The following is a 57,671-nucleotide window of genomic DNA, read 5'->3' as shown; positions in this document are numbered from 1 at the left end:
TTCAGTGACTGTAAACTCGTTAGGAATACTGGCCATTTCTGCATCACTAAGTTGGCCTTTAAGTGCATAAAATTGGCCATTGTCAGCTGGTAAGTGATGACACCAAGTCAACATGTCTTCAATTGATGCAAAAGCACGGCTAATTACGCCATCAAATTTTTGCTCGGGCTCATAGGCCTCAACACGACTTTCAACTGAAGTAATGTTATTGATCTTTAATTCAAATTGAACCTGTTTTTGAAAACGAATACGTTTTCCTAAACTATCAAGTAATACAAACTCTTTATCGGGATTAAGAATTGCTAGTGGGATCCCAGGTAAACCAGGTCCAGTCCCAACATCAATAAAACGCTGCCCTTTAAGATAAGGAGAAACCACTAAACTGTCCATAACATGACGGATTAACATCTGTTCAGGATCTCTAACCGAAGTTAAGTTATAAGCTTTATTCCATTTATTTAGCATGGTAACAAACCCAACAAGCTGTTGTTGTTGAGTTTCTGTTGCTGATATACCAGTTTCAGCAAGATAAATCTTAAGTTGATCGGCTAACACGCTAAGTGACCTCTAAATCAAAGGGAATCGTTAATCATCGGGTATTATGAATGGCAGAAATGACTAAGGGAAGTCTCAATGCTTCCCTTATTGGTTAAAACACAACTTTTTACTGCGATTTATGCGCTTTTACGTAATAAACCACGTTTTTTAAGGTGTACAAGCAAAATCGAAATGGCGGCTGGGGTCATTCCAGAAATACGTGAAGCTTGGCCAATGGTTTCAGGTTTATGCTCATTCATCTTAGCAATGACCTCATTCGACAAACCTTGCACTTCTTGATAATCCAAATCCAATGGTAAAACAGTCGTTTCATGACGGATTGCTTTGTCAATTTCACCCTGTTGTCTTTGAATATAGCCTGAATATTTCACTTGGATCTGAACTTGCTCTGCAGCACGCGGATCGTCAACACCTGGGCCGAAACCTTCTAAACTCATTAATTTACCGTAATCCATTTCTGGACGACGTAATAAATCTTCAAATGATGCTTCACGTGAAATAGGTGTATTTAATTCAGGATTCAATACATCCAGTAACGGTGAGTTTTTATGAACCCAATTACTGCGTAAACGCTGTAATTCAGTTTCAATTAACTCTTGTTTTTCACTAAACTTCTGCCAGCGCTCATCATCAACTAAGCCTAATTCACGGCCTTTTTCAGTGAGACGTAAATCAGCATTGTCTTCACGAAGTAACAAACGGTATTCAGCACGACTGGTAAACATGCGGTAAGGTTCTTTTGTGCCAAGTGTTGATAAATCGTCAACCAATACGCCAATGTATGCCTGATCGCGTCTTGGACACCAAACTTCTTTGCCTTGTACTTGCAACGATGCATTCATACCAGCTAACAAGCCTTGTGCGCCCGCTTCTTCATATCCGGTTGTTCCGTTAATTTGTCCAGCAAAGAATAAACCATCAATATTTTTAGTTTCTAAAGAGTTTTTAAGATCTCTTGGATCAAAATAATCATATTCAATGGCGTATCCAGGACGAATTATCTCAGCATTTTCCATACCTTGAATAGATCTAACCAAATTCAATTGTACATCGAAAGGTAAACTTGTTGAGATCCCATTAGGGTAGATCTCATTAGTGGTTAACCCTTCTGGTTCAATAAAAATTTGATGGGAGTTTTTGTCTGCAAAACGATTAATTTTATCTTCGATCGATGGGCAATATCTTGGACCAATTCCTTCAATAACACCTGAGTACATTGGGCTACGATCGAGTCCTCCACGAATAATATCGTGAGTTTTTTCATTGGTATGTGTGATGTAACAAGAAACTTGTTCAGGATGCTGGCTAACATCACCAATGAATGACATGACAGGTAACGGACTATCACCTTTTTGTTCTTGCATTTTATCGAAATCAATCGTGTTTGCATCAATTCTTGGTGGCGTGCCCGTTTTTAGACGTCCAACACGAATTGGTAATTCTTTTAGTCTATTAGCGAGTGCAATTGCAGGTGGATCACCCGCTCTTCCGCCGCTGTAATTTTCTAAACCAATATGAATTTTACCACTTAGGAAAGTACCGGTTGTTAATACAACGCTTGGGGCTTCAAATGCTAAGCCCATTTGAGTAACAACACCTAAAACTTTATTGTTTTCAACAACTAAATCGTCTACAGCTTGTTGAAAAATACGTAGGTTGGGTTGATGTTGTAAAATTTGTTGTATTTTTTGACGATACAAAGCTCTATCAGCTTGAGCACGAGTCGCTCTAACAGCTGGGCCTTTGCTTGAATTTAATGTTCTAAATTGGATACCTGCAAAGTCAGTTGCGGTTGCCATTGCACCGCCTAAGGCATCAATTTCTTTTACCAAATGGCCTTTGCCAATCCCACCAATGGCTGGATTACAAGACATTTGTCCAAGGGTATCAATATTGTGTGTCAGTAATAGGGTTTTTGATCCCATTCTGGCAGCTGCTAAGGCTGCTTCGGTTCCGGCATGACCACCACCAACAACAATTACATCAAACCGTTCATGAAAATGCATTTTGTAACCTTGGATAAAATAAATTTCTAATTTAGATCTTTAAACAAAAGACTCTCTGAGCCGAGTATTTTAGCACCTGGTTTGCTTTTCGGGAATGATCAATTTTCGTCTTTCGATCAGAGGAGGTTTGCTTAATAGATCTTAAGATCTTTTTAAAGATCTCTTTGTTATGTTTATTATTAGGATCGTACTTTTCTGTGGGTAAGCCTAATTTTTCTTTATATTCAACGGGTAATAGATAAACGATCTTGTGATCTAACTGCGATCTAATTCAATATAAGTTGGGGATAGATCGGCTACTTATCCACAGGGGGGATCTTTAAGCAGATCAGGTGTGGATCAATACAAAGTTATGATCGGATAAAATAATACCTTATCCACATAGTTATCTTGTAAATTAACTTATTGTGGATAAGATTGACTATTATTGTGAGTATAAATGAAGATATTAACTTAATTAGTGGGAGTGATCGACGATTGCCATTGAGCTAACCAAGCAAGCGCGGCATCTTCAGGTACTGGATCCATTTGAACATCGATTTGGATCTTATTCACAAATGAGATTGCACCGAGTTGATCTAACCTTGAAATTATTTTTTCTGGACCTTGGCAAAAAGTATCGTAACTTGAATCACCAATAGCGCATAACGCATATTTTAGCTCTGTAAGATCATCATTTGTGGCGATCAATTGTTGATAAAAAGGCGCTATATTGTCGGGAAGATCACCAGCTCCATGTGTAGAACTGACGATCATCCATAGGGATTTGGGGTCTAATTCAGATAAATTAGGAGTGAGATGTATTTGAGTTTCGTGGCCTAATTTGTCTAATTCTGCAGCCATATCGTCTGCTACATATTCAGTACCACCTTGCGTTGTACCGACTAAAATTTCGATTTTTGCCATATTATTGCCTTTGAATTAACCGTTAATTGTCATAGTTTACGCTGATTTATCATTGCACAAAGCGGTTTTTGTCCGTATTTTCAATAGTTACATTTAACAAAAATATAACTTTTCATGTCTCTTGTTTCTATTACTGCCCAAATAGCCGATTTAGCTTGGGGCCCACATATGTTGGTATTACTTGTGGGCGGAGGGCTTTTTTTCCTTATTTATTCGAGGTTTATTCCGTTTCGATATATTGGTCATGCCATTAATATTGTAAGGGGTAAACATCCAGATAAAGGTGCAGAAGGGCATATTAGTCACGCTGGTGCACTCTCCAGTGCAATGGCAGGTACCGTTGGAATGGGCAACATCGGCAGTGTCGCTGTCGCAATCATGGTGGGTGGTCCAGGCGCTATTTTTTGGATGTGGATCAGTGCCATTGTTGGAATGGCGACCAAATTTTTTACTTGTACCTTAGCGATAATGTATCGAGGTAAAGATGAAAATGGCGATGTACAAGGTGGCCCTATGTACATTATTACTCAAGGGTTATCTAAAAAGTGGCACTTTTTAGCAGTTTTCTTTTGTGTTGTAGGCCTAGTGGGTAACTTTCCATTATTTAACTCTAATCAACTGGTACAGATTATTCGTGAATGGCTAATTGTAAAACCAGGATATTTTCCAGCTAATGAATCTACTTTTTGGATCGATTTATCACTGGGTATCGTCGTTATGCTGATTGTTGCTAGCGTTATTTTAGGCGGGATCAAACGTATTGCATCTGTGGCATCAAAGGTGGTGCCATTGATGATCCTCATTTATATGAGCTGTGCTTTTTATGTTATTGCGACTCATATAACTGAAATACCTCATTACTTTGTATTAATTTTTACTGAGGCTTTTTCATTAAACTCAGTTGGGGGCGGCATATTAGGTACGATGCTAATTGGCATTCGTCGTGCGGCTTTTTCAAATGAAGCGGGTATTGGTACCGAAGTGATGGCTCATGGTAGTGCGAGAACCAATGAACCTGTTAAAGAAGGCCTTGTCGCTATGCTTGGTCCAGCCATTGACACTTTGTTAGTGTGTACTGCAACAGCAATGATCATCTTGATTTCTGGGGTTTGGCAAACGGGTGAAGCACAAGGTGTTAATTTATCTGCCCAAGCGTTTGAAATGACAATGCCAGGAGTAGGGCCTTATCTGTTGATATTGTGTGTGGTGTTTTTCAGTATCAGTACCATTTTTACTCAAGCATTTTATGGTGGCCAGTGCTTTGCATTTTTATTTGGTCGTCAACGGTTACGTTTATATCAGTACTTTTTCTTGTGTGCGATTTTATTTGCTGCAACGGCAAGTATTCAAGAAATTGTTAATATTATTGATGCGGCATATGCCTTAATGGCTATTCCGACGATGACGTCTGCTATTTTATTAGCACCTAAAGTCAGACAAGCTTCGAAACTGTATTTTGCCAAACTTAAACCTAACTAAATAAATTAAATATAATAAAAAGGAATGAGCCTGTTAAGGGTCACTCCTTTTTATGCAATAGCTTTCAAGCTTCACTCTGCTAACAAGTATTCACTATGGAAACGTAGATGTTCTTCGATAAAACTACTAATAAAAAAGTAACTATGATCATAACCTTGCTGCATTCTCAAAGTTAAAGGGTATTGTTTAGCTTTCGCGGCTTCGGCTAAGGTTTCGGGCTTGAGTTGTTCTTCAAGGAAGTTATCGTCAGTGCCTTGATCCACCAGCATAGGTAAGGTTGAATTTGATGCTTTCATTAGCTCAACGCTGTCATATTCAAGCCAATCTTGTTTATCTTGACCTAAATATCCATTAAAAGCTTTCAATCCCCATGGGCAATCCATTGGATGACAAATAGGACTAAACGCTGATATAGACTGATATCGATCGGCATTTTTAAGACCAATCGTTATAGCGCCATGTCCACCCATTGAGTGACCGCTTATGCTGCGCAGCTGAGAAATAGGAAAGTGTTGTTCAATGAGTTCTGGCAACTCGTTCACAACGTAGTCATACATTTGATAATGGGTATTAAAAGGGGCTTGAGTCGCATTGACATAAAAACCTGCGCCTAGACCAAAATCATAAGCACCTTCGCTGTCGTCTGCGACATTCTCACCACGTGGGCTAGTATCAGGAGCGACAATGGCGATACCCAGTTCCGCAGCTATACGTTGAATACCTGATTTTTGCATCACATTTTCATCGGTGCAGGTTAAACCTGATAACCAATAAAGCACAGGCACTTTTTGAGTTGCCGCTTGTGGTGGTAAGTAAATGGCAAAACGCATTTGGCAATTTACCGTGTCTGAATGATGGTTATATTGCTTTAACCAACCACCGAAAACTTTATTACTGCTGACATTTTCTAACGTCATGTTGTTATCACTTCTTTTGAAAATGCCTTATCAACTGATAAGGCATATGGTTGTCTTAAGGTGTTCAATTCAGAATATGTTAGCGTTCTGAATAGATAACATTTGTGTCGAGCTTACTTGTCGAAATGAATGACAGAACGAATACTTTCTCCGCTGTGCATTAAATCGAAAGCATCATTAATTCCTTCAAGGCCCATAGTGTGAGTGATGAAGTGATCTAATTTAAACTCACCATTTAGATACTGCTCAACAATGCCTGGTAATTCACTGCGCCCTTTAACACCGCCAAATGCGCTGCCTTTCCAGACTCGGCCAGTCACCAACTGGAATGGACGAGTTGAGATTTCTTGTCCTGCACCAGCAACACCAATAATCACAGACTCTCCCCAACCTTTATGACAACACTCAAGTGCGCTGCGCATCACATTGACGTTACCGATACATTCGAAAGAGAAATCAACACCACCGTCGGTTAGCTCTACAATGACATCTTGAATAGGTTTATCGTAGTTTTTAGGGTTAATGCAATCTGTCGCGCCAAGCTTTGTGGCTAGCTCAAATTTAGATTCATTTAAGTCAATACCAATAATACGTGAAGCTCCAGCCATGGTAGCGCCAATAATTGCTGATAAACCAATACCACCTAAACCAAATATGGCTACGGTATCGCCTTTTTGAACCTTAGCGGTATTAAGTACGGCGCCCATACCTGTAGTGACACCACAACCTAATAAACAGACTTCTTCTAGCGGCGCATCTTTATTCACTTTTGCAAGTGATATTTCAGGTAATACGGTGTACTCGGAGAATGTTGAACAACCCATATAATGGAAAATGGGCTCACCATCTTTATAAAAGCGAGTAGTACCATCAGGCATTAAGCCTTTACCTTGGGTTTCACGTACTGCGCTACATAGGTTGGTTTTGCCTGATGTACAGAACTTACATTTACCACACTCAGCGGTGTAAAGAGGAATAACATGGTCACCGACTTTAACACTAGTGACTCCTTCACCGACCATTTCAACAATCCCGCCACCTTCATGGCCCAGAATTGCCGGGAAAACACCTTCTGGATCATCACCTGATAGGGTAAATGCGTCAGTATGACAAACACCTGAAGCGATAATCTTTACCATCACTTCTCCCGCTTTCGGGTACATGACATCAACTTCTTCAACTGATAAAGGTTGTCCAGGTCCCCATGCAACAGCGGCTTTAGACTTAATAAATTGTGCTGACATTGTGTTTGTCCTTATTAAAGATGAACGACTAAATTGAATCTACTTAGTGTAGATGAGATTTTGTAGTGATAGAGCTATTGTATTTATTTTCTGTCAGTTGATAATAAGCTTAAATTACAAATTACTTTTACAGGTGAGTAATAATGCTGCCATGGGAAGGGGTTTATGAGTTTGTCGCAGTAGCGGAAACGGACAGTTTTACCGCTGCTGGTAAGCGTTTGTCTATTTCAACAGCCCAAGTTAGCCGTCAAATTAGTCAGATTGAAAATAGATTAAATACTAAACTTTTTTACCGTACCACCAGAAAAGTCTCTCTGACAGAAGAAGGGCAAGTTTTTTATCGGCATTGTAGGCAGGTGATTGATGGTCTCGAAGAAGCTGAGCGAGCCATCAGTAGCCTGCAAAATAAACCGCAAGGGTTAATCAAGCTGACAGCACCAGTGACCTATGGTGAGAAGTTTATCATGCCGATTGTGACTGACTATATGCAGCAATATCCTGATGTCGAAGTGATTTGTGAATTAACAAACAGGCAATTAGATTTAGTTGAGGGCGGTTATGATTTGGCTATTCGCTTAGGCCGATTACCTGACTCTAGTATGATGGCAAAGCGACTAACCAGTCGTGAGCAATTTGTGTGTGCTGCACCTGAGTATATTAATCGTTTTGGTGCGCCATATTCATTATCTGAACTGAGTCAGCATAATTGTTTAATCGGTTCGCAATCTCACTGGCACTTTAATGAATTAGGTAAGGCGAGAAGTATCAAAGTACATGGGAACCTGCAATGCAGTAGCGGTATTAGTTTATTGGATGCGGCATTAAAAGGCCTAGGAATTGTGCAATTACCTGGTTATTACGTTAAACAGGCTATTGCTGACAATAAGCTAAATGTACTACTGGCATCTTTTCAACAAGAAAAAGAAGGCATTTGGGCTTTGTACCCACAAAACCGTCATCTATCTCCTAAAGTCAGATTATTGGTAGATAAACTCACTGAATGTTTACCTAAGCAGTAATCTGTAATGTGTTATTGATTCTTCTTGCTTTGAAGTAGCGATTTGGAACCTATTCCAAATCGCTATCTCACATCCATATTTGATTAAAATATGCGCTGTGGTTCATTTTTGTAAATCTACTTATTTAGATATAAGTAAACCCTGGTTGATTCCCTTTTTGGAATTGATTCCATCTTTATGATGAAGGAGTCAATTTAAAAAAAGGGTGATGACCTATGAGTAATGTAGATCTGTTAGGACGCCGTAAATTTATCGCAGGGCTTGGTGTTGCAGCAGGTGCTGCAATGGTGGCTCCAGCGATGGCTGTTTCTGAAAAAGCAGACGGTGTTAAGTGGGATAAAGAAATTGAAATCGTCATTATTGGTTCTGGCTTTGCAGGGTTAGCAGCAGGAATTGAAGCGACGAAATTGGGTGCCAAGGACGTTCATATTTTTGAAAAAATGTCCTATTTTGGAGGTAACTCAGCCATTAATGGTGGCTTATTTGCTGCACCAGGTACGCCAATGCAATCAAAAGAAGGCGTTAATGATTCTGTAGATCGTATGGTTGCAGACCAATTAGCGGCTGGACGTGGTATTGCTGACGAAGCTTTACTACGCCATGTTGCTGAGCATGCTATGGAAGCATTGCAAATGACCTTTGATGCAGGGTCTGAATATCATCCATATTTACAGCAACTCGGCGGTCATTCGGTTGCTCGAACTTACCAAACAACGGTGAGTTGTGGTGCTGGTATTACTCAGCCTTTGTTACATAAATGCCGTGAATTGGGTGTGCACACCCATAACCGTTCTAAGTTTGAAGGCTTCCTTGTCGGCGAAAAAGGTGAAGTGTTAGGCGTTAAAATGCGTGACAACTATCACTTTGGCGAAGATCAGCCTGGCAAAGTGATTAATATCCGTGCAAAACGTGGTGTGATTATGGCGACAGGAGGTTTTGCTCAAAATGTAAATCTACGTATGGCGCAAGATCCAACGTTAACCTCTGAAGTAGGTTGTACCAATGCTCCAGGTGCTACAGGCGAAGGCATGTATGAAATGTTCCGCCTTGGTGCCGTCCCCGTTCATTTAGCACATATTCAGTCTGGCCCTTGGGCGTCACCTGATGAAGGTGGTTTTGGTTATGTATCTAACTATTCTATCTATAACTTCCCTCATTCTATTGCGATTAACCGTTTAACTGGTCAACGTTTTATGGATGAAATTGCTGACCGCAAAACGCGAGCTGATGCTGAACTTGCGTGCCGTGATGAACAAGGGAATGCATTACCACCTATTTTAATCACTAGCTACAAAGATTCTAAAAAGCATCCTAATACCAAAAAAGTCATTAAGTACAACGTGGGGTGGAAATTTGACTCTGTTGAGGAGTTAGCTTCGCATTTTAATGTGCCGTTAAAAGCACTCAAAACTCAAATTGAAGAATATAACCAATACGTTAAATCTGGTGAAGATAAGCAGTTTGGTAAAAACATGACTAAGGCTGCAGATAAGTATATTGAAGCGCCTTTTACCGTTGTGCGTTTATGGCCAAAAGTGCATTACTGCCAAGGTGGCGTTCAAATTAATACCAAAGCAGAAGTAAAAGACAGCTTCACGGGTGTGGCGATTCCAGGGCTTTACGCTGCTGGCGAAGTCTGTGGTGGTATCCATGGTGTAAGCCGCTTAGGAAGTTGTTCTATTCCTGAGTGTATGGTCATGGGAATGACTGCTGCTCGTAGCATGATGAAAGCGTAACCCAATTTACAAGAGGAATTATTGATGAACACATTAAAGATAATGCTTGCATTGGGATTATTATGTTTAAGTAGTGCCAGCGTTCAAGCAGTAGAAATTAGAGACCATCATAAGGAAGTGATTGGTAAGGATTGTAAAGCTTGTCATGATCAGGGGATTAAACAATTCCCTTCAGATCAAGCTTGTCAGCAGTGTCATGATGTTGATGACTTAGCTGAAACAACAGCGCGTAGTGAAGAAGACAAATGGCAGAATCCACATAATAACTTGCATTATGGCAAAGAGTTACCTTGTCAAGAGTGTCATGGTGAACATAAAGCGAAAAAGCCTATTTGTAGTGATTGTCACACGTTTAAATACGACAAACATAAAGAGTAGTTCTTTAGTGTTTTAGTTAACTTATAACAGCAGATAAGTCAGCAGTTGCTTATCAATTGCCTCCCCCTTTGGGTAAGATAATTGCTGATAATCAAAGCCTCTAATTCATCATCTTAGGGGCTTTTTTTATGTTTTTTATTGCGGTTTATTTGTAGGTTTTATCTTATCAATAAGTACAACTTATGCTTTGATATCGAACCTTCAGTAAGGCGAGTTCACTTATTCACTGTCATCATTATGATGTGCTAGATTTTCAACATTGGCTTTAATCAACGAAATTAACTGTAAGGTTGCATCTGTTTGGGTATCAGGATTGAGATAAAGCGCTTCGTTGAATACCGGTAATATTGGCAGTCCATGCTCAACGGGATCGAGTATTTGCATTTTGTCGCTGATCCGAAATTCAGCAATGGGGGCAATGGTAAGATCGTTTTCAACGGCCATACACAATGCTTGTGGTGACGGGGTTGATAGTAATACATTGATAGAGCGCATTGTTAATTGATGATTGGCAAAGACTTGCGCGCGAATTGGGCAATTTTCTGGGTACAGTGCCATAGGAATAGCGCTGCGTTTATGGGCATTACCATTCTTGGCTGCTACCCAATGAAAGCGTCGTTCAAAAAGTAACTCTCCATTAGCCGGTGTTTGCCAATGAGTTGCAACGATGACATCAAATTCACCTTGTTGTAAGCGTTTGTATAAGTTTCCGCTCACGTCAGTATCAATCACTAATTCAATTCGCGTAAATTCACGAATAAATTCTAATAAACAGCTGCTTAAATATCGTTTTATATAATCTGTTGGAACACCTAATCGAATGATCTCTCGATTTTGGCCATCTTTTAAATCATCTAAAGCTTGTGAACTTAACTGCATCATTTTATAAGCATAGTTAAGCAAAGTGACACCTGATTCAGTCAAGGTGACCCCTTTGTTATCACGGATAAGTAGTGGTTGACCAACGCTTTCTTCAAGCTTTTTAATCTGCAAACTTAATGCAGATTGAGTGCGGCAAATTTGTTCAGCAGCCTTTGATAAGTTGCCATTTTCTGCAACAGCAATAAAGCTTTCAAGCAATTCTATTTTTAGCATTATCTTTAGGAATATTGGCTATTGGAATTGTTCATAGTGGTATCAGTATTACTTAATATCGAATAAGTAAGAAGCTTGTTATTGTACGAATGTGAAGTGATAACAAATTATTGATGAAAAGTAAGGGATGCATTATGAGTAGCTGGCAACAACGAGGTGATTACTTAGTTGAAGTGTCACAGCGCTATTTAAAAGGACATAAAACCTTCGATCTTTGTCGTTCGCACTTAGTGAAGGCTAGCCAAATTTCAAAAGGAACTGTGTATAACCATTTTCCCAATGAAGCTGATTTAATTGTGGCAATGGCCATTGATGATTTAAACCATTGCTTAGCCCAAGCAAAACTTGATGAACAAGCTTATGCAGATCCACTCAATATGTTTCTGTTTCATCAATGCAGGCGTTTACATGATGCGTTAGTTAATCAACGTTTTGTGATTGAACGAGTGATGCCAAATGAAGATATTTTATCCCATGCAAGTGAGGTATATCAGCAAGCGTATCAGCAGCGCTATGATGAGTATTTTGCTTGGTTTCACCATGTGATTGATAAGATAGGTAAGATTGTTGGTTTTAATAGAGCTGAACTGGTGACGCATTATTTACGTGGCGCCATCATCAATACTGATGATGCGGGTAAAGATGGTCTTGATCCTAATTTATATTATCAATATTGCTACGCTATTACCCAGTTGCTCGGCCATTCAGATAAGCGATTACCTAAGCTTACTGTATTTAAAGATTGGCTAAGCAAAATGCCGCAACAACAATCTGCGGCATAACTATTCTATTGGCTAAGAAAAGCGATAACTTTAGCTTTTGGCATGCCTGTAATCATCTGGATATGCTCAAAAGAGATCGCTTGTTGAGGTTTATATTGCTTGATAGTTTCAAGTTGATGGAGCCATAAATGACCTGTCATGGTTGCATCTGCTAATGCTCGGTGAAAAACACCATCATTTGGCAATTGATGATAATCAACTAATGTCCCCAGTTTATGATTAGGTGCATCTTGATTGATCCTACGAGACAAGAGTAAAGAACAAGCAAACTGACCTGAGTATTGATGATTGATCCTATTGAACTCTGCGTCTAAAAATTTCTTATCAAAGCTGGCGTTATGGGCAACGAGATTAAAGTCGCCCATAAAGTCTGCAAAGCGTGCCATGACCGTTTCGCAATCATCAGCAGTTTGTAGCATTTGATTGCTAATTCCTGTGTAGTTTTCAATGAAACTATTTACCCGTCGGCCTGGGTTCATCAGTTCTTGAAATGAGTCAACCACGACACCATCTACTAATTTTACTGCACCAATTTCAATGGCTCTATCACCATTATCGGGTGATAAACCTGTGGTTTCAAAATCAAGAACGACGACATTATTTGCTGACATATTGTGTTACTTACCAATACAGAATGAACTGAAGATTTTACCGAGGAGATCATCGGAGGTAAATTTACCTGTGATTTCTGATAAGGCCATTTGCGCCATACGGAGCTCTTCTGCAAGTAACTCGCCTGCCAAGTAAACTTCAAGTTGTTCTTTACCTAATTGCAAATGGCTTGAAGCGAGATCTAATGCCTCTAAATGACGACGACGGGCTATAAAACCACCTTCAAGATTACTTTGATAACCCATTAAGGATTTTAGGTGTTGTTTAAGTTCCTCAACGCCTAAACCTGTCTTAGCTGAAATACGGTAAACATTGTAGCCGTGCTCATCAGTTGTCATGACAGGCTCACCCGTTAAGTCGGCTTTATTTCGCACCACAGTAACGCCAAGTTTAGCGGGGAGGCGGTCGATAAAATCTGGCCAGATTTCATGTGGATTTACGTCTGTAGTTGTGGTGCCATCAACCATAAATAGCACTCGGTCTGCTGTGGCTATTTCATCCCAAGCACGTTCGATACCTATTTTTTCAACCGTATCGGCTGTATCACGTAAGCCTGCAGTATCGATAATATGCAATGGCATGCCATCTAAGTGGATATGCTCACGCAGTACATCACGTGTGGTACCCGCAATTTCGGTCACAATGGCTGATTCTTTACCAGCAAGGGCATTTAACAGACTAGATTTACCCGCATTAGGACGTCCTGCAATGACAACTTTCATTCCTTCACGGATAATCGAGCCTTGTTTAGCACTGGCTTGAACTGAATCGAGTTTGTCGATGATGTTATAAAGTGAATTAGCAATTTTACCATCAGATAAGAAGTCGACTTCTTCATCTGGGAAGTCAATCGCCGCTTCGACGTATAAACGCAAGTTAGTGACTTGTTCGACAAGTTGGTGTACTTCATCTGAGAACTCACCTTGGAGCGAGTTTAAGGCGCTTTTAGCAGCTTGTTCGCTGGTGGCATCAATTAAGTCAGCGATAGCTTCAGCTTGGGTTAAATCAAGCTTGTCATTCATAAAGGCTTGCTCACTAAACTCACCTGGTTTAGCAATGCGAAGACCATCCACTTCCATTACACGCTTTATGAGCATGTCTAAAACGATTTGACCACCATGGCCTTGAAGTTCTAATACATCTTCACCAGTAAAGGAGTTAGGCCCTTTAAAGAACAAAGCAATTCCTTGGTCAATAACATCACCAGCAGCATTTTTAAAATCGCAATAATCGGCATAACGGGTTTTAGGTAAATGGCCTAACACCTGTTGTGCTACATCAGCGGCTTTATCACCCGAAATACGAATGATACCTACACCGCCACGACCTGGTGCGGTTGCTTGTGCCACGATAGTGTCTGTCATTGAGGAAAACCTTTGTTTAAATTTAATAAATGAAAAGGCGGCTCAATAGCCGCCTTTAAAGATTATATCAGTTTGAGCTATGACTTATTTTAAGCCTTTTTTCTCAAGACCTGCATAAATAATCTTTTGTTGTGTGATTGCGACTAAGTTACCTACTAACCAGTAAAGTACTAGACCTGATGGGAACCATAGGAAGAATACTGTAAAGATAACTGGCATCCATTGCATCATTTTCACTTGCATTGGATCCATGGTTGGTGCCATTGGCTGCATTTTTTGCATTAACCACATAGACACACCCATTAGTAGTGGCAATACGTAGTAAGGATCTTGAACCGATAAATCGTCAATCCAAAGCATGAATGGCGCATGGCGTAACTCATAACTTTCTAGTAATACCCAGTATAGTGCAATGAAAATTGGCATTTGTAGCAAGATAGGAAGACAGCCGCCCATAGGGTTAACTTTTTCTTTCTTGTACAACTCCATCATTGCTTGACCCATCTTCTGACGGTCATCACCAAAGCGTTCTTTTAACTCTGCAAGCTTAGGCTGCAAGTTACGCATCTTAGCCATTGAAGTGTATTGCGCTTTTGTAAGTGGGTATAAAATACCACGTACAGAAAGCGTAATTAGGATAATTGCAACACCCCAGTTAGTGACAATCGACTGGAAGAACATCAATAGTTTGTAGATAGGAATTGCTAGCCACCAAAGGAAGCCGTAATCAACAACTAAGTTTAATGTTTCAGAAATGTCTGAAAGTGCTTTTTGGTCTTTAGGACCAACGAAGAACTGAGCACTAATCGTTTGTTGTGCACCAGGAGCAATATCATGTACTGCGCCGCGGAAACCAATATTAGCTTGGCCACCCGCACTCATGCTAGAGAAGATAGTATTTGAATCGTTTGCTGGTGGTACCCAAGCTGACACGAAGTAATGTTGAAGCATCGCTGCCCAACCACCTAATGTTTGTTGGTTTAGGTTACTCTTAGCAATATCTTCAAAGTCATATTTTTCATAGCGTACACTTTGAGTCGAGAATGCTGCACCACGGTATGTTGGCATCATCATGCTACTTTCAGATGCTTGTACCGTTTGTTTAATTTGACCGTACATTTGCATTTGAAGCGGCGCTGAAGTGGTGTTGTTTACGTTGTAATCAACAGTCACATCAAATTGGCCACGGGTGAAAGTAAATACTTTGGTATAGCTTGCGCCATTTGCATCCACATAACTTAGTGGTACAGATAACGTATCTTGACCATCAGTTAATTGATAAAGTTCTGACTCTGCAGAGAAGTGTGCACGTCCGTGAGTACTGCTATCAATACCATCACGACCGATTAAACCACTTTGAGAAATATAGTTGAATGCGCCATTTTGCTCTAAAAGAACAAATGGGTCATTACTATCAATTTCAACTTTATGGTCAACCAAAGCAGCATAAACAATATCACCGCCGACTGGGTCAATTTTAATGTCTAACTGATCGGTTTTAACTTCAATCAGATTTTGAGTTGCCGGTAATTGAACAGGCATACTTGAATCTGCATCGGGTACATCGCTATTGCTGTGCGATGGTACATCATTCGTTTGAGCAACCGTAGTTTGTGTCGCGACTGGTTGCGGTGCTTTATCGTCTTGCCATGCTTGCCAAAGTAAAAAACTGACAAACAGTAGTGCGATAAGCATTAAATTGCGTTGAGATTCCATAGCCTATTTGTTACACCTGTCATTTTTAGGGGGGACGGGATCACTTCCGCCGGGATGTAAAGGGTGACATTTTAGTATGCGTTTCGCTGCAAGCCAACAACCTTTCACTGTTCCATGCGTTTTTATTGCGTCAATCGCATAATAAGAGCACGTTGGGTTGAATCTACAGCGAGGACCCAGCATGGGGCTGATAAGAAGTTGGTAACCACGAACAGCCTTAATGGCTAGCCATTGTAACGGCGACTGAGCTTGCGCCATAACTTCTCTGTTAACTTGTGTAATTCTGCATTTTCCATATCGACCACACCATTTCTAACCAAGACAACAATATCAAGATTTGGAATGTCGTGCTGATTTAAACGGAAATTTGTTCTGATTATTCGCTTAATTCGGTTGCGATCACTGGCATTTTTAACAAAACGTTTTGCAACTGTTAATCCAATACGAGGATGTTGTTCAGAATTAGGTACAGCGAGCAGAGTTATTTCAGCAGAAGATGCTTTGATAGGATTTGAGAATACAGATTTAAATTGCGCGGGAGTTAACAGACGTAACTCCCGCGTAAAAGCATAGCTAGTCACTATGGTTATCTACTGATTAAGCAGATAAACGAGCGCGACCTTTTGCACGACGACGTGCAATCACTTTACGGCCGCCTACAGTGGCCATACGTGCGCGGAAGCCGTGAGAACGCTTACGCTTCAGGTTGCTTGGTTGAAAAGTACGTTTACTCATTTTGGCAATCCGTATATTTAGTAGTTAATAAACCTTACATTCTTAAAATAAGAGGTAAGGGCAAAAAAGAGGCCGAATTGTAATCACTTTAATCACTACCGTCAACAAGGAAAGTGGCTATATGAACAATTTTTACCTAATTAACTTTGAGGCAAACATCAAAAATGCACTATACAGTGTGGATAACTCTGTGTACCAACACTATATGTAGTGGATCAAAGGCTGTTTAACCAGATCAAAGCGCGGCTATTATAGATCAAGAGTGATCGGTTAATAAAGCAGGATCTGTGAACAAATCACATTAATTGGATCGTTTTTGATCTTTAAAGATCACAGATATCCACATACAATGATCTGCTTGGGGATAAAATTTTTTTTATCGATAGCGATCATTGAGATCTAACGATAGAATAGCCCTCCTTCAACAAACGATATTAAGGAATATTAAGTGGCGGTTTCACTTTGGCAACAATGTATCGGCAGGCTGCAAGACGAACTTTCTGCGCAGCAATTCAGTATGTGGATCCGTCCGTTACAGGCTGAAATGGATGGCGATACCTTGGTACTTTATGCACCTAATCGTTTTGTACTTGATTGGGTTCGAGATAAGTACATCAATATCATTAATCAATTTTTTACCGAACAGTTAGGTGGTAATGCCCCTAAACTGCGCTTTGATATTGGTAGCCGCCCGTCTGCTGTGAGAGCGCCTGAGCCTGTAAAAGCAGAAGTTAGGCCAACACAAAGCACACAAACTAAGCAACGTGTTAGCACTGCGTTTAATACTCAAGCGGAACCCGTTGAGCATGCTAACCACCGCAGTAATATCAATCCTACTTATCAGTTTGATAATTTCGTTGAAGGTAAATCAAACCAATTAGGTAAAGCTGCTGCACTGCAAGTGGCAGAAAATCCTGGCGGTGCTTATAACCCGTTATTTTTATATGGCGGCACCGGTTTAGGTAAAACCCATTTATTACATGCTGTAGGCAACGGGATTATCAAAAACAATCCCAATGCAAAAGTGGTCTACATGCATTCAGAACGCTTTGTGCAAGACATGGTTAAAGCGCTACAAAATAATGCTATTGAAGACTTTAAACGTTATTACCGTAGTGTTGATGCGCTTTTTATTGATGATATTCAATTCTTTGCCAATAAAGATCGTTCACAAGAAGAATTCTTTCATACCTTCAATGCACTATTAGAGGGTAACCATCAGATCATTTTGACTTCGGATAAATACCCGAAAGAAATTGATGGGGTTGAAGATCGCTTAAAATCACGTTTTGGTTGGGGCTTAACAGTTGCTATCGAACCACCTGAGCTTGAAACCCGTGTAGCGATTTTAATGCGTAAAGCACAAGAAAGTGGCATTAATTTGCCTGATGAAGTGGCATTTTTCATTGCCAAACGTTTACGTTCAAATGTGCGTGAATTAGAAGGGGCGTTAAATCGTGTTATTGCGAATGCTAACTTTACTGGCCGACCAATTACGATTGATTTTGTCCGTGAAGCATTACGTGATTTACTCGCGCTACAAGAAAAGTTAGTGACCATAGATAATATTCAAAAAACGGTTGCTGAATATTACAAAATCAAAATGGCTGATATGCTATCTAAACGTCGCTCTCGCAGTGTAGCGAGACCTCGTCAAGTCGCGATGGCATTATCAAAAGAGTTAACAAACCAAAGTTTACCTGAAATTGGTGACGCCTTTGGGGGTCGTGATCATACTACCGTATTACACGCATGCAGAAAAATTGCCCAATTGCGTGAAGAAAGTCATGACATTAAAGAAGATTATGCTAACTTGATACGTACATTATCTTCTTAATATCAGGAAATTGAGACGAATGAAATTTTCAATTGATAGGGATGCCCTATTAAAACCACTTCAATTAGTGTGTGGTGCAGTAGAAAGACGCCACAACTTACCTATTTTATCAAATTTACTTGTCGAAGTTAGTGAGTCCTCACTTAAGCTTACAGGTACTGATTTAGAAGTAGAACTTGTTGGCCAAGCGGCCATTCAAGGTGAAGTTGAAACTGGCCGAACAACTGTGCCAGCTAAAAAGCTACTCGATATCGTCAAGTCACTTCCTGAACAAGTCGAAATCAAAATTGAGCAGCAAGATAACAAGTGGCTATTACGTTCTGGTCGTAGTCGTTTTTCACTGGCGACTTTACCTGCAAGTGATTACCCCAATGTTGAAGCCTTTGAAGCCGATATCGAGTTTAGTCTTAAACAAGGTACATTGAAGTCGATTATTGATTCGACCCAGTTCTCAATGGCGAACCAAGATGTTCGATACTATTTAAATGGCTTACTTTTTGAAACTGCGGGTAACTCGTTAAAAGCGATTGCGACAGATGGACACCGTCTAGCATTAAGTCATCGTAATATCGACATTAGCCTTCCTGAAAAGCAAGTCATCGTGCCACGTAAAGGTGTGGTTGAAATGTCTCGCTTACTTGAAAGTGAGGACAGTGAAATTACCATTGCTATTGGTGATAGCGCCATTCGTGCAACAACGCAAAATGCTGTATTTACCAGTAAGCTTGTTGATGGACGTTTTCCTGATTACCGCCGAGTATTACCAAAAGGCGGCGATAAAATTGTGGTGGCGAGCCGTAATCATTTAAAACAAGCGCTCACACGTGCATCGATTTTATCCAATGAAAAGTTTCGTGGCGTGCGTATTCAGCTTGAACTAGGATTATTACGTATAACTGCGAATAACCCAGAGCAAGAAGAAGCGGAAGAGATCATTGATGTTGAATACAATGCTGACAACCTAGAAATAGGGTTTAACGTGAGTTATTTACTCGATGTATTGAACAATTTAGCCAGTGATGATGTCAGAATCACGCTGATTGATGGAAACTCAAGCGCATTAATAGAAAACCACGTCGAAGAAGATTCAATGTATGTGGTTATGCCTATGCGTTTATAATGTAAGATAACGTTTCACGACGTTTTAGAACCCAAAAAGGTGCTAGATTAAGGCACCTTTTTTAGTTTTACTGCATCACCATAGGTTTGAGAAATTAGCACCCATGAGTTTAGCCCGTCTTAATATTGCCAACTTTCGCAATATCCTTTCTGCGTCATTGCAACCTGAATCAGGATTAAACTTGATTTATGGAGAAAACGGCAGTGGAAAAACCAGTATATTGGAGGCGATTTATTTTTTAGGCATGGGGCGTTCGTTTCGTAGTCATTTATCCCAAAGAGTGATCAATATTGAACAAGATAACCTTACTTTATTTGCACAACTTGAGATGCAAACCGGTGAGGCGAAATTAGGCTTAAGGCGATTTCGCAATGGCGATATTGATGTCAAATTAGATGGCGATAAAGTGAAGCGTTTATCTGTTTTGGCAGAAACTTTACCGATTCAAGTTATCACGCCAGAAAGTTTTTCATTACTTTTTGAAGGGCCAAAAGCACGTCGACAATTTATCGATTGGGGCGCGTTTCACTCTGATGCGAGTTTCTATCAAGCATGGGTGAATACAAGACGGATTTTAAAGCAAAGAAATCAACTCCTTAGAGATGGTTCTTCTTATGCAACAATTCAATTTTGGGATAAGGAATTGGTGCGGTATGCTGAACAAGTTACTTCGATACGAAATCAATATGTAGACTCGTTAAATGAGCTACTTAAGGGTATAATCGGAGAGTTTTTACCACGAGTTGATATTAAGGTTTCTTTTACTCGTGGCTGGGATAGCAAAACGGATTTTGCTGAGTTACTCGAAACTCAATATCACAGAGATTTATCTTCGGGAAATACGGGTAGTGGACCGCATAAAGCGGACTTGAGATTGCGTGTAGGCAACTTACCTGTGCAGGATGCATTATCCCGAGGACAGTTAAAATTATTAGTCTGTGCACTGCGCATTGCACAAGGCAAGTTGCTTCAAGAACAACAGAACAAGCATAGTATTTACCTTGTGGATGATCTTCCATCTGAGTTGGATGCACAACATAGGCAACTATTGCTAAAACAGTTAACCGAAACCGGTGCACAAATTTTTGTCACAGCGATTGATCCTGTAGCAATAGTCGATTCGCTGGCAAGCCCGCCAAGTAAGATGTTTCATGTGGAACATGGGCAAGTCACGGTAGTTGAATAAAAACGAGAGAGAAATATGTCAGAGAATAGTTATGATTCTTCGAGTATTAAGGTATTAAAAGGCCTTGATGCAGTTCGTAAGAGACCAGGGATGTACATCGGTGATACAGACGATGGTACAGGTCTTCATCACATGGTATTCGAAGTGGTCGATAACTCTATCGATGAAGCCTTAGCTGGCCACTGTAATGACATTACTATTACCATTCATGCTGATGGCTCTGTGTCAGTACAGGATGATGGCCGTGGTATTCCTGTTGAGGTTCATGAAGAAGAGGGTGTTTCTGCTGCTGAAGTTATTATGACCGTACTTCATGCCGGTGGTAAGTTTGATGATAACTCTTATAAAGTATCAGGCGGCTTGCACGGTGTAGGTGTGTCGGTAGTAAACGCACTGTCTGAAAAACTGCAAATGACCATTCGTCGTAATGGTAAGGTTTACGAACAGTTTTATACAATGGGCGTACCTGAAACTCCTATCACACCTGTCGGTGATTCAGATAAAACGGGTACCTCTATCCGTTTTTGGCCTAGCCCAGAAACCTTCTCTGATACCCTGTTCCATTTTGATATTCTTGCCAAACGTGTGCGTGAATTATCATTCTTAAACTCAGGTGTTGGTATTCGTCTTGTTGATGAACGCGATGAGCGAAATGAGTTCTTCAAATACGATGGTGGTATCAGCGCATTCGTTGATTACCTAAACCGTAACAAAACCCCAATCAACAAAGATGTTTTCCATTTCACCCAAGAGCGTGAAGATGGCATTACTGTTGAAGTGGCAATGCAATGGAACGATGGTTACCAAGAAAGCATTTTCTGTTTCACAAACAACATTCCACAACGTGATGGTGGTACTCACTTAGCGGGTTTCCGTGGTGCACTAACACGTAACTTAAATAACTACATGGAGCGAGAAGGCTTCAATAAAAAAGGCAAAACCAATGCTACGGGTGACGATGCTCGTGAAGGTTTGACTGCGGTTATTTCAGTTAAAGTGCCAGATCCTAAATTTAGCTCGCAAACCAAAGACAAGTTGGTTTCTAGTGAAGTGAAAGGCGCGGTAGAACAAACAATGGGTGAGCAGCTAAATGACTACCTATTAGAAAACCCAGTCGATGCTAAGTTAATTGTAGGCAAAATCGTTGATGCCGCGCGAGCTCGTGAAGCCGCTCGTAAAGCCCGTGAAATGACTCGTCGTAAAGGCGCATTAGATTTAGGTGGCCTGCCAGGTAAACTTGCAGATTGCCAAGAGAAAGACCCTGGTCTTTCTGAAATATACATAGTGGAAGGGGACTCTGCTGGCGGTTCAGCCAAGCAGGGACGTAACCGTAAAAACCAAGCGATTCTTCCGCTTAAAGGTAAAATTTTAAACGTTGAAAAAGCGCGCTTTGATAAAATGTTATCTTCACAGGAAGTTGCCACACTGATTACTGCATTAGGTTGTGGTATTGGCCGTGACGATTACGACCCTGAGAAAACACGCTACCATAACATCATCATCATGACCGATGCTGACGTCGACGGCTCGCACATTCGTACGCTGTTGTTGACCTTCTTCTTCCGTCAAATGCCTGAGCTTATTGAGCGTGGTTACATTTACATTGCTCAACCGCCTTTATTCAAAGTGAAAAAAGGTAAGCAAGAGCAATACCTGAAAGATGAACCTGCGTTGACAGAATATTTAACGACTCAAGCGTTAGATGGTACCCATATTTATCCAGCGCCAGGTGCGCCAGGTATGTCTGGTGAACCATTAGAGCGTTTAGTAAGTCAGTACCGTGAAGTTGAAGCGATTATTGAGCGTCTTGCTAAGCGCTACCCAGAGTCAATTACCAATCGTATGATCCATCATCCTGGCATTAGTAATGAAATGCTTGCTGATGAAGGGCAAATGAAGCAGTGGTGTGATGCATTCGTCGCTGACTTAATTGAAATTGAATCTGACGGTGTGATTTACAGCATTGAACCTGTATTAGATCCAGAACGTCAAGTTTACTTACCGAGCTTAACGATCCGTAAGCATGGTATTGATACTAACTACCTATTTAGTTACGACTTCTTCCAATCTAACGATTACGCACTTATTGCCAAATTAGGCAAAGCGTTAGACGGTATGATTGAAGAAGGTGGTTACATCAAGCGTGGCGAACGCATGAAAGAAGTTGAGAGCTTCATTGAAGCGCTTGATTGGACGATGTCTGAAGCGAAACGTGGTTTATACATTCAACGTTATAAAGGATTGGGTGAGATGAACCCTGAGCAGTTGTGGGAAACCACAATGGATCCTGAAACTCGTCGTATGCTACGAGTGACTATTGAAGATGCTGTCGGTGCGGATCAATTATTTACGACCTTGATGGGCGATCAAGTTGAGCCTCGTCGTGACTTTATTGAAACCAACGCATTAAACGTTGCTAACCTAGACGTATAATGCGTCTGTGTTAAATTAAATGGGTGCCAAGTGGCACCCATTTTTAGTTTTAACCCTTTTAAATCTGCTTTTTCCAATGCTGTTACCTGTCTAAGTGGTATTTTGTTATGTTTAAAAAGCTATTTTATAAGTTGTTTAATGTTCGTCCGACCCAAGAGGTCAATGCGGCTAAATCATTAGACAGTCAACAATCTGTATTATTAAAACGTTCAGCTAATGCCCAAGTTGCGTCTAGGCCAAAACAAGCTCGTCCTCAGCAAACTTCTGAGCAAGCCTCCGTTACCGTGCCGACAAGTGTTCTTGATGCTAGTGCACTGTTTTATAGTTTGTTATTTCCATCAAGTAGCCAAGATACTGGTGCAATGGCAAATGACTTAGAGCGCAGTGTGCTGGCTAAAATTGAACAGGCTTTTACAGCGCCGCAAGCGATTGCTGAAAAGGTGCTTAAACTGCCTAGTCGATTATCAGAAGTGGACAGACAAATAGCCCAATCAGATGTCGATACCAAGGCTTTGCTTCTGCTGATAGAGCAAGATCCGGTATTGAGTATTGAAGTATTGAAGCTGTGTAATTCGAGTGCTTTCAAACGTTCTGATAAGCAAATCACCAGCTTGCAACAAGCTGTTGTGCAGATTGGTTTAAGCCAATTACAACTATTTGTACGAACAAGCTTAATGAAGGAAATGATTAACATTAAGCCTATTTATTTCAGACGCTTTGGCGCTGAAATTTGGCGCCACTCTATGCAGGTTGCATTTTTGGCTAATGAACTTGCAGAACATGATGGCGATACGGCATTCTTTTTAGGCTTACTACATGATGTTGGCAAAATAGCCATTTTTAAAATGATGATTGAAGCGTTTCGACAAGCTGAACCTGGTGAGCAGCCTAGTTCGGTATTGTTCAAACAAGTCATGACGACCAAGTCATTAGGACTCAGCGCATTGCTTGTTAAATATTGGCAATTGCCCGCTGAATTTGAAGTGCCGTTAACCCAATTGGCTAACTGTCATCACAAACCAACAGATAGCATGGCTTTGATTATATGGCGTGCCAATATCATTAGTGAATGTTCGATGCTTAAACAGGCGGATAAGTTGACAGAGCAGGCGCAGGCACAGTTGCTTTCTCAAGTCGCTATTAGCCATGATGAGTTTGAGTTACTGCATCAAAAGTTAATCACTCTATAATGTAACTTTAGTTGGATTTTCGTTTAATCTACACTGACGTTAGCCATAAAAAAACGCGCCTTAAGGCGCGTTTTTTTGTGATGACTCAGATATCATTATTGTAATAATGAAATATCAGCGGCATGTAAGAATTGCTCACGTAGACTATTAAGAAGTGCTAAACGGTTATTCTTAAGTGCTGCATCATCTGCCATAACCATTACATCTTCGAAGAAGGTATCAACGCTTTCACGTAGGCTCGCTAATAATGCGAGCGCTTCTTGGTAGTTTGCTGCTGCAAATAATGGTGCCAGCTGTGGCTGAAGCTCAGTCAGTTTATCTGCTAATGCTTTTTCAGCACTTTCGACTAATAGGCTTGAATCGATATTGGTTGGGATTTCTCCTTCAACCTTAGCCAAGATATTCGATACACGCTTGTTCGCTGCCGCAAGCGCTGAGGCTTGCTCTAGGGTTCTAAAGTGAGCCACAGCTTTGATGCGACTTTCAAAATCTGCCGGTGCGGTTGGTTTACGTGCGAGAACAGCTAGGATCACGTCAACACCCACGCCTTGATCTTGATACCATGCACGGAAACGGCCCATAAAGAACTCAAGAACTTGCTCTGATACCTTGTCATTAGTGAGGTTTTCACCGTGTAACTCTTTAGCTTTAGCAATCAAGTCAACTAAATCTAACGGTAAGTTGTTCTCTAAGCAAAGACGTAAAATACCAATAGCAGCACGACGAAGTGCAAATGGATCCGCTGCGCCTTTTGGTGCTTGACCAATACCAAAAATACCGACTAGCGTATCTAGCTTTTCTGCCAGCGCAACACAGATTGAAATCGGTGCCGTTGGTACAGTATCGCCAGAGAACTTAGGCTTGTATTGCTCTGCTAAGGCAACTGCGACAGCTTCAGTTTCACCATCTAAGCGGGCGTAATGCATGCCCATGGTGCCTTGAAGGTCGGTAAACTCCATTACCATGTTCGTCATCAAGTCAGACTTTGACAGTAGACCTGCGCGAGCGGCCTCTTCACTGTTTGCACCTATGCTAGTGGCAATGTAGCCAGCCATTGCAGAAATACGCTCAACACGGGCTTTAATCGTGCCCAACTGTTTTTGGAAAACAACAGACTCTAAGCTGGCTAAACGCGTTTCTAATGACTCTTTTTTATCTGTTTCAAAGAAGAACTCTGCATCAGCAAGGCGAGGACGAACTACTTTTTCGTTACCTGAAATAATCTGCTGAGGATCTTTAGATTCGATGTTCGTTACGAAGATAAAGTTAGGCAACAACTGACCTGCATCATCAAATACTGGGAAGTATTTCTGGTCGCCTTTCATGGTGTAAACCAAGGCTTCAGCTGGGACATCTAAGAATTTTTCTTCAAAGCTTGCTGTTAACACAACAGGCCATTCAACCAATGCAGTGACTTCTTCAAGTAAATCATCTTCAAGATCAGCAATACCACCAATCTCTTTTGCGGCAGCTTCAGCATTTAGCTTGATGATATCCTTACGACGTTGGTAATCAGCTAAGACTTTACCTTCAGTTTCTAATTGCGAGAGGTAGTTATCAGCGTGTTCTAGCTCAAAAGTATCAACACCCATGAAACGATGACCACGAATAGTGCGAGCTGATTCGATACCTAACAATTCACCAGGAACGAGTTCATCACCTAACAGCATGGTGACAGTATGAACTGGGCGGATAAATTGTGTTGTATTACTACCCCAACGCATTGGCTTAGGGATAGGTAATTTATCTAATGACTTTTGTGCCATTGCAGCAATTAAAGACTTGGTTTCAACACCAACCACTTTAGCTTGGTGTAATAACCATTCGCCTTTGTCTGTTTTAAGACGGTCAGCTTGTTCAACAGTAATGCCGTTACCACGAGCCCAGCCCATAGCGGCTTTCGTTGGGTTACCTTCAGCATCAAATGCTTGAGCGACTGCAGGTCCGCGTTTCTCAACCACTTTGTCAGCTTGAGCAACAGCAAGTTGTTCAACACTAATTGCCAAACGGCGAGGGGCTGCATACCAAGTTGCATTGGTAAATGCTAACTCTGCCTTGGTCAGTTCTTCGGTGAAATTAGCGAGAAATGATTCAGCTAATTTACGTAATGCCTTTGGTGGTAATTCTTCTGTACCCACTTCAATGAGTAAGTTTTCAACGTTCATTTTTCTACCTCTACTTACACATTGGGAAACCAAGCGCTTCACGTGCTTGGTAATAAGATTCTGCAACACCTTTAGCCATAGTACGAACACGCAAAATATAACGTTGGCGTTCAGTTACTGAGATAGCGTGGCGAGCATCAAGTAAGTTAAATGCGTGTGAGGCCTTCATCACTTGTTCATAAGCAGGTAGCGGTAGTGGCTTTTCTAGTGCTAATAATTTCTGGCAAGCCGCTTCACAATCTTCAAACTGTTTAAATAAGACTTCAACATCAGCATGTTCGAAGTTATATGTAGATTGTTCAACTTCATTTTGGTGGAAGATATCGCCGTACATGACTTTGCCCATAGGGCCGTCAGTCCAAACAAGATCGTAAACACTGTCTACTTCTTGAATGTACATTGCTAGACGTTCTAAACCGTAAGTAATTTCGCCCGTGACAGGTTTACACTCTAGGCCGCCTACTTGCTGGAAGTAAGTAAATTGTGATACTTCCATGCCGTTTAGCCATACTTCCCAACCAAGGCCCCAAGCACCAAGAGTTGGTGATTCCCAGTTATCTTCAACAAAACGAACGTCATGAACGCCCATATCAACGCCTAGAGCTTCTAAAGAGCCAAGGTATAATTCTTGGATATTACTCGGAGAAGGCTTTAGCACGACTTGGTATTGGTAATAATGCTGCAGACGGTTAGGGTTTTCACCGTAACGGCCATCGGTAGGTCGGCGACATGGTTGCACATAAGCACTGCTCATTGGCTCTGGGCCTAATGAACGTAAAAATGTCATTGGGTGGAATGTTCCGGCACCCACTTCCATGTCCAATGGTTGAACGATTGCGCAACCTTGCTGCGCCCAGTATTCCTGCAGGGTCATAATGAAGCCCTGGAATGTCTTTACGTCGTGTTTCGTCGTCATGTCCGCTTATCTACTGGTTGAGGCTAAAAATAGAAAATGGTTTTGATTATACCTTGTAGATTAAGGCATATGTAGGTTATTTTTTAACGTAGAGATTAAAAATTTAAAAGGGCCTTATAAATGGATTTAAAACGTTGTGCTTGGTTGAGTGATGATCCGCTTTATGTTGACTATCACGACAATGTTTGGGGAAGGCCTGTTTATGATCCTATTGAGCTTTTTGAAAAGCTATGTCTTGATGGTCAACAGGCAGGGTTATCTTGGATCACTATTTTAAAAAAACAGCATAATTACCAAGCATTATTTGCCAATTTTGACCCTAAGATTATTGCTACTTTTGACGACGAGAAAGTAGAACAACTGCTGTTAAATCCAGGAATTGTTAGAAATCGTTTAAAAGTAAATTCAATTATTCGAAATGCTAAAGCCTATTTAGCTTTCGTCGAATCCGGGAATGACTTTTCAACATTCCTTTGGGACTTTGTCGGTGGACAACCTAAAGTGAATCATTTTAGCTCTATGTCAGACGTGCCTGCGCAAACGCCAGAATCTGAAGCTATGTCAAAAGCATTAAAAAAATTAGGCTTTAACTTTGTTGGCCCAACAATTTGTTATGCTTTCATGCAAGCGGTAGGAATGGTCAACGACCATACAACAGATTGTTTTCGTTATGGAAAATAATTAATTGTTGTTATTGCCGAAATTAAAAAGGGATGTTCCACGTGGAACATCCCTTTTTTTATGACATAACGTACTTACTTTGTGTCTTCAAAGAAAAACGGTTTACGTTCTTGTTCATCACCATTTAACAGGTTCATGGTTTCTGAGTTGTAAAGCCTTGCCATTCGCCATGGTATAAGTGACTTTGTCTGTAACTCTAATGTCGGTTAAAGGGTCGCCATCAATAACGATGATATCTGCCAATTTACCGGCTTTAATCGAACCAAGTTGATGATCCATTCCAAAGGTTTTGGCAGGGTTGATGGTTGCTGTTTTAAGTACATCCATATTGCTCATACCGCCTTGAGCGAACATCCACATTTCCCAATGTGCAGCTAAACCTTCGCGTTGACCGTGTGCTCCAATATTTGGCTGGATACCAATATCATTTAGCTCATTTGCTACGCGAGCAACATTGAAATGATTGTAATGCGCATCTGGTGCCTTGGTGCGTCGCATAGAACGAGCATTCAAAATATCACTAGGTACATACATACTTAGACGGGGATGAGCCCATACGTCAGTTTTGTCATACCAGTAATGTTCACCTGATATTCCGCCGTAAGCAACAACAAGTGTTGGGGTATAAGCCACTTCTGTTTGCCCCCAGAATTGCTTGATGTCACTGTAAATTGAACCTGTTGGTAATGAATGTTCAATCGTTGTGTGACCATCAGCAATCATCGATAAGTTATGCTGTAATAAACTACCACCTTCAGGCACCACCATCATTTCTAATTCACGTGCAGCTTGGATTACTTGCTGACGTTGATTACGACGAGGTTGGTTATAGCTTTTAACACTGAAAGCGCCGACTTTTTTCAGACGCTCTAAATGAAATTTCGCATCATCTAACGAGTCTACGTGCGAGGTATAACCTGGTGCATTTGCACCATATAAAATAGTACCCGTAGAGAAAATTCGTGGTCCTACAATATTGCCTGCTTTTTGTTGTTCAGATGCAGCAAATATTTCTGTTGTGTCATTTGATGGGTCATGTATTGCGGTGACTCCTAGCGAAAGACCTGAGTAAAGTTGCCAGTTTTGTTGTGGAATGATTTCATCATCAGCTTGAGAACCGTGAGCGTGAGCATCAAATAAGCCAGGCATTAATGTTTTGCCCTTAATATCGATCACTTGAGCGCCACTTGGAATATTTGTCTTTGCATCACCAACAGTCACAATTTTGTTGTCTTTAACGATAACAACGCCATTGTCTATGACTTCGTCATTTTCCATAGTGATAATTTTGCCACCGACAAAAGCGACTGTTCCACGTGGAACATCTGCTTTTTGAGTGAAACCAATTGAGGTTACTGTTGGTTTGCTTTCATCATCAGTTTTGGCGTATTGGGTATCGACTTTTGCTTGATAAAGTTCAGGGCCAAGAGTCCAATAAAGTTCACTATTATCTGCGTTCCAACTGATACTTTCACCAGCCCGAGCACTAAGTTGTGTGACAGGTAAGTTAGTCGCTTTAGGGCTAATACGTACTGTTTCACCGTGTTTTGCAAAAGGGGTGACATATACACGAAAACGTTCTGCAAATGCTAAGTGTTCGCCGTTAGGCGATACTCTAAATTCTGTTGCATGCTCACTGGTGTAATGGGTACGTTTTTCGAAACCATCTAAGCTGATTGATGCGAATTCAGGTGTTTCATCATGATCCATAAAGAATACACGATTATTATCACTGCCAAATTGTGGTTGGTACCCATTAGCTGTGATTTTAACATTGTTCTTTTTCTTTAAGTCTACTTTATACAAGCCTGGCTCTTGAGACCAAGTACGAGGCGTGACATAACCACCTTTAGCTTTGCGGTACACAACGACTTTACCATCAGGAGAAAAGGTCGGTTCAACATACTTACCAGGCTCTTTTGTCAGTGTTTTACTTCTTCCGCCTTTTGCGCTGACAATGCTCACCGTTCCTTGGTCTTGATCATTCCAAGTGGTAAACACGATATTTTTGCCGTCTCTTGACCACTGCGGGAATAACTCATTAATATCGTCGTCTAGGCGAGTTAAGCGTTTTTGTTTACCGTCTTCAATATCACGGATCCACAATTTCCCTAAAGCTTCGAACACCACTTTTTCACCATTAGGAGAAACTTGAGCCATTCGTAACATTTTTACGTCGAAATTGTCTTGGTCTAAGTTTTGTGTAAAACGAACTGAAGGCTGAACATCTAATTCAGTTTTGACCGTAAAAGGAATATTTTTTATTTTCTTATCATCAATACTCAGTTTATTGATTTTACCTTTAGCCCAGAATACGATTTCTTCATTATCTTGAGTCCATGACATTGTTGGGTAAACACCATGAATAGCCCAAGTTTCTTGCATATCACGATCGAGATTGTCGTATAACTTAGTGTGCTCACCTGACTTTAAATCTAATAAATACAATGTAGATTGAAAACCGTCACGCTTAATGTAAGCCAGTTTGGTACCATCTGGGCTTGGAGTCGGTCTAATTGCGCCACCAGTGCCTTCAATTAATACTTCAATATCACCGGTTTGAGTATCGTAGCGCTTAATTTTATAAATGCCCTTTACCGAATCTTTTGAGTAGTGGAATGTTTTGCCTGGGGTAGCATCTTGGCTGAAATAGATATAGCGACCATCAGGAGAGTATGCCGGCTCGCCTAAGTCTTTTTGATCATTAGGGCGTTCAGTTAACTTAACACCTTCACCACCGGCAACGTGGTACATCCATACTTCACCGGCTCCCAAACTACGACTAGCGGTAAAGTGCTTTCGAGCAACTAAATATTGCGAGTCTGGGCTCCATGCTGGGCTGTTTAATAAACGAAAGGTTTCTGACGTAACAGGGCGTGGATTACTACCGTTAGCATCCATTACCCAAATGTTGTCACCACCATCTTCATCAGATGTAAAGGCAATTGATTTACCATCAGGGCTATACACTGGCTGCATTTGCCAAGCGATACCTGAAACTATTTTCTTGGCTTCTCCACCAGAAATTGGCATTTGATAAATATCACCAAGTAAATCGAACACGATGGTTTTTCCGTCAGGAGACACACTGACGTTCATCCAAGTACCTTCAGCAACATCAATTTTTACTTTTTCAAGCGGGGCATTTTCTGGCGCATTAACTTGCCATTTAGCTGTATCTTCTGATGCATTAACTGCAAGTGATGCACTGGCCAGACTAAGTGCAATAGCGGTATACAATGGTTTTATTTTTGAGGTAAACATGCACAATCCATTATTATGATTATCGTTATTGATCGGAGTTACACTTTTATCAATCAAGTGTTGTTTGCGAGTTATAAAACTGATGATATTTATCGCATAAATTAAGCAAGAACTAAACATTTATTCTGTTTCAATTGATGACAGAAAAAGCTGATTATTGGATTGAAATAAGTTTGCAGAAAGTCGGGGGTATTAATGGTGATAACGGTAAAAAATGTTTAAAGAGTAACAAAACGAATTTGCGTAAACATGTTTGAATACGGTTAGTTAACTCATTATGTATAAAGAATAAATGGAGGGGAATAAGTATAAGTAAGCTTACTTAACTGGTTAATATGATTTTGGTTTTTTATAAAATCGAAAACCGCAGGTTAAGTGCGGTGATCATGTACCAATTATCAAAAATACATTACAGCTGAATCCGTTATGCAATAACCACAGGATCTTCTGTTTGAATTAATCCTTCCGTAACGACCTTGCAAGTTACTCCGCCGCGCCAGTGTGGTGACAAGGCTTGTTCTAAACCGGGCTGAGCTATTTCCATTTTAGCGCATGGATCGGTTTCACCAGTTATAACTAGAGAAACGTGCTCACCAATCGAAATGGTTTTACCTACATCGGCAGCACTAAATTCATGACCATCAATTAATAGATTAGCTCGACGGGTAAGCCAGTCTAAATTAACGTTGATTTCTTGGCATGCCGTTTTCCATTGCTCTATCGACATTACGGTTACTTGGCGCTTGCTTGGCCGACCAAAGACATCGTTTTCTACACCACGAAGCAAACTCACATTCGCGCAAAAAACGGGCTTCATTGGGCCTTTTTTTACCGTTTTGTATGCGATAGCTTGTAGTGTAGACATGATTAAAGTCCTTTTCTGATCATATATTTATAAGGTGTCTGATTTGTGTCACTTGCAATAAGAGTGTGATCCATAAACTCACAAAAACTTGGAATATCTCTGGTTGTTGCTGGGTCGTCAGCGGTAATAAGTAATGTTTCACCTTCAGCCATTTTACGGACTGTCTTACGGATCATCATGACAGGTTCAGGACAACGTAAACCTAATGCATCTAAATGATGTTGCGCTGTTGAAAATATTTCGCTCATACCCACTCTTATATACGACAGACTAACAATAATTGCGCTAATTTTACTCTGCTGAGTTACTGTTGCAAGGGCTTAACCTTAGCTTTATTAGTAAATCGTGAACTAGTACCCATTGTTCCACGTGGAACACGTGTCGTGCTTGCAATAAAAAAAGCCGTACTTCTGTTCAAAGTACGGCTTTTTACACAATTATTATATCAGCAGAGGTTAGCTTTCTACGCGCTCAAAAATAGTCGCAATACCTTGGCCTAAACCAATACACATGGTTGCTAAACCATATTTAGCATCTTTAGCTTCCATTAAGTTAATTAAAGTCGTTGAGATACGTGTACCAGAGCAGCCTAATGGGTGGCCTAATGCAATTGCACCGCCGTTTAAGTTAACTTTCTCGTCAACCACATCGGTTAGCCCTAAGTCTTTAACACATGGAAGAGACTGAGCTGCGAATGCTTCATTTAGCTCAATTACATCCATATCATCTACAGTTAAACCTGCACGCTTAAGCGCTTTTTTAGTTGCAGGAACAGGACCGTAACCCATGATTGCTGCATCACAACCAGCAACAGCCATTGAACGGATACGAGCACGAATAGGCAAACCTAACGCTTTGGCTTTTTCTTCTTCCATAACTAACATTGCAGAAGCGCCATCAGATAAGGCTGAAGAAGTACCCGCTGTTACTGTTCCGTTAGCTGGATCAAAAGCTGGGCGTAAACCTGATAAAGACTCAAGTGAAGTTTCTGGACGGATGACTTCATCGTGGCTTACTTTAATCAAAGCGCCATTAGCATCATGACCTTCAATTGGCACAATTTCATTGTCAAATCGACCTTCAACTGTTGCTGCGTGTGCACGTTGGTGTGAACGCACTGCAAAAGCGTCTTGCTGTTCACGGGTGATGCCATGCATTTTTCCAAGCATTTCAGCTGTTAAGCCCATCATGCCTGAGGCTTTAGCTACATTGCTCGCAAGGCCTGGATGGAAGTCAACACCGTGGTTCATTGGTACGTGACCCATATGTTCAACACCACCTACGATAAAGGTATCGCCTTGGCCCGTCATGATGGCACGTGCAGCTTGATGTAACGCATCCATTGATGAACCACATAAACGATTCACCGTTACAGCTCCTGCTGTTTTAGGTATGCCAGCTAATAAGGCTGCATTACGTGCAATATTAAAGCCTTGCTCCAATGTTTGTTGCACACAACCCCAAATGACATCTTCGATCTCGTTCGGGTCAAGCTGGCTGTTGCGGCTTAATAGTGATTTCATTAGTTCTGCAGAAAGGGTTTCTGCACGTACATTTCTGAATACTCCAGCCTTTGAACGGCCCATTGGAGTACGAATGCAGTCGACGATTACAGCGTTTTTCATGATGATATTCCTTTACTGCTTATTAGGCTGCTGGGTAGTAAGTGCCGTTATTGGCTGCAAGCTCACGCATTGCATCAGTCACTTGATATAGGCCACCTAAGTGCGCAAATTTATCTGCCATAGCAACAAAATTAGCAACACCCATTGTGTCTAAGTAACGGAATACACCACCTCTGAATGGTGGGAAACCAATACCGTAAACTAAGCCCATATCGCCTTCAGCAGGAGAAGCAATAATGCCTTCTTCTAAACAACGAACTGTTTCGATAACCATTGGGATCATACAACGTGCGATAATCTCATCGGATTCGAAATCTTTAAGCTCACCAAATTCTTTACCAAGCAGTTCATAGCTAGTCGGGTCCAAATCTTTCTTAGGTTTACCACGACGGTCAACAGAGTAAGAGTAGAAACCTTTAGTATTCTTCTGACCAAAGCGTTCACTCTCAAACATAATGTCGATAGCGTCTTTGCCATTTTTACCCATGCGATCAGGGAAACCTTCAGCCATAACTGCTTGTGCATGGTGTCCAGTATCAAGACCGACAACGTCAAGCAAGTAAGCAGGGCCCATTGGCCAGCCAAACTGTTTCTCCATGACTTTATCTACTTTGGCAAAGTCAGCGCCGTCAGCAAGTAAGCCACTGAACCCTGCAAAGTAAGGGAATAACACACGGTTAACGAAGAAACCTGGGCAGTCATTAACGACAATCGGGGTTTTACCCATTTTGCTGGCGTAAGCGACGACAGAAGCAATGGTTTCTTCAGAGCTGTTTTCACCACGAATAACTTCAACCAATGGCATTTTGTGCACAGGGTTAAAGAAGTGCATGCCACAGAAACGTTCAGGTTTCTTCATGCTTTTAGCCAGTAAGTTTATTGAAATTGTAGAAGTGTTAGAGGCGATGATGGCATCGTCAGCTACGTGTCCTTCTACTTCTGCTAATACTGACGCTTTTACTTTTGGATGTTCAACTACAGCTTCAACGACGACGTCAGCATCTTTAATTGGTGCGTAATCTAAAGCTGGAGTGATGTTGTTTAATACTGCAGCCATTTTAGCTGGAGTAGAGCGGCCACGTTTAACCTGAGCAGTTAACAATTTAGCGGCTTCGCCGAGTCCTAAATCAAGTGCAGGTTGGGCAATATCTTTCATGACGATAGGCGTACCTTTACTGGCACTTTGGTAAGCAATACCACCGCCCATAATACCAGCGCCAAGTACAGCCGCACTGTCGACGTTTTTAGCCAGTTTGCCTGCTTTCTTTGCTTTGCCTTTAACAAATTGGTCATTTAAGAATATACCAATTAACGCAGTGGCTACTTCAGTTTTCGCAAGCTTGATAAAGGCTTGGTTTTCAACCTTCAATGCTTCTGCGCGATCAAGTGTTGCAGCTTGCTCTATGACACTAACAGCCATCATAGGTGCAGGATAGTGTTTACCTGCCACTTTGAATACCATGCCTTTTGCTGTTGCGAATGACATCATCGCTTCAACTTTTGGTAAGGTCAGTGGTTTTAGTTTGCGGTTACGACGAGACTGCCAATCTAACTTTTCGGCAATAGCGTCTTTTAGCATTTGAAGCGCTGCTGCCTCTAAATTCTCGGGTGCAACAACGGCGTCAACGGCGCCAACTTTCAAAGCTGCGTCTGGGCGTTGATCTTTACCTGTGGTAATCCACTCAAGGGCGTTATCTGCACCGATTACACGTGGTAAACGCACTGTGCCACCAAAGCCAGGAATTAACCCAAGTTTGGTTTCTGGTAAACCAATACGAGCATTGGTGTCAGCAATACGTAAATCAGTAGCAAGTATGGCTTCACAACCACCACCAAGTGCAAACCCGTTAACTGCAGATGCTGTTGGGAACGGTAGATCTTCTAGCTTATCAAACACGGCACTGGCTTGTTCAACCCAGCTAAGTAATGTGGCGTCATCCAGTTTGAATAACCCTAGAAACTCAGTGATATCTGCACCGACAATAAAGGTACTTTTACCTGATGTGAGTAATAAACCTTGGATGCTAGCATCTTGTTTAATGCTCTCAAGAGCTGCATCTAATGAAGAAAGAGTTTCTTTATCGAATTTGTTTACCGAGCCTGGTGCGTTAAAGCACAACTTGGCAATGTTATCCTCTAATAACTCTACTTGAATTGTAGGACTTTGGTAGATCATTGCTTGCTTCCTTTTTGCTAAAAGCGACTTCCACATCACAATTACTGTGTTGTTATCTAGCTTTGTTTCACAGCAGCGACGGCCATCATTTGACCAGTTGCCAAACAGTGTGCGACGAAATGAAATAAATTACAACACTCAATTTAAACGTCCGTTTAAATATTTATCTGCTAGAGGCCATTTTGTCCTTTGTGATACACTTCACAAGTTGTCAAACATGAAAAATAACATCACAGGGATAGCCAAAATGGATCAGCTAGCTAATTTTTATCATGCTCACATTGCAGAATTAAATCGTCGGGTTGCCGAGATTGTTAGTCGCGAAAATCTCGCGGGGTTAGTGATACATTCTGGCCAAGCTCATCGTCAGTTTTTAGATGACTTAAGCTACCCGTTTAAAGTGAACCCACAATTTAAGGCTTGGGTGCCCATTTTAGATAATCCTAACTGTTGGATTGTGGCCAATGGCATAGATAAACCAACGCTGATTTTTTATCGCCCCGTGGATTTTTGGCACAAAGTGAGTGACGAGCCGACTGATTTTTGGGCAGAGCATTTTGATATTAAATTATTAACCAAAGCCGATAGGGTTGCTGAGTTATTGCCAAACAATATTGCTGACTGGGCCTATTTAGGCGAGCATCTTGATGTAGCTGAAGTGTTGGGGATGAGTCGTCGTAATCCTGATTCTGTACTTAATTATCTGCATTACCACCGTGCCGATAAAACCCAGTATGAATTGGAGTGTTTACGTCGTGCTAACCAGATTGCAGTAAAAGGGCATTTAGCGGCAAAAAATGCTTTTTATAATGGCGGTAGTGAGTTTGAAATCCAGCAGCAATATTTATCTGCGATTGGCCAAACTGAAAATGAAGTGCCTTATAGCAACATTGTCGCGCTAAACCAAAATGCTGCGATTTTGCATTACACTGCGCTTGAGCATCAAATTCCATCGCCTCGTTTGTCTTTTTTAATTGATGCGGGTGCTAACTATAATGGTTATGCGTCAGATATTACGCGTACTTATTCATTTGAGAAAAACCGTTTTTACGAATTGATAGTAGAAATGAATAAGATGCAGCTAGCCATTGTCGATATGATGAAGCCGGGTGTTAAGTACACCGACCTTCATTTAACCACACATGCCAAATTAGCTGAATTAATGCTGCAATTTGATATTGCATCGGGTGATGCTCAAGGTCTTGTGGAACAAGGCGTAACGAATGTGTTTTTCCCTCATGGATTGGGGCATATGTTAGGGCTTCAAGTTCATGATATGGGCGGCTTTTCCCATGATGAGCGTGGCACTCATATTCCAACTCCAGAAGGCCATCCATTTTTGCGTTGTACTCGTGAGATTGCAGCGAACCAAGTATTCACCATTGAACCTGGGATCTACATTATTGATTCATTATTGGCGGAGCTAAAAAACGATCAACGCCATACACAAATAAATTGGAATACGATTGATGAATTGCGACCATTCGGCGGTATTCGAATTGAAGATAATGTTATTGTTCACCAAGATCGTAATGAAAATATGACTCGAGAGCTTGGACTGGTTGACTGAACAATACTTAATTCCCAATCAAACATTAACGATTGAAGAAGATATAAAGCATAGCCGTTTCATTACTGTACTATTTCATTGCAGTAGTGAAATAGCGCTTAAGTGTGCACTTACTAACCTCAAGGCGCAATACCCTGGTGCTAACCATTATTGTTATGCGTATGTGGCAGCTGATCCTTCTAACAGCATTGCTATTGGCAGTAGTGATGACGGTGAACCTGCAGGCAGTGCTGGTAGACCTATGTTAGCAACGCTTCAAGGTTCAGATATTGGTGAAATAGGCGCGGTTGTTATTCGGTATTTTGGTGGAACCAAGCTAGGTGTTGGTGGATTGGTTAGAGCTTATTCTTCCGGCATTAAATCGGGGTTAACCCAGCTAACTACCGAAACCAAATACATTCGTTACCGGTCATCATTAATCTGCAGTTACTCGCAACTCAATAATATTGAATACCTGATAAATCAATTTGATGGGGTTATCATCAATAAATCATTTTTGGCAGAGATTGAAATTGAGTTTGAAATCGCCAAAGTTTTTCATCAAGAGTTTAATCGCGAATTAGCGACACAAACCCAAGGTCAGCTTAAAGCAAAGTTTAACGTTTGATGGGGCTAAAAAGTATGCCAGAATATAACGTTACCAGCAGAATAATAAGTGCAATTAAGAACCAATACTATGCAAACTAGTGCAAAAGTAATCCATGCAATATAAAACAATTATTAGAATAACCGGCCTATTGATGGGATTATTTTCTATCACTATGTTGCCGCCAGCATTAGTTGCCATTCTTTATAAAGATGGTGGCGGTACTGCTTTTATTCAGGCATTTTGCGTGAGTTTATTTCTCGGGTTTTTATTGTGGTACCCCAACCGCAGACAAAAAGGGGATTTACGTACTCGTGAAGGCTTTTTGATTGTTGTGATGTTTTGGACGGTACTGGGGTCAATTGGGTCGCTGCCCTTTATATTTTCAACCGAACCTAATCTTAGTTGGACTGACAGCTTCTTTGAGTCTTTTTCTGCGCTAACAACAACAGGGGCCACCGTGATTGTGGGGCTTGATGACTTGCCTAAAGCCATTTTATTCTACCGGCACCTACTACAATGGATGGGCGGCATGGGTATCATCGTACTGGCTGTCGCGATTTTGCCTTTACTCGGAATTGGTGGGATGCAGCTGTATAAAGCTGAAATTCCAGGCCCTGTAAAAGACAGTAAAATGAAACCCAGAATTGCAGAAACAGCTAAAGCATTATGGTACATCTACCTGCTGCTTACCGTTGCTTGTGCAACAGCATTTTATTTTGCTGGTATGGGGGCGTTTGATGCCATTTGTCATTCATTTTCGACCATTGCGATAGGTGGATTCTCAACTCACGATGCCAGTATTGGCTACTTTGATAGCCCATTAATTAACGTAATTTGTGCTGTTTTCTTATTGATTGCTGCAGTGAACTTTAGTTTGCACTTTGCCGCTTTTAGCTGGCGAGGGATTAATTTTAAAGTTTATTTTCGAGATGCTGAGTTTAAAGCGTTAATTGGTATTCAGCTGACACTAACAGCAATTTGTTTTGCTACCTTATATAGCTCAGGTATTTATGACACGCCAGAACAAACCTTAGATTATGCCTTCTTCCAAGTGGTGTCTATCTCGACCACTGCAGGGTTTGGCACTGAGAGCTTTCATTCCTGGCCTTTATTTCTGCCTATTTTATTAATCTTCTCAAGCTTTATTGGCGGATGTGCTGGTTCTACTGGTGGCGGGATGAAAGTCATTCGTTTTGTTTTATTGTTGCTTCAGGGCTCTCGTGAAATGAAGCGCTTAATCCACCCAAAGGCAATGTATTCAATTCGAATAGGAAAGTCAGCATTACCTGATAGGGTTGTCGATGCGGTGTGGGGATTCTTCTCTGCTTATGCGTTAGTGTTTGTTATTTGTATGGTGTTATTGATGGCGATGGATATGGATGCCATCACTGCATTTAGTGCAACGGCAGCGAGTATCAATAATTTGGGACCTGGTTTGGGGGATGTGGCGAGTAACTATGCGAGTGTTACCGATGGCGCTAAATGGGTATTGGTTTTAGCAATGCTATTTGGGCGGCTGGAAGTGTTTACTTTACTGGTCTTATTTACGCCTACATTCTGGAAGAACTAGGTTTACCACATCAATGACAGGGAAAAACATGTCGAACTATCTGATAATCTATTCCACTGTGGACGGTCAAACTCGCGCTATTTGTGAAGCGATCAAGGCAGTTGTCGTTAATGCTGAGGAACAGGTTGAACTTGTATCATTAGCTCAAGCCAATGAACTTTCTCAGGCTGGCAGACTTGCTGATTTTGACAAGATATTGATTGGGGCGAGTATTCGTTATGGTAAGCATCGCCCGCAGTTATTTGAATTTATTACCCAGTATCAAACCGAACTTGAGCGAGCTAAAAGTGGCTTTTTCACGGTCAATGTTGTGGCGCGTAAATCTGAAAAAAATACCCCTGACACCAATCCTTATATGCAAAAATTCCTAACGCTTACCAAATGGCAGCCTAAGTTGTTAGGGGTATTTGCTGGGAAAATCGATTACCCTAAATACCGCACTATCGATAGAGTTATGATTCGGTTCATCATGTGGATGACCAAAGGCCCCACAGATACCTCAGGCACCTATGAGTTTACGGATTGGAATAAGGTCGATGAGTTCGCAAAAGGCTTTTTAGCACTCAAGTAAGCGTGCCGAAATAGCCTGCATTGTGAGTTGTGTTATTTGGCGCAATACAAGCGGTGTAAAATGGAAATCACCTCAGTAACTTCAGCGTTTTTTAGAGTGTAATAGACATTTTGAGAGCTTTTGCGTGTGTTGACTAAGTCTTGAGCCCTAATGACGGCTAAATGCTGTGATAAGGCTGATTGGCTTAGTGGCACGGTTTCATTAAGCTCTGTCACGCTTAACTCTTTATCCAGCAACAAACACAAAATCATTAAACGATATGGATTGGCAATTGCTTTAAGCCATTTAGCTGCCATCTCGGCATTGCCTAACATCGAATCTACATCAATATTTTCAGACATCTATATACCTTACCTGACTCAATACATTTAATTTGTCACCTAACAGGCATCATACTGCTGGCTAACCGAGATCTCAATTTTATCATTCAATTATATGAGACGTTTCTAATTTGTGATCAAAGAGCACGATTGAATCGCCTTTTTTTGCCACAATAATATTCCAATAGAGCAACAATCGGTGTGCAAATGGCAAAAACATTAGTGATTTATTACTCAAGAGGCGGGCATACAGCCCAAATCAGTCGCGCGATAGCTGAGCAAATTGTTCTGAGTGGCCATCAGTGCGATGTCGTTAATATTCTTGATAATAATCATGCTGATATTGATTGGAATAGCTATGATGCAATCGCACTTGGTGCTTGTGTGCTTTATGGTTCATATCATAAGTCGGTATTTGAATTTGTTAGTCGTTATCAAACTGAGCTAAGTAGCAAGCCGAACAGTTTTTTCTGTGTAAACGTAGTGGCGCGCAAGCCTGAAAAACGCATTCCTGAAAACAACAAATACCTACAAAAGTTCATGGAACTTTCACCTTGGAAACCACAAGATGTGAAAATCATCCCTGGTAAAGTCAATTACCCTTCATGGACTTGGTACGACAGTTTGGCGATTCGCCTAATCATGAAGATGACCGATGGACCAACCGATCCGACAAGTGTGATTGATTATACAGATTGGGATGATGTCAAAGTCTATGGTGACCATATTGTCAGTTTGATTGCTAGCGAGGCGGTCAGTTAACATTGAGTCATGAAACTCTAAAGCCTTAATGAAAATTAAGGCTTTTTTATTGGCTTTATACTAATCTGTCGCGCCAAAACTCAGGAGCGAATAACACGGCAACTGTGACTTTAAAGTCTCAATAAAGATTAAGTTTTTTTATTGGGCTTTATACTAATCAGTAGCGCCAAAACTTAGGGGCGAATAACACAGCTACCGTGATTATTTCTAAACGGCCTAAAAGCATGCCAAATGCTAATGCCCACTTAGCGATATCTGGTAGGCTTGAAAAGTTACCCGCAGGCCCAATAACAGGGCCAAGTCCTGGGCCGACGTTGGTGACTGCTGTGATCGCGCCTGTAATACTGGTTACGACATCTAACCCTGAAAGCACTAATGTAATCGCTAATAAGAGTATTACCAGAAAAAACAACATTATAAATGCCATAATAGAGCGAATAATATCGTTATCTATGGTGCGTTTGTTATAGCGTTTTTTAATGACTGCTTGAGGATGAAACTGCTGTGTAAGCTGTTGATACATTACTTTAAGAGAGATTTGAAAGCGAAATATTTTTATTCCGCCCGAGGTGGAGCCTGAGCAACTACCGACAAACATTAAAAACAAAAAAGTTAAACTGGCAACGGCGCCCCAAGCTTGGTAATCAGTTAAACCATAACCCGTTGTGGTGACCACTGAAACCACATTAAAGCTGGCTAATCTTAATGCATCTAAATAAGGCATATCGGCGCTAAACCAAAGCCAAGTACCTAAGCTAACAGAAACAAAGCTAATAAATTTAAGGAACCCTTTTACTTGTTCATCATCCCAAATTTTCATCGACCGTTGTTGTAGGGATTGAACAAACATTAGTAAAGGTAACCCCCCAGCCGCCATAAAGACCACCGCAATCCAGTGCGCGGAAGCTGAAAATGAAGACATCGAACTATCTGATGTGGAATAGCCGCCAGTAGAAAGCGTTGTCATGGCATGGTTAATGGCTTCAAACCAGTGCATTCCTGATGTGTGATATGCCATTGCACATATAATGGTGAGCACAAGGTAAACCTTGAATAGGTGTTTTGCCATGTGTTGAGTACGAGGAGTCGCTTTATCGCCCCAGTCTGAAGATTCAGTGCGAAATAATCGCATACCACCGACATTTAAAAACGGCAAAATGGCCACAGCCATAACAATAAAGCCTATCCCCCCAAGCCACTGCAAGAGCGAACGCCAAATTAAAATGCTGTGGTCCATGTCATCAAGACCGGATAATACGGTTGAGCCAGTAGTGGTGATACCTGACATGGTTTCAAAAAAGGCATCGGTATAGTTTATGCCGTGATAAAGGGTAAAAGGTAAGGCGGCAAACAAACTGACAATTAACCATGTGACTGTGGTTAAAAAGAACATATCACGAATGTTGAGGTTGATTTTTCTACTGTGGCCACTTTGAATACATAAAATGGCAATTAGGCCAGTAAATAACCCGGACATCATAAAGTCGCCGATGGTTTCTTCATGATAAAACAATGCAAAAGCCATTGGCACCAGCATAAAGCCGGTGAGAATCGACAGGAATATGCCAACAACAAAGAGTAGCGGCTTAATATTCAGCATAGGCTGTTAAAAGAAAAACGCACTCGGTTGGAATAGCTTTTCTACATCGCCAATGAATTTTTTATTCACTAAGAATAAAATCACATGATCTCCTTCTTCAATGATGGTTTTATCGTGGCCCATGATCACTTCATCATTACGCACAATTGCGCCAATGGTCGTTCCGGGTGGCAGTTTGATATCGCTGATTTGCTTGCCGACAACTTTAGAGGTTGATGAGTTACCATGAGCAATTGCTTCAATTGCTTCTGCAGCACCACGGCGTAATGAATACACATTACAAATGTCGCCTTGACGAATATGGGTTAGTAAGGCTGAAATGGTGGTTTGTTGTGGCGAGATGGCAATATCGATATTCGCTTCTTGAACGATATCAACATAGGCTTCACGCTGAATAAGCACCATGACTTTTTTGGCGCCCATTCGTTTTGCTAATAGTGCGGACATGATATTGGCTTCATCATCATTGGTGACGGCAATAAACACATCGGTTTGATCAATATGTTCTTCAAGGAGTAGCTCTTGATCAGAGGCATCACCATTGAATACTGTGCAGTTTTCAAGTTTCTCGGATAAGCTTTCTGCTCGCTCTAGACTGTGTTCAATCAGTTTTACTGAATGATTTTTTTGTAAACGTTTAGCTAGGCCTAAACCAATATTACCGCCACCAGCAATCATGATGTTGCGGTAAGAGTTATCCAGCTTTTGCATTTCGCTCATCACGGCACGGACATGTCGAGTGTCGGCGACAAAAAACACTTCGTCATCGGCTTCGATAATCGTGGTGCCTCGTGGCATGATCGCTTTGCCTTTACGGAAAATAGCCGCTACTCGGGTATCAATATTCGGCATGTGTTCGCGTAAAGCTGCAAGGGCATTCCCCACTAACGGGCCGCCGTAATAGGCTTTTACGGCAACTAAGCTAAGCTTACCTTTCGCAAACTCAAGGACTTGTAGCGCTCCAGGGTACTGAACCAAACGTTCAATATAAGCTGTGACGAGTTGCTCTGGTGCAATCAGTTCATCAATGACAAATCCACCACGTGTTTTGGTATCACTGCCTTTAACTTCGGTATTAATGAAGAGCTTTTCTTGAAGGTCTAAATAGGCTTCTGAGCGGATACGAGCGATTTTAGTGGGGGTACCAAATAAGCTGTAAGCAATATGACAAGCTGCCATATTGCATTCATCACTGTTGGTCACAGCAATGAGCATATCAGCATCTTCTGCGCCGGCCTTTTTCAAAGTGCTCGGGTGAGCACCGTGGCCAATAACCGTTTGTAAGTCGAACTTATCTTGTAAATATTTAACTCGAGTACGGTCATTATCAACAAGGGTAATATCGTTATTCTCACCGACAAGGTTTTCGGCTAGGGTACCGCCGACTTGTCCTGCGCCTAAAATAATAATCTTCATTACTGTGCTGGTATCCCTGCTATAACACGCTTAAATCGCTTTAATCAAACGGGCGTAATAAAAACCGTCCATATTGTTTTGTCCTGGTAAAATCTGCCAGCCGATATCATCTGCAGATGGCTGTTGTGCAATCGGATCAAGCGTTGCATCTGGTGTACGTTGTAAAAACTGTTCTATTTGCTGACGATTTTCTTGAGGCAAGATAGAGCAGGTGGCATACAGCATGGTGCCGCCAGGTTTTAACCACTTCCAACAATGATCAATAATCTGTTGCTGTAATAGTGCTAATTCTTCAATATCTGCATTTTTACGTAGCCACTTAATATCAGGATGACGACGGATAACCCCTGTTGCTGAGCAAGGGGCATCTAATAAAATACGATCAAACTTCTCACCTGACCACCAACTGTCAATATTTGCAGCATCACCATGAATAACTTGCGCTTTTAATTGCAGTCTGTCTAGATTTTGTTGCACTCGCTCGAGACGTTTTGCGTCAAAGTCGACGGCAACCATAGAAATACTTGGTTCGCACTCTAGGGTATGACAGGTTTTACCGCCAGGGGCTGCACAAGCATCAAGAATGAGCTCATTGGCTTTTGGTGCGAGTAAGGTTGCTGCCCACTGTGCTGCGCCGTCTTGCACCGATGCAGCGCCATCAGCAAAGTTCGGTAGTTGCATGACATCTTTTGGACTTGCTAGCAAAATGGCGTCATCACTATCACCAGCTGTTGCTTCAATATCTTGCTCTGCTAATCGTGCTAAATATTCTTCACGAGCTTGAGATAATTGGTTATTACGAAGCCACATAGGTGGGCGCTGGTGGCTTTGCTCAATAATATCCGCCCAATTATCTGGGTAGGCACTTTTAAGGCGCTTAATAAACCATGCTGGCGTGTTGTACTTTAATGTGTCGTTATCTGTATTTAAGGGTGCCTCTTTACGCTGAATATTACGTAATACGCCATTAATGACTTTAACCAGACCATCAAACTTCATTTGACGACAGGCTTCAGCGGTTTCTGAAATGGCTGCATGAGCAGGAATACGAGTAAAGTAAAGCTGGTAACAACCAACCAATAACAGCTGGTGCAATACACGCTGTTTTCCCTTAAAGGGTTTACTTAAGCAGTCACTAACACATTTATCTAGCTGAGGAAGTTGGCGCATTACGCCATAACAAAGTTCTGCCAATAAGGCTTTATCTTTGCCATTTTGTAAATGCTGCTGTTGCTCTGGTAGGGCAACCGATAGTGAAATGCCTTTTTCTAGTACGTTAAAAATGGCTTTTGCCGCTAGCGCTCTCACATTCATTATTGTGCAGCCTCTGTTTTATCTTCAGGACAAATAAAGCAAGTGCCTTGGCTAAACCAATCAGCACGAGAATTTAAAATGTCCGCGACAGGCATTTGTTTTTTCCCAGGTAGTTGCATGACTTGTAGTTGCAGACATCCTTCACCTGTGGCGACGGTAATACCTTGTTTAGTGCTATCGATAATGGTGCCAGGTTCTGCAGAAAGGTTATCAAGTGTATATTGAGCCTGCCAAACTTTTATCGTATTGCCTTGATGAGTGAAGTGGCTTGCTGGCCAAGGGTTAAAAGCACGAATTTCTTGCCATAATTGTTTGGCGGGTTTACGCCAATCAATCTGCGCTTCTTCTTTTGATAGCTTCTCTGCGTAATTAGCGAATGCTTCATCTTGTTTCTCAGCGGTAATCGAACCATCACTGATACCGACTAAAGCTTGAACTAAGGCTTGAGGACCTTGCTCTGCAAGTTTGCTGTATAAAGTGGCTGAAGTGTCAGTGTCTTCGATTGGTAGCGATGTTTTTAATAACATGTCACCCGTATCTAAGCCGATGTCCATCTGCATAATCGTGACACCTGTTTCTGTGTCACCTGCCCACAAAGCTCGTTGAATAGGTGCTGCACCACGCCAACGAGGTAGGATGGAGCCATGAACGTTAATACAACCTAGTTTAGGCGTATCTAATACTATCTTGGGTAAGATCAAACCATAAGCAACCACGACCATGATATCGGCGTTAAGCGACGCTAATTCTGCTTGAGCGTCTTCTTTACGTAATGATGCTGGTTGAAAAACAGGAATGTTGTTAGCTACGGCAAGCTGTTTTACTGGACTTGCTTGTAACTTTTTCCCTCGCCCAGCAGGTCTGTCCGGTTGAGAATAGACTGCAATGACATTATGCTCAGAATTAATGAGTGCTTGCAGATGCAATGCGGCAAAGTCTGGCGTACCAGCAAAGATAATATTTAACGGTTTCAAATGGAGTCCTATGCTTCTTTAGCTGCTAAACGCGCTTCTTTTTCAAGCTTTTTCTTAATGCGATCACGTTTCATTTTAGACAAGTAATCTACAAATAGTTTGCCTTGTAAGTGATCCATTTCATGTTGCAGACAAATAGCGAACAGGTCATCAGCTTCAACAGTGAACTCTTCACCGTGACGATCTAATGCTTTTAATGTTACAAATTCAGCACGGTCAACTTTGGCGTAAACACCAGGTACCGATAAACAGCCTTCTTCATTCGTAAAGTCGCCGCTTTTCGCTACGATTTCAGGATTAATGAAAATGGTTGGGCGTTCAACATCGTCTTGTAAATCCATCACAATTAATTGCTGGTGGAAATCAACTTGGGTTGCTGCTAAACCAATGCCTTTTTCTTCGTACATTGTTTCAAGCATGTTATCTATTTGAGTCTGTAGAGCGTCACCAAAATCGGTGACAGGCTTGGCTACAGTGCGTAATCTTTCATCTGGAAAACGTAAAACTTTTAATAATGGCATATATAAACTCTTAACAAGTCTGTCAAATTTCAGCCAGTTAGCTATACTGGCTAAGTTAATGGGTTAATTTTAATCCTTACTGACCATCAATAACAGCAAAAGCTCTAATAAAGAGCTAAACACATGGAATGAACCATGAAACGGATATTTTTACTCGCGTTTTTGTTACTTAGTACACTGTTTGTTAATGCAGATACATTAACATTAAAATCTGGGCACCCCGATTCTTACATCGTTAAGAAAGGTGACACTCTTTGGGATATCTCGGCATTTTTCCTAGAGGACCCTTGGCGCTGGCCTAAATTATGGGGCGCTAACCCGCAGATTGCTAACCCACATCTTATTTATCCAGGAGATCGACTGACCCTTGTCTTTATCGATGGTCAACCTCGCTTGGTACATAAACAGCATATCAAAAAAGGTCCAGAAGGGCGTATTAGTTCAAAAGGTGGCCCGATCCCTGCGATTGATCTTTCACTTATTCAACCTTATTTGGTACAAAACCGCGTTGTCGATCCTGAGTGGTTTGAAGGCTTACCGATGATTTTAGGTGGTGAGAGTCCATCTCGTCATCATGTGATGAATGATATTGTATATATCAATGCGAATTTACCATTAGGACAAAAGTTAGCAGTGTATCAAGAGGGGCGTGAGTTTCTTGATAAGGAAACCAGTGATACTTTAGGCCAAGAAATCATTTTAACGGCAAGTGGCCGTGTGACTGAGTCCGGCGAGATTTCTAAGGTTCAGCTGTTAAGTAATTGGCGTGAATCAAAAGCTGGCTTTAAAGTTGCGCCTGTAGAAGATGAAGCCTTGATGTCTGCTTATTTTATTCCTAAGGCTGCGCCAGAAGGTGTACCTGCAAATGTCATTGCTATAGAAAAGGACATTCGTGAAGTTGGTAAGTTGGATATTGTTTACTTAGACAAAGGTGAGCAAGACAATATTGAAACAGGTCATGTGTTTGCGATATATCGAAATGGTGAGCAAATCGTCATTAATGGTGATGGTGTTCCTGTTCCAACGTTAGATCGCACTGCTTATGATAGCTTAAAAGCGAAGATTTCAGATGATGAAGTCTTCACTATGCCTGACGTATACCACGGTAAATTAATGGTATTTAAAGTGTTTGAAAAAACCAGTATGGGAATTGTTATTGCTAACGAGCATCCTGTAAGAGTGGACGACAAGTTAATTACACCAAAAACAACGGACTTACGAGGCGAATAAATCTCTGAAAAGCTGGTCGATTGGCTAGTTGTTTGTGCAGTATCCGGGCTAGGACCCGCCCGGATTCAACAATTATTAACTCAAATGGATGTTGAGGAATTAAGACAACGTTTAGAGTTCGAAAAGCAGTCTTTGCCGCTATCGGCAAAGCTGCTTTCACAATGTCAGATAGATTTTGATAAAGTTGATGCCGCGCTGGATTGGCAGCAACAATCCTCCAACCACCATATCCTGTGCCTTTCCGATCCGGAATATCCTGCATTACTGAAGCAAATCTCAGATCCTCCCTCAGTGCTTTTTGTGAAAGGTCAGTTAGAAAGTTTGCTGTTGCCATCTATTGGCATGGTTGGCAGTCGAAATGCATCAGTAGGTGGATTAAACATTGCCAATGCACTTGCTGGTGAGCTTGTAAGTCTAGGCTTTTCTATTACAAGCGGTATGGCAACAGGGATTGATGGCGCCGCTCATAAAGCGGCGCTAGGGCATCAAGGCGTAACGGTGGCTATATTGGGCACTGGGGTAGAATGCATTTACCCCAAAAGGCACAGTAATTTGTATCACCAAATACAAGACTCTGGTTGTGTAATAAGTGAGTATTGGCCAAATATAGGTCCGTTTGCAGGAAACTTTCCTAAACGTAATCGAATTATTAGTGGTTTATCATTAGGGTCGATTGTGGTTGAGGCAACGCGTAAAAGTGGCTCACTTATTACCGCTAGGCTGGCGATGGAGCAGAACCGAGAAGTGTTTGCTGTACCAGGCTCAGTGGCTGGTGGATACAGTCAAGGTTGTCATGATTTGTTAAAAAATGGGGCTAAATTGGTTGAATGTGCGGCGGATGTTGTTGAAGAATTGTCCACAATGATCAGCTTTCACCTTGAAGATGTCGCTAATCGTCACCATATAGAAGATAATACAACAAATTTGCCATTTTCTACGCTGTTAGCTAGTGTAGGTTATGAGACTACCAGTTTAGATTCGGTAGTTGAGCATAGCGGGAAGTCGATAGATCTGGTGTTAGTTGAAATGCTTGAACTTGAATTGCAGGGCTGGGTTGCGCAAGTGCCTGGTGGTTACGTCAGACTAGAGAGGAGATAACCATGTTTGATATCCTCATGTATCTTTTTGAGAACTATGTTCACAGTGAAGTTGAGCTATTAGTTGACGAAGATGAACTTACCAAAGAGCTAACTCGAGCAGGGTTCCATCAGGCTGATATTTTAAAAGCCTTATCGTGGTTAGAACGTTTAGCTGATTTGCAAGAAAGCGATAAGCCTTACTTGTGTAATCATGCTCAACAGTCATTTCGTATATACACAAAAGATGAAATGGCAAAACTGGATGTTGAAAGCCGAGGCTTTTTATTGTTCTTAGAACAAATCCAAGTATTGAGTGTTGAGACTCGTGAGATGGTGATTGACCGAGTGATGGCGCTTGATGAAACGAGCTTGATTTTAGAAGATTTAAAATGGGTTGTTCTGATGGTGCTATTTAATGTGCCAGGGAATGAATCCGCTTATGAGCAAATGGAAGATCTTATTTTTGAGCAGCCAGATGGCCGATTACACTCTTAAATAGTCGATTGTTTTGACCAAGTGATGAAAAGGGAGGCATAGCCTCCTTTTTTGATCTTGATATTTGCTACACTAGTCTTGAGAGTTATTTATATCATAGCCTTATGACCGCAGTTCTCTATTGCAGTCATGGTTTGAGTTGAGAGCGACATGTCTAAAATTGATCAACAATTATTTACTGTACATGAACATGCTTTAGAAAAAGAGTTTGAACTCTGCCCTAAGTGTGGCTGCGAATTATCAGTTAAAAACAGTAAACATGGTGGCTTTGTTGGTTGTAATAATTACCCGACATGTGATTTTACTCGACCATTAGTGCAACATGAATCTATTGAAACTCAGGTGATCGAAGGTTCAGAATGCCCAGAGTGTGGCTGTGAACTTGCTGTCAAATCAGGTCGATTCGGGATTTTTATCGGTTGTACTAATTACCCTGAGTGTAAACATATCGAAAAACATGATCATGATGCAGAAGCAGAAGTGATTAGCTGTCCTCATTGTAAAAAAGGTCACTTAGAGTCTCGAACAAGTCGTTATGGTAAAACCTTCTTTGCTTGTAATACGTACCCTAAATGCAAATACCTAGTGAACTATCCGCCTCATAATGAAACCTGTCCAGAGTGTGACTTTGGAATACTTGTTGAGCGCAAAGGCGCCGCAGGTAGCCGATTAGAATGTCCACAAAAAAGTTGTAAATATAAACGGCCTATATAACGGTGGGATGTCTATTTTGGGTTTGCCATAAGTAAACTCGTTGCTTCACCATAATCGTATATCAGTAATTGTTCATATCTACAGAGTCTGTATAATTTGTCTTTAATTTATATAGGTTAAAGGTTTTTTATGCAGCTGTTGAACGCATCTGAAGTCGCTGAAGTGTATGCCCAAGGTGGGGTGATTGCCTATCCAACAGAAGCTGTTTACGGCTTAGGTTGTGATCCTGATAATCTTAATGCCATTCAAAAGCTCCTCGATATTAAACAGCGTCCTTGGCAAAAAGGCTTGATTCTGGTTGCCAGTGACTTTCAACAGTTAGCACCTTATATCGATGAGTCACAGTTAACCACTGCCCAACTAGAGTTTGCTTTCAGTAAATGGCCTGGGCCATTTACCTTTGTGATGCCAATAAAGCCAGGCGTTAGTAAATTACTTTGCGGTCAATTTGATTCCATTGCTGTTCGTGTTTCTTCGCACCCAGTAGTCAGAGCCTTATGCGATACCGTTAACAAGCCTTTTGTATCAAGCAGTGCCAATATTGCAGGTCATGATCCTGCGATGTCAGCGGCTGAAATTGAGCATACTTTCTCTAACGATATTACAGCGCTGGTTGTGGGTGAATTAGGTTCACAACGCCAGCCTTCGACAATTATTGATGCCCGTAGTGGTAAAATATTACGTAATGGACAATAAGGATTTTGATATGGCACTACCTGATGCCTCAGTAGTAAAACATTATTTATTATCACTTCAAGCAAGCATTTGTGAAGGCCTTGAAGCCTTGGATGGTAAAGCAACTTTTCAAGCCGAGTCATGGGAGCGTGCTGAAGGCGGTGGCGGCACCAGTAGAGTATTAACTAAAGGTAAAGTGTTTGAGCAAGCTGGAGTAAACTTCTCTCATGTTATGGGAGCGGCCATGCCTGCTTCAGCGACAGCACATCGCCCAGAGTTAGCTGGACGCAGTTTTGAGGCCATGGGGGTATCGTTAGTCATTCACCCTAATAACCCGTTTATTCCGACGACGCATGCTAATGTACGTTTCTTTATTGCCCATAAAGAAGGTGCCGATCCTGTTTGGTGGTTTGGTGGCGGATTTGATTTAACACCATATTACCCATTTGAAGAAGATGTGGTTTCTTGGCATCAAGCAGCGGCAGATATCTGCGCACCATTTGGTGAAGATGTCTATCCAAAATATAAGAAATGGTGTGACGAGTACTTTTTCTTACCACACCGAAATGAAACTCGCGGTGTTGGCGGATTATTTTTTGATGATCTAAACGAGCCTGGCTTTGAAAAGAGCTTTGACTTTATGCAAGCGGTAGGCAGTGGTTTCTTAACGGCTTATGCGCCTATTGTCGAGCGAAATAAAGAACTTGAATATAACGATGATGAACGCCAGTTTCAGCTATACCGCCGTGGGCGCTATGTTGAGTTCAATTTAGTTTATGACCGAGGTACCTTGTTTGGTTTGCAAACTGGTGGTCGCACCGAATCGATATTGATGTCGATGCCACCACTGGTGCGCTGGGAGTATGGCTTTACGCCAGAAGAAGATTCGCAAGAGGCTGAGCTGTACGAACGCTACCTTAAACCACAAGATTGGTTACAACTCGAACGTTAATCTTTATTACGCATGTTGTTAGCTAGAGTTGAAATAGCCTGAAATATCACTTGTTGATGTTCAGGCTTTTTTATTGCCTTGATAATGGCTTGTTCCATACAGGTAAGCCATTGTTCAACCATCGCTTGATCAATGGCAAACGGCATGTGCCTTGCTCTTAACGCTGGGTGCCCGTATTTTTGTTGATATAACTGAGGTCCGCCTAACCAGCCGCTGAGAAACTCATATAGTTTTTGTTCTGAATCAGCAATAGGCGCGCGATGGATGCTCAGCAATGACTGAGTATCTGGTCGTTGCTGCATTTGTTGATAAAAATAATGGGCAATCAAGCGGATTGTTTTTTCGCCGCCAATAAGATCGTAGGCATTCGACTGCGATGGATCTCTATCATCAGCTTGAGGTTTGCTGGCAAAAAGTTTTTTAAACCAATTCATTATTAAGCTTTGCTAAGTAAAGTAGTTTTGGATTATAGCGGGATTTCCTACCTGACAGTATGTATGAATGATTCGAAAAGTAACACTTTGTTAATGTTTTGCTACAAATCTTATCAAGCATTGGCTGTATTTCCCTGCTTAACCTCGTTAAATTATACCGTGTCGGTTAATAACAATAATAACAGGGAGTAAAACATGTCCAAATTTGCGCCGTCCTTGACGGTCATTGCAGTGTCAGTTGCTTTACTTGGGTGTAATCAAACCCAAAAGCAAGATCCTCAAGTCACGATTAACAAAAATCCATACCCAAGCACATATCAAGCCTTGCCCCGCAGTGCCACGTTACTCACTAATGCGACAGTATTAACAGGTAAAGGCGAAAAGCTTGAACAAGCAAATGTATTAATGGTGGATGGTAAGATTAAAGCTGTTGGTACTACCATTGCCGATGAGTTAGTTGCTGGCGCAACTGTTATTGATGCAACCGATATGTGGATTACCCCAGGTATTATTGATGTGCATTCACATTTAGGGGTATACCCAAGCCCAAGTGCCGACGCTCATAGTGATGGCAATGAGGTGACTAATCCAAATACTGCAGAAGTTTGGGCTGAGCACAGCGTTTGGCCGCAAGACCCTGCCTTTAACCGTGCTCGGGAAGGCGGTGTGACCACGCTTCAGATTTTACCCGGCTCAGCGAACTTAATTGGTGGTCGTGGGGTGACACTTAAAAACACGCCATCTACCACGATGCAAGGAATGAAGTTTCCTGATGCTCCTTATGGTTTAAAAATGGCTTGTGGCGAAAACCCTAAAGGCGCGTATGGCAGAAAGCAAACTGTTGCACCAATGACGCGTATGGGCAATATGGCTGGTTACCGCCAAGCCTTTATTGAGGCGACTGAATATAAGCTAGCATGGGATAAATACGAAGCCGATTATGCTGCAGGTTTAAACCCTAAAGCCCCTGAACGTGATTTAACTTATGACACGTTAAAAGGCGTATTAGAAGGAGAAATCCTAATCCATAACCATTGTTATAAAGCAGAAGAAATGGCAATGATGGTGGATTTAGGTAAAGAATTTAACTACCACTCAGGTACATTCCATCATGCAATTGAAGGTTACAAGATTGCCGATTTACTGGCAGAGAATGGTAACTGTGCTGCGATGTGGCCTGATTGGTGGGGCTTTAAAATGGAAGCTAACGACATGATCGTTGAAAACGTTGCCATGGTCGATGCTGTCAAAAATTCGTGTGCGGTAGTGCACTCTGACTCAAGCACCACTATTCAACGTCTTAATCAAGAGACAGCGAAAATCATGTATAGCGCCAATCAGCATGGTTTCAACTTAACAGAAGAGCATGTTATTAGCTGGATCACCTCAAATGCGGCTAAATCATTAGGAATTGCAGATAAAACCGGCTCACTGGAAGCGGGCAAAAATGCCGATGTTGTCATTTGGAATGGCAACCCATTCAGTGTTTACGCTCAAGCCGATAAAGTATTTATCGATGGCGCTAAGGTATTTGACCGTCAAGATGATGCGTACCGTGCAAAAAGTGACTTTATGCTAGGCCAACAATAAGGAGCAAGACATTGAAACATTTTAATTATTCACTCGTTGCTATCTCAATGCTTGCTGGATTACTGCCTGCGTTAGTACAAGCCGATACCCTTGCCGTGACTAACGCCAAGATTTACACCTCAACTGAGCAGGGGGTGCTTAGCAATGCCTCTGTCATTATAGAAGATGGTAAAATCATCCAGTTAAACCCAGATGTGGTAAATGCAGATACTATTATCGATGCCAAAGGCGGTATTTTAACCCCTGGCTTTATTGGAGCGATGAACCCGCTTGGTTTAGTCGAAGTGGGTCAGGAAAAAATGACCCGAGACACTAATGACAAAGCGGCTGACATGACGTTTGATCCAAGTTTAGCGTTTAACCCTAAAAGTGTTGCAATTCCATTCGCCCGAAAAGGTGGCATAACACGTAATATCGTCGCTCCTGGTGGCGGTGAAACCATATTTTCTGGACAAACAATTGAAGTCACTCTCACCGGTGAGTGGGACAGTGTTGTCGCTACTGAACAGGCCTTGTTTGTGTCATTAGGCGCAAAACACGAAGGCTCTCGTATCATTGGTATGCAGAATCTGATTAATAAATTAGAAGAAGGTCAGAAAGCGCTCGCTAAATCTGATAAAGACGCCGATAAAACTCCAAGCAAAGAAGCGTTAATCATCAATGCAGTGTTAAGTGGTGACAAACCTGTTATTGCTTATGCCGATCGCGGTAGTGATATTTTGCAGCTGATTAAACTCAAGCAGCGTTTTAATATCGATTTAGTGTTACTGCAAGCAGCTGACGCTGTTTTACTTGCAGATGAAATTGCTAAAGCCAAAATCCCTGTGGTTATGGATGCAATGCGAAACTTACCTGAAAGTTTTGATTCTTTGCATAATTCACTGGATAACGCTGGCAAATTGAGTAAAGCTGGCGTCAAAGTCGTGTTAGCCACTCCGGGTGATGCTCATAATAACTATGCATTACGTTACAGCGCAGGTAATGCGGTTGCTAATGGCATGAGTTACGATGATGCTATGGCAGCGATAACCAGTAATGTTGCAGATACATTCCACTTAGAAGCGGGGCGTATTGCTGTCGGTATGCCTGCTGATATGGTGCTTTGGAGCGGCGATCCGTTTGAATACAGTAGCCATATTGAAAAAATGTGGATTGGCGGTGAAGAGCAAAGTACTGAAAGCCGTCAAGATGTATTGCGTGATCGCTATATGACAAAATCCTCAATGCCACAAGCTTATACTAAGTAGTGGTACATGAGATAAACCAAACGAGTTAATGAAAGAGAGAATATTAATGATCGATAAGTATGCTGTATTTGGCAATCCAATCGCACAAAGTAAGTCGCCATTTATACATACTGAGTTTGCAAAACAAACTCAGCAAGCAATTAGCTATCAAGCCATTCTTGCACCTGTCGATCAATTCTCTCAATCATTAATGGCTTTTTTTGCTAATGGCGGTAAAGGTGCGAATGTTACCGCACCTTTTAAAGAGCAAGCTTATGCTGCTTGTGATGAATTAAGTGAGTTAGCCAAACTTGCAGGTGCAGTCAATACACTCATCTATTTACCCAGCGGCAAAATACGAGGCGATAATACAGATGGGGTTGGGTTAGTGACTGATGTTATTCAGCACTTTGGTGATATTGCCAATAAGCAGGTTTTGCTTGTCGGTGCAGGTGGCGCAGCGAGAGGTTGCATAAAGCCTTTATTACAAGCAGGTGTCAGATTAACGATATGTAACCGTACATATAGTAAAGCTCAAAAACTAGCAGACTTATTTAATCAGTTTGGAGATGTTAATGCTAAACCGATTGAAGAGTTAGCCACATCCTTTGATCTAATTATTAATTCAACTTCAGCGGGACTCGCCGGAGAGCTAATCAAGTTACCGTCATGCATTATAGACTCTAACACTCAATGCTATGACATGTCTTATGGTGCTGAGGTGACGCTCTTTAATCAATGGGCGCTATCTCAAGGTGCAAATGAAGTAGCAGATGGTCTCGGTATGTTAGTTGGACAAGCTGCACATAGTTTTAATATTTGGCGCGGCGTGATGCCATCGACTCAAGCTGTGCATCAAGTTTTGCGGACTCAATTATCATAAGGCTGATAACGATGAATCAAAGTATCCTCTTTACTGATATTGTTGACTGGCACGATGCACAACAGAAATTATCACTTGTGGCACAGGTACAAGGTATGAATGTTACTTGTATGATTAAGGCTGAAACCATTGAGAAACTGGCAGCAATAAAGATTGAAAATAGCCAGCAAGCGCTTGCTGCTTTCGAGCAAATCAGATTCGACATTGAAGATTTAGCAGAAGAGCTCATCGAATCTGAAGCATTCGATGAGCAAGGTATGATTCAACTATAATGAAATGAACATTGAATCTGTTTAACTCGATTGTTGTAAATCGACCAAGTATTCATTTTTCAATCTGACATAGTTATCTGCTGACTGTGGTAAGAATGCCAATTCTTTTTCAGTTAATGGGCGTACCTGCTTACAAGGACTGCCAACATATAAAAAGCCACTTTGTAATACTTTACCTGGTGGAACTAATGACCCAGCACCTAATATCACATCATCCTCAATGATGGCTCCATCAAGAATAATAGCGCCCATTCCTACCAGCACACGGTTTCCAACAGTACAGCCATGAAGCATTGCTTTATGACCAATAGTGACATCATCACCTATTAACAGTGGATTACCTTCCGGGTTTGTTGGTGATTTTCGCGTTACATGTAAAACACTGCCATCTTGAACATTACTACGCTTACCTATTTTAATTATATTCACATCACCACGCGCGGCGACCATTGGCCAAATACTCGCATCATGATCGAGTGTAATATCACCAACGATAACTGCTGCACTATCTATATAGACATTATCTGCCAATTTAGGGTGGATTCCTTGGTAAGAACGAATTGAGCTAAACATATAAAAATCCCTAATAAATGTAATTAGCTTAAGTATAAGGGCTAAAAGGCCATGTTTGCTGCTAAAAAAGCATAAAAAATAGCTGATTAGTTTAAATTCTCAGCAAGCGAACAGTAAAAGTGAATAATCTTTAAAAAAGCCCTTGCGCTGATTCAGAATCTCCCTATAATGCGCATCCACTGACACGGCGACAGGCCAACAGGCTCAACGTATCAGGGTTAATTGGAACGGTTTTTAAACCTACTAATTAACGGGCAGAAAAGAGTTTTTAAATTAGTTTAAAAAACGCTTGACGCCAACAACGGGAAGTGTAGAATACGCATCCCTGACCAACAC

Annotated in this window: 52 protein-coding genes and 1 pseudogene (1 of these 53 running past the window's edge); 26 read left to right on the top strand and 27 right to left on the bottom strand. The window is 41.3% G+C overall.

Going from position 1 to position 57,671, the window contains the following annotated elements; all coding sequences use genetic code 11:
* The 3 genes from rsmG to mioC all read right to left on the bottom strand — a co-directional run.
* Nucleotides 1-555: the 5' portion of a 16S rRNA (guanine(527)-N(7))-methyltransferase RsmG gene (gene rsmG, locus J8L86_RS19445; protein ID WP_055025459.1), read on the bottom strand. Its footprint begins 66 nt before the window's first position; 555 of the gene's 621 nt are visible here — the first part of the coding sequence; its start codon is at nucleotides 553-555; its stop codon lies off the left edge, out of view.
* A gap of 119 nt (nucleotides 556-674) precedes the next feature.
* Nucleotides 675-2,564 (bottom strand): tRNA uridine-5-carboxymethylaminomethyl(34) synthesis enzyme MnmG, encoded by a 1,890-nt coding sequence (gene mnmG / locus J8L86_RS19440; protein ID WP_065108815.1) that lies wholly within the window; start codon nucleotides 2,562-2,564, stop codon nucleotides 675-677.
* 453 nt (nucleotides 2,565-3,017) lie between these two features.
* Complete coding sequence (mioC, locus tag J8L86_RS19435) at nucleotides 3,018-3,470, bottom strand: FMN-binding protein MioC (protein WP_080917308.1); 453 nt, start codon at nucleotides 3,468-3,470, stop codon at nucleotides 3,018-3,020.
* A gap of 114 nt (nucleotides 3,471-3,584) precedes the next feature.
* Between mioC and J8L86_RS19430 the strand changes: the two genes are divergently transcribed.
* On the top strand, nucleotides 3,585-4,949 hold the full coding sequence (locus J8L86_RS19430) for an alanine/glycine:cation symporter family protein (protein WP_211031322.1): 1,365 nt from the start codon (nucleotides 3,585-3,587) through the stop codon (nucleotides 4,947-4,949).
* Nucleotides 4,950-5,020: 71 nt separating this feature from the next.
* Here the strand turns inward: J8L86_RS19430 and fghA are convergent, their stop codons facing one another.
* Both fghA and J8L86_RS19420 read right to left on the bottom strand, forming a co-directional pair.
* Nucleotides 5,021-5,866, bottom strand: coding sequence for an S-formylglutathione hydrolase (gene fghA / locus J8L86_RS19425; protein ID WP_211031321.1), 846 nt, complete (start codon nucleotides 5,864-5,866; stop codon nucleotides 5,021-5,023).
* Nucleotides 5,867-5,979: 113 nt separating this feature from the next.
* The gene (locus J8L86_RS19420) at nucleotides 5,980-7,110 is read right to left on the bottom strand and encodes an S-(hydroxymethyl)glutathione dehydrogenase/class III alcohol dehydrogenase (protein WP_055025466.1); all 1,131 of its coding nucleotides are present in this window, start codon (nucleotides 7,108-7,110) and stop codon (nucleotides 5,980-5,982) included.
* A gap of 143 nt (nucleotides 7,111-7,253) precedes the next feature.
* On the opposite strand from J8L86_RS19420, the gene J8L86_RS19415 reads away from it, so the two are divergent.
* The 3 genes from J8L86_RS19415 to J8L86_RS19405 all read left to right on the top strand — a co-directional run bounded on the left by J8L86_RS19415 (nucleotide 7,254) and on the right by J8L86_RS19405 (nucleotide 10,243).
* Nucleotides 7,254-8,129, top strand: coding sequence for a LysR substrate-binding domain-containing protein (locus tag J8L86_RS19415; RefSeq protein ID WP_080917314.1), 876 nt, complete (start codon nucleotides 7,254-7,256; stop codon nucleotides 8,127-8,129).
* 215 nt (nucleotides 8,130-8,344) lie between these two features.
* Nucleotides 8,345-9,865 carry a flavocytochrome c gene (locus J8L86_RS19410; RefSeq protein WP_211031320.1) on the top strand — a complete coding sequence of 507 codons (1,521 nt, stop codon included), beginning with the start codon at nucleotides 8,345-8,347 and terminating at the stop codon, nucleotides 9,863-9,865.
* Nucleotides 9,866-9,889: 24 nt separating this feature from the next.
* Nucleotides 9,890-10,243 carry a cytochrome c3 family protein gene (locus tag J8L86_RS19405; protein ID WP_211031319.1) on the top strand — a complete coding sequence of 118 codons (354 nt, stop codon included), beginning with the start codon at nucleotides 9,890-9,892 and terminating at the stop codon, nucleotides 10,241-10,243.
* A 219-nt stretch (nucleotides 10,244-10,462) separates the two neighbouring features.
* Here the strand turns inward: J8L86_RS19405 and J8L86_RS19400 are convergent, their stop codons facing one another.
* On the bottom strand, nucleotides 10,463-11,338 hold the full coding sequence (locus J8L86_RS19400; protein WP_055025470.1) for a LysR family transcriptional regulator: 876 nt from the start codon (nucleotides 11,336-11,338) through the stop codon (nucleotides 10,463-10,465).
* 134 nt (nucleotides 11,339-11,472) lie between these two features.
* Here J8L86_RS19400 and J8L86_RS19395 point away from each other — a divergent pair, with 134 nt between their 5' ends.
* Nucleotides 11,473-12,120 (top strand): TetR/AcrR family transcriptional regulator, encoded by a 648-nt coding sequence (locus tag J8L86_RS19395; RefSeq protein ID WP_065108807.1) that lies wholly within the window; start codon nucleotides 11,473-11,475, stop codon nucleotides 12,118-12,120.
* 5 nt (nucleotides 12,121-12,125) lie between these two features.
* On the opposite strand, the gene J8L86_RS19390 is transcribed toward J8L86_RS19395, so the two are convergent.
* From J8L86_RS19390 to rpmH, 6 genes are all read right to left on the bottom strand, one after another.
* The gene (locus tag J8L86_RS19390) at nucleotides 12,126-12,731 is read right to left on the bottom strand and encodes a 3'-5' exonuclease (RefSeq protein WP_055025472.1); all 606 of its coding nucleotides are present in this window, start codon (nucleotides 12,729-12,731) and stop codon (nucleotides 12,126-12,128) included.
* Nucleotides 12,732-12,737: 6 nt separating this feature from the next.
* Nucleotides 12,738-14,096, bottom strand: coding sequence for a tRNA uridine-5-carboxymethylaminomethyl(34) synthesis GTPase MnmE (mnmE, locus tag J8L86_RS19385; RefSeq protein ID WP_211031318.1), 1,359 nt, complete (start codon nucleotides 14,094-14,096; stop codon nucleotides 12,738-12,740).
* A gap of 84 nt (nucleotides 14,097-14,180) precedes the next feature.
* Nucleotides 14,181-15,812, bottom strand: a complete 1,632-nt coding sequence (gene yidC / locus J8L86_RS19380; protein WP_211031317.1) for a membrane protein insertase YidC — start codon at nucleotides 15,810-15,812, stop codon at nucleotides 14,181-14,183.
* Nucleotides 15,813-15,815: 3 nt separating this feature from the next.
* Nucleotides 15,816-16,070, bottom strand: coding sequence for a membrane protein insertion efficiency factor YidD (yidD, locus tag J8L86_RS19375; RefSeq protein WP_119969590.1), 255 nt, complete (start codon nucleotides 16,068-16,070; stop codon nucleotides 15,816-15,818).
* Nucleotides 16,037-16,393 carry a ribonuclease P protein component gene (rnpA, locus tag J8L86_RS19370; RefSeq protein WP_055025475.1) on the bottom strand — a complete coding sequence of 119 codons (357 nt, stop codon included), beginning with the start codon at nucleotides 16,391-16,393 and terminating at the stop codon, nucleotides 16,037-16,039. Before rnpA ends, yidD begins: the two co-directional genes overlap by 34 nt.
* Before the next feature lie 16 nt (nucleotides 16,394-16,409).
* Nucleotides 16,410-16,547, bottom strand: a complete 138-nt coding sequence (gene rpmH / locus J8L86_RS19365; protein WP_011867659.1) for a 50S ribosomal protein L34 — start codon at nucleotides 16,545-16,547, stop codon at nucleotides 16,410-16,412.
* Between the two features lie 448 nt (nucleotides 16,548-16,995).
* Between rpmH and dnaA the strand changes: the two genes are divergently transcribed.
* The 5 genes from dnaA (at nucleotide 16,996) to J8L86_RS19340 (ending at nucleotide 24,313) form a co-directional block, all read left to right on the top strand.
* Entirely contained in the window at nucleotides 16,996-18,384 is a 1,389-nt protein-coding gene (gene dnaA / locus J8L86_RS19360) for a chromosomal replication initiator protein DnaA (RefSeq protein ID WP_055025476.1), read from the top strand.
* A 19-nt stretch (nucleotides 18,385-18,403) separates the two neighbouring features.
* A complete protein-coding gene (gene dnaN, locus J8L86_RS19355; protein ID WP_211031316.1) occupies nucleotides 18,404-19,504 on the top strand; it encodes a DNA polymerase III subunit beta in 1,101 nt (366 codons plus the stop codon).
* 103 nt (nucleotides 19,505-19,607) lie between these two features.
* A complete protein-coding gene (gene recF, locus J8L86_RS19350) occupies nucleotides 19,608-20,690 on the top strand; it encodes a DNA replication/repair protein RecF (RefSeq protein ID WP_065108806.1) in 1,083 nt (360 codons plus the stop codon).
* Between the two features lie 15 nt (nucleotides 20,691-20,705).
* Nucleotides 20,706-23,123, top strand: a complete 2,418-nt coding sequence (gyrB, locus tag J8L86_RS19345) for a DNA topoisomerase (ATP-hydrolyzing) subunit B (protein ID WP_055025479.1) — start codon at nucleotides 20,706-20,708, stop codon at nucleotides 23,121-23,123.
* Between the two features lie 107 nt (nucleotides 23,124-23,230).
* On the top strand, nucleotides 23,231-24,313 hold the full coding sequence (locus J8L86_RS19340; RefSeq protein WP_211031315.1) for an HDOD domain-containing protein: 1,083 nt from the start codon (nucleotides 23,231-23,233) through the stop codon (nucleotides 24,311-24,313).
* Between the two features lie 95 nt (nucleotides 24,314-24,408).
* On the opposite strand, the gene glyS is transcribed toward J8L86_RS19340, so the two are convergent.
* Both glyS and glyQ read right to left on the bottom strand, forming a co-directional pair.
* On the bottom strand, nucleotides 24,409-26,478 hold the full coding sequence (gene glyS / locus J8L86_RS19335; protein ID WP_211031314.1) for a glycine--tRNA ligase subunit beta: 2,070 nt from the start codon (nucleotides 26,476-26,478) through the stop codon (nucleotides 24,409-24,411).
* Nucleotides 26,479-26,488: 10 nt separating this feature from the next.
* Nucleotides 26,489-27,394 carry a glycine--tRNA ligase subunit alpha gene (glyQ, locus tag J8L86_RS19330; RefSeq protein WP_055025482.1) on the bottom strand — a complete coding sequence of 302 codons (906 nt, stop codon included), beginning with the start codon at nucleotides 27,392-27,394 and terminating at the stop codon, nucleotides 26,489-26,491.
* Between the two features lie 120 nt (nucleotides 27,395-27,514).
* Here glyQ and J8L86_RS19325 point away from each other — a divergent pair, with 120 nt between their 5' ends.
* Complete coding sequence (locus tag J8L86_RS19325) at nucleotides 27,515-28,075, top strand: DNA-3-methyladenine glycosylase I (RefSeq protein ID WP_065108802.1); 561 nt, start codon at nucleotides 27,515-27,517, stop codon at nucleotides 28,073-28,075.
* Nucleotides 28,076-28,149: 74 nt separating this feature from the next.
* Here the strand turns inward: J8L86_RS19325 and J8L86_RS19320 are convergent.
* The 5 genes and pseudogenes from J8L86_RS19320 to fadB all read right to left on the bottom strand — a co-directional run bounded on the left by J8L86_RS19320 (nucleotide 28,150) and on the right by fadB (nucleotide 36,005).
* Nucleotides 28,150-31,339 (bottom strand): annotated as a pseudogene (locus tag J8L86_RS19320) (amidohydrolase family protein).
* 424 nt (nucleotides 31,340-31,763) lie between these two features.
* On the bottom strand, nucleotides 31,764-32,204 hold the full coding sequence (locus J8L86_RS19315) for an MOSC domain-containing protein (protein WP_055025485.1): 441 nt from the start codon (nucleotides 32,202-32,204) through the stop codon (nucleotides 31,764-31,766).
* Between the two features lie 2 nt (nucleotides 32,205-32,206).
* Nucleotides 32,207-32,452, bottom strand: a complete 246-nt coding sequence (tusA, locus tag J8L86_RS19310) for a sulfurtransferase TusA (RefSeq protein ID WP_055025486.1) — start codon at nucleotides 32,450-32,452, stop codon at nucleotides 32,207-32,209.
* 207 nt (nucleotides 32,453-32,659) lie between these two features.
* Nucleotides 32,660-33,829: an acetyl-CoA C-acyltransferase FadA gene (fadA, locus tag J8L86_RS19305; protein ID WP_080914495.1), complete on the bottom strand. Its 1,170-nt coding sequence runs from the start codon at nucleotides 33,827-33,829 to the stop codon at nucleotides 32,660-32,662.
* Between the two features lie 22 nt (nucleotides 33,830-33,851).
* Nucleotides 33,852-36,005: a fatty acid oxidation complex subunit alpha FadB gene (gene fadB / locus J8L86_RS19300; protein WP_211031313.1), complete on the bottom strand. Its 2,154-nt coding sequence runs from the start codon at nucleotides 36,003-36,005 to the stop codon at nucleotides 33,852-33,854.
* A 247-nt stretch (nucleotides 36,006-36,252) separates the two neighbouring features.
* Between fadB and pepQ the strand changes: the two genes are divergently transcribed.
* The 4 genes from pepQ to hemG (J8L86_RS19280) all read left to right on the top strand — a co-directional run bounded on the left by pepQ (nucleotide 36,253) and on the right by hemG (J8L86_RS19280) (nucleotide 40,305).
* A complete protein-coding gene (pepQ, locus tag J8L86_RS19295) occupies nucleotides 36,253-37,575 on the top strand; it encodes a Xaa-Pro dipeptidase (RefSeq protein WP_211031333.1) in 1,323 nt (440 codons plus the stop codon).
* Nucleotides 37,568-38,182, top strand: a complete 615-nt coding sequence (locus tag J8L86_RS19290) for a YigZ family protein (RefSeq protein WP_211031334.1) — start codon at nucleotides 37,568-37,570, stop codon at nucleotides 38,180-38,182. The genes pepQ and J8L86_RS19290 overlap by 8 nt, the downstream gene beginning before the upstream one ends.
* Nucleotides 38,183-38,276: 94 nt before the next feature.
* Complete coding sequence (locus tag J8L86_RS19285) at nucleotides 38,277-39,734, top strand: TrkH family potassium uptake protein (protein WP_211031312.1); 1,458 nt, start codon at nucleotides 38,277-38,279, stop codon at nucleotides 39,732-39,734.
* A gap of 28 nt (nucleotides 39,735-39,762) precedes the next feature.
* Nucleotides 39,763-40,305 carry a menaquinone-dependent protoporphyrinogen IX dehydrogenase gene (gene hemG / locus J8L86_RS19280; protein ID WP_211031311.1) on the top strand — a complete coding sequence of 181 codons (543 nt, stop codon included), beginning with the start codon at nucleotides 39,763-39,765 and terminating at the stop codon, nucleotides 40,303-40,305.
* Between the two features lie 32 nt (nucleotides 40,306-40,337).
* Here hemG (J8L86_RS19280) and J8L86_RS19275 read toward each other — a convergent pair whose 3' ends face one another.
* On the bottom strand, nucleotides 40,338-40,646 hold the full coding sequence (locus tag J8L86_RS19275; protein WP_055025493.1) for a metalloregulator ArsR/SmtB family transcription factor: 309 nt from the start codon (nucleotides 40,644-40,646) through the stop codon (nucleotides 40,338-40,340).
* Nucleotides 40,647-40,832: 186 nt separating this feature from the next.
* On the opposite strand from J8L86_RS19275, the gene hemG (J8L86_RS19270) reads away from it, so the two are divergent.
* Nucleotides 40,833-41,387 (top strand): menaquinone-dependent protoporphyrinogen IX dehydrogenase, encoded by a 555-nt coding sequence (hemG, locus tag J8L86_RS19270; protein WP_080914499.1) that lies wholly within the window; start codon nucleotides 40,833-40,835, stop codon nucleotides 41,385-41,387.
* 157 nt (nucleotides 41,388-41,544) lie between these two features.
* Here the strand turns inward: hemG (J8L86_RS19270) and J8L86_RS19265 are convergent, their stop codons facing one another.
* The 5 genes from J8L86_RS19265 to def are packed head-to-tail and all read right to left on the bottom strand — an operon-like array spanning nucleotide 41,545 to nucleotide 47,212.
* Complete coding sequence (locus tag J8L86_RS19265) at nucleotides 41,545-42,987, bottom strand: TrkH family potassium uptake protein (protein WP_211031310.1); 1,443 nt, start codon at nucleotides 42,985-42,987, stop codon at nucleotides 41,545-41,547.
* Nucleotides 42,988-42,993: 6 nt separating this feature from the next.
* Nucleotides 42,994-44,403: a Trk system potassium transporter TrkA gene (gene trkA, locus J8L86_RS19260; protein WP_055025496.1), complete on the bottom strand. Its 1,410-nt coding sequence runs from the start codon at nucleotides 44,401-44,403 to the stop codon at nucleotides 42,994-42,996.
* Nucleotides 44,404-44,433: 30 nt separating this feature from the next.
* Nucleotides 44,434-45,717, bottom strand: a complete 1,284-nt coding sequence (gene rsmB, locus J8L86_RS19255; RefSeq protein ID WP_211031309.1) for a 16S rRNA (cytosine(967)-C(5))-methyltransferase RsmB — start codon at nucleotides 45,715-45,717, stop codon at nucleotides 44,434-44,436.
* A complete protein-coding gene (fmt, locus tag J8L86_RS19250; protein WP_211031308.1) occupies nucleotides 45,717-46,691 on the bottom strand; it encodes a methionyl-tRNA formyltransferase in 975 nt (324 codons plus the stop codon). The genes rsmB and fmt overlap by 1 nt, the downstream gene beginning before the upstream one ends.
* A gap of 8 nt (nucleotides 46,692-46,699) precedes the next feature.
* Nucleotides 46,700-47,212: a peptide deformylase gene (def, locus tag J8L86_RS19245; protein WP_055025499.1), complete on the bottom strand. Its 513-nt coding sequence runs from the start codon at nucleotides 47,210-47,212 to the stop codon at nucleotides 46,700-46,702.
* 135 nt (nucleotides 47,213-47,347) lie between these two features.
* Here def and J8L86_RS19240 point away from each other — a divergent pair, with 135 nt between their 5' ends.
* The 6 genes from J8L86_RS19240 to hemF all read left to right on the top strand — a co-directional run bounded on the left by J8L86_RS19240 (nucleotide 47,348) and on the right by hemF (nucleotide 52,357).
* On the top strand, nucleotides 47,348-48,442 hold the full coding sequence (locus J8L86_RS19240; protein ID WP_211031307.1) for a LysM peptidoglycan-binding domain-containing protein: 1,095 nt from the start codon (nucleotides 47,348-47,350) through the stop codon (nucleotides 48,440-48,442).
* A gap of 84 nt (nucleotides 48,443-48,526) precedes the next feature.
* Complete coding sequence (gene dprA, locus J8L86_RS19235; RefSeq protein ID WP_211031306.1) at nucleotides 48,527-49,540, top strand: DNA-processing protein DprA; 1,014 nt, start codon at nucleotides 48,527-48,529, stop codon at nucleotides 49,538-49,540.
* Nucleotides 49,541-49,542: 2 nt separating this feature from the next.
* Nucleotides 49,543-50,016, top strand: a complete 474-nt coding sequence (locus tag J8L86_RS19230) for a DUF494 family protein (protein ID WP_055025502.1) — start codon at nucleotides 49,543-49,545, stop codon at nucleotides 50,014-50,016.
* Between the two features lie 150 nt (nucleotides 50,017-50,166).
* On the top strand, nucleotides 50,167-50,730 hold the full coding sequence (locus tag J8L86_RS19225; protein ID WP_055025503.1) for a type I DNA topoisomerase: 564 nt from the start codon (nucleotides 50,167-50,169) through the stop codon (nucleotides 50,728-50,730).
* Nucleotides 50,731-50,859: 129 nt separating this feature from the next.
* Nucleotides 50,860-51,426: an L-threonylcarbamoyladenylate synthase gene (locus J8L86_RS19220; protein ID WP_065108789.1), complete on the top strand. Its 567-nt coding sequence runs from the start codon at nucleotides 50,860-50,862 to the stop codon at nucleotides 51,424-51,426.
* A gap of 10 nt (nucleotides 51,427-51,436) precedes the next feature.
* Entirely contained in the window at nucleotides 51,437-52,357 is a 921-nt protein-coding gene (hemF, locus tag J8L86_RS19215) for an oxygen-dependent coproporphyrinogen oxidase (RefSeq protein ID WP_211031305.1), read from the top strand.
* On the opposite strand, the gene J8L86_RS19210 is transcribed toward hemF, so the two are convergent.
* Nucleotides 52,354-52,791, bottom strand: a complete 438-nt coding sequence (locus J8L86_RS19210; protein WP_065108787.1) for a group II truncated hemoglobin — start codon at nucleotides 52,789-52,791, stop codon at nucleotides 52,354-52,356. The genes hemF and J8L86_RS19210 overlap by 4 nt on opposite strands.
* 195 nt (nucleotides 52,792-52,986) lie before the next feature.
* On the opposite strand from J8L86_RS19210, the gene J8L86_RS19205 reads away from it, so the two are divergent.
* The 4 genes from J8L86_RS19205 to J8L86_RS19190 are packed head-to-tail and all read left to right on the top strand — an operon-like array spanning nucleotide 52,987 to nucleotide 56,762.
* Nucleotides 52,987-54,381 carry an amidohydrolase gene (locus J8L86_RS19205; protein WP_211031304.1) on the top strand — a complete coding sequence of 465 codons (1,395 nt, stop codon included), beginning with the start codon at nucleotides 52,987-52,989 and terminating at the stop codon, nucleotides 54,379-54,381.
* A gap of 47 nt (nucleotides 54,382-54,428) precedes the next feature.
* Nucleotides 54,429-55,628 (top strand): amidohydrolase family protein, encoded by a 1,200-nt coding sequence (locus J8L86_RS19200; protein WP_211031332.1) that lies wholly within the window; start codon nucleotides 54,429-54,431, stop codon nucleotides 55,626-55,628.
* A 46-nt stretch (nucleotides 55,629-55,674) separates the two neighbouring features.
* Nucleotides 55,675-56,490, top strand: coding sequence for a shikimate dehydrogenase (gene aroE, locus J8L86_RS19195; RefSeq protein ID WP_211031303.1), 816 nt, complete (start codon nucleotides 55,675-55,677; stop codon nucleotides 56,488-56,490).
* An 11-nt stretch (nucleotides 56,491-56,501) separates the two neighbouring features.
* Nucleotides 56,502-56,762, top strand: a complete 261-nt coding sequence (locus tag J8L86_RS19190) for a DUF1488 domain-containing protein (RefSeq protein WP_065108784.1) — start codon at nucleotides 56,502-56,504, stop codon at nucleotides 56,760-56,762.
* A 21-nt stretch (nucleotides 56,763-56,783) separates the two neighbouring features.
* Here J8L86_RS19190 and J8L86_RS19185 read toward each other — a convergent pair whose 3' ends face one another.
* Nucleotides 56,784-57,335, bottom strand: coding sequence for a gamma carbonic anhydrase family protein (locus J8L86_RS19185; protein ID WP_055025510.1), 552 nt, complete (start codon nucleotides 57,333-57,335; stop codon nucleotides 56,784-56,786).
* Between the last annotated feature and the right edge of the window lie 336 nt (nucleotides 57,336-57,671).

The organism is Shewanella sp. MMG014, assembly GCF_018100775.1.
GTDB classification, from domain to species: Bacteria; Pseudomonadota; Gammaproteobacteria; order Enterobacterales; family Shewanellaceae; genus Shewanella; species Shewanella japonica.
The sequence above is the reverse complement of the archived record's forward strand: the minus strand, read 5'-3'. Positions and strand labels throughout refer to the sequence as shown.

Bases quoted from the DNA above. Each gene is read 5' to 3' on its own strand.
- mnmG (WP_065108815.1), bottom strand. From the start codon at position 2,564: ATGCATTTTCATGAACGGTTTGATGTAATTGTTGTTGGTGGTGGTCAT.
- mioC (WP_080917308.1), bottom strand. From the start codon at position 3,470: ATGGCAAAAATCGAAATTTTAGTCGGTACAACGCAAGGTGGTACTGAA.
- J8L86_RS19430 (WP_211031322.1), top strand. From the start codon at position 3,585: ATGTCTCTTGTTTCTATTACTGCCCAAATAGCCGATTTAGCTTGGGGC.
- fghA (WP_211031321.1), bottom strand. From the start codon at position 5,866: ATGACGTTAGAAAATGTCAGCAGTAATAAAGTTTTCGGTGGTTGGTTA.
- J8L86_RS19420 (WP_055025466.1), bottom strand. From the start codon at position 7,110: ATGTCAGCACAATTTATTAAGTCTAAAGCCGCTGTTGCATGGGGACCT.
- J8L86_RS19415 (WP_080917314.1), top strand. From the start codon at position 7,254: ATGCTGCCATGGGAAGGGGTTTATGAGTTTGTCGCAGTAGCGGAAACG.
- J8L86_RS19410 (WP_211031320.1), top strand. From the start codon at position 8,345: ATGAGTAATGTAGATCTGTTAGGACGCCGTAAATTTATCGCAGGGCTT.
- J8L86_RS19405 (WP_211031319.1), top strand. From the start codon at position 9,890: ATGAACACATTAAAGATAATGCTTGCATTGGGATTATTATGTTTAAGT.
- J8L86_RS19400 (WP_055025470.1), bottom strand. From the start codon at position 11,338: ATGCTAAAAATAGAATTGCTTGAAAGCTTTATTGCTGTTGCAGAAAAT.
- J8L86_RS19395 (WP_065108807.1), top strand. From the start codon at position 11,473: ATGAGTAGCTGGCAACAACGAGGTGATTACTTAGTTGAAGTGTCACAG.
- J8L86_RS19390 (WP_055025472.1), bottom strand. From the start codon at position 12,731: ATGTCAGCAAATAATGTCGTCGTTCTTGATTTTGAAACCACAGGTTTA.
- mnmE (WP_211031318.1), bottom strand. From the start codon at position 14,096: ATGACAGACACTATCGTGGCACAAGCAACCGCACCAGGTCGTGGCGGT.
- yidC (WP_211031317.1), bottom strand. From the start codon at position 15,812: ATGGAATCTCAACGCAATTTAATGCTTATCGCACTACTGTTTGTCAGT.
- yidD (WP_119969590.1), bottom strand. From the start codon at position 16,070: ATGGCGCAAGCTCAGTCGCCGTTACAATGGCTAGCCATTAAGGCTGTT.
- rpmH (WP_011867659.1), bottom strand. From the start codon at position 16,547: ATGAGTAAACGTACTTTTCAACCAAGCAACCTGAAGCGTAAGCGTTCT.
- dnaN (WP_211031316.1), top strand. From the start codon at position 18,404: ATGAAATTTTCAATTGATAGGGATGCCCTATTAAAACCACTTCAATTA.
- recF (WP_065108806.1), top strand. From the start codon at position 19,608: ATGAGTTTAGCCCGTCTTAATATTGCCAACTTTCGCAATATCCTTTCT.
- gyrB (WP_055025479.1), top strand. From the start codon at position 20,706: ATGTCAGAGAATAGTTATGATTCTTCGAGTATTAAGGTATTAAAAGGC.
- J8L86_RS19340 (WP_211031315.1), top strand. From the start codon at position 23,231: ATGTTTAAAAAGCTATTTTATAAGTTGTTTAATGTTCGTCCGACCCAA.
- glyS (WP_211031314.1), bottom strand. From the start codon at position 26,478: ATGAACGTTGAAAACTTACTCATTGAAGTGGGTACAGAAGAATTACCA.
- glyQ (WP_055025482.1), bottom strand. From the start codon at position 27,394: ATGACGACGAAACACGACGTAAAGACATTCCAGGGCTTCATTATGACC.
- J8L86_RS19325 (WP_065108802.1), top strand. From the start codon at position 27,515: ATGGATTTAAAACGTTGTGCTTGGTTGAGTGATGATCCGCTTTATGTT.
- J8L86_RS19315 (WP_055025485.1), bottom strand. From the start codon at position 32,204: ATGTCTACACTACAAGCTATCGCATACAAAACGGTAAAAAAAGGCCCA.
- tusA (WP_055025486.1), bottom strand. From the start codon at position 32,452: ATGAGCGAAATATTTTCAACAGCGCAACATCATTTAGATGCATTAGGT.
- fadA (WP_080914495.1), bottom strand. From the start codon at position 33,829: ATGAAAAACGCTGTAATCGTCGACTGCATTCGTACTCCAATGGGCCGT.
- fadB (WP_211031313.1), bottom strand. From the start codon at position 36,005: ATGATCTACCAAAGTCCTACAATTCAAGTAGAGTTATTAGAGGATAAC.
- pepQ (WP_211031333.1), top strand. From the start codon at position 36,253: ATGGATCAGCTAGCTAATTTTTATCATGCTCACATTGCAGAATTAAAT.
- J8L86_RS19285 (WP_211031312.1), top strand. From the start codon at position 38,277: ATGCAATATAAAACAATTATTAGAATAACCGGCCTATTGATGGGATTA.
- hemG (WP_211031311.1), top strand. From the start codon at position 39,763: ATGTCGAACTATCTGATAATCTATTCCACTGTGGACGGTCAAACTCGC.
- J8L86_RS19275 (WP_055025493.1), bottom strand. From the start codon at position 40,646: ATGTCTGAAAATATTGATGTAGATTCGATGTTAGGCAATGCCGAGATG.
- hemG (WP_080914499.1), top strand. From the start codon at position 40,833: ATGGCAAAAACATTAGTGATTTATTACTCAAGAGGCGGGCATACAGCC.
- J8L86_RS19265 (WP_211031310.1), bottom strand. From the start codon at position 42,987: ATGCTGAATATTAAGCCGCTACTCTTTGTTGTTGGCATATTCCTGTCG.
- trkA (WP_055025496.1), bottom strand. From the start codon at position 44,403: ATGAAGATTATTATTTTAGGCGCAGGACAAGTCGGCGGTACCCTAGCC.
- rsmB (WP_211031309.1), bottom strand. From the start codon at position 45,717: ATGAATGTGAGAGCGCTAGCGGCAAAAGCCATTTTTAACGTACTAGAA.
- def (WP_055025499.1), bottom strand. From the start codon at position 47,212: ATGCCATTATTAAAAGTTTTACGTTTTCCAGATGAAAGATTACGCACT.
- J8L86_RS19240 (WP_211031307.1), top strand. From the start codon at position 47,348: ATGAAACGGATATTTTTACTCGCGTTTTTGTTACTTAGTACACTGTTT.
- dprA (WP_211031306.1), top strand. From the start codon at position 48,527: ATGGATGTTGAGGAATTAAGACAACGTTTAGAGTTCGAAAAGCAGTCT.
- J8L86_RS19230 (WP_055025502.1), top strand. From the start codon at position 49,543: ATGTTTGATATCCTCATGTATCTTTTTGAGAACTATGTTCACAGTGAA.
- J8L86_RS19225 (WP_055025503.1), top strand. From the start codon at position 50,167: ATGTCTAAAATTGATCAACAATTATTTACTGTACATGAACATGCTTTA.
- J8L86_RS19220 (WP_065108789.1), top strand. From the start codon at position 50,860: ATGCAGCTGTTGAACGCATCTGAAGTCGCTGAAGTGTATGCCCAAGGT.
- hemF (WP_211031305.1), top strand. From the start codon at position 51,437: ATGGCACTACCTGATGCCTCAGTAGTAAAACATTATTTATTATCACTT.
- J8L86_RS19210 (WP_065108787.1), bottom strand. From the start codon at position 52,791: ATGAATTGGTTTAAAAAACTTTTTGCCAGCAAACCTCAAGCTGATGAT.
- J8L86_RS19205 (WP_211031304.1), top strand. From the start codon at position 52,987: ATGTCCAAATTTGCGCCGTCCTTGACGGTCATTGCAGTGTCAGTTGCT.
- J8L86_RS19200 (WP_211031332.1), top strand. From the start codon at position 54,429: ATGCTTGCTGGATTACTGCCTGCGTTAGTACAAGCCGATACCCTTGCC.
- aroE (WP_211031303.1), top strand. From the start codon at position 55,675: ATGATCGATAAGTATGCTGTATTTGGCAATCCAATCGCACAAAGTAAG.
- J8L86_RS19190 (WP_065108784.1), top strand. From the start codon at position 56,502: ATGAATCAAAGTATCCTCTTTACTGATATTGTTGACTGGCACGATGCA.
- J8L86_RS19185 (WP_055025510.1), bottom strand. From the start codon at position 57,335: ATGTTTAGCTCAATTCGTTCTTACCAAGGAATCCACCCTAAATTGGCA.